Origin of the sequence: Methanoculleus sp. (genome assembly GCF_030019085.1) — an archaeon.
Classification (GTDB): Archaea; Halobacteriota; Methanomicrobia; order Methanomicrobiales; family Methanoculleaceae; genus Methanoculleus.
In genome coordinates this window covers 1-43,207 of sequence record NZ_JASEFJ010000016.1, presented here as the reverse complement: position 1 = coordinate 43,207, position 43,207 = coordinate 1, and the positions used below count along the sequence as shown (strand labels likewise).

General features: G+C 57.5%; 39 protein-coding genes and 2 tRNA genes. 26 read left to right on the top strand and 15 right to left on the bottom strand.

All coding sequences use genetic code 11. The features are described 5' to 3' along the window. The first annotated feature begins 271 nt into the window (after positions 1 to 271). From QMC91_RS07625 to QMC91_RS07615, 3 genes are all read left to right on the top strand, one after another. On the top strand, positions 272 to 790 hold the full coding sequence (locus tag QMC91_RS07625) for a transposase (RefSeq protein ID WP_366944390.1): 519 nt from the start codon (positions 272 to 274) through the stop codon (positions 788 to 790). An 88-nt stretch (positions 791 to 878) separates the two neighbouring features. Then, on the top strand, positions 879 to 1,532 hold the full coding sequence (locus tag QMC91_RS07620; RefSeq protein WP_300237345.1) for a transposase: 654 nt from the start codon (positions 879 to 881) through the stop codon (positions 1,530 to 1,532). Between the two features lie 49 nt (positions 1,533 to 1,581). Beyond that, complete coding sequence (locus QMC91_RS07615) at positions 1,582 to 1,764, top strand: hypothetical protein (RefSeq protein WP_300237343.1); 183 nt, start codon at positions 1,582 to 1,584, stop codon at positions 1,762 to 1,764. A 105-nt stretch (positions 1,765 to 1,869) separates the two neighbouring features. Here QMC91_RS07615 and QMC91_RS07610 read toward each other — a convergent pair whose 3' ends face one another. The 3 genes from QMC91_RS07610 to QMC91_RS07600 form a co-directional block, all read right to left on the bottom strand. After that, on the bottom strand, positions 1,870 to 2,694 hold the full coding sequence (locus tag QMC91_RS07610) for a TIM barrel protein (RefSeq protein WP_300237341.1): 825 nt from the start codon (positions 2,692 to 2,694) through the stop codon (positions 1,870 to 1,872). A 127-nt stretch (positions 2,695 to 2,821) separates the two neighbouring features. Beyond that, a tRNA-Gln gene (locus tag QMC91_RS07605) sits at positions 2,822 to 2,894 on the bottom strand. Between the two features lie 53 nt (positions 2,895 to 2,947). Beyond that, positions 2,948 to 3,673 (bottom strand): thymidylate synthase, encoded by a 726-nt coding sequence (locus tag QMC91_RS07600; RefSeq protein ID WP_300237340.1) that lies wholly within the window; start codon positions 3,671 to 3,673, stop codon positions 2,948 to 2,950. Positions 3,674 to 4,449: 776 nt separating this feature from the next. Between QMC91_RS07600 and QMC91_RS07595 the strand changes: the two genes are divergently transcribed. The 5 genes from QMC91_RS07595 to QMC91_RS07575 all read left to right on the top strand — a co-directional run bounded on the left by QMC91_RS07595 (position 4,450) and on the right by QMC91_RS07575 (position 13,662). Then, positions 4,450 to 6,738: an MEMAR_RS02690 family S-layer glycoprotein gene (locus QMC91_RS07595; RefSeq protein ID WP_300237338.1), complete on the top strand. Its 2,289-nt coding sequence runs from the start codon at positions 4,450 to 4,452 to the stop codon at positions 6,736 to 6,738. A 127-nt stretch (positions 6,739 to 6,865) separates the two neighbouring features. Further along, on the top strand, positions 6,866 to 7,192 hold the full coding sequence (locus QMC91_RS07590) for a hypothetical protein (protein WP_300237336.1): 327 nt from the start codon (positions 6,866 to 6,868) through the stop codon (positions 7,190 to 7,192). A 180-nt stretch (positions 7,193 to 7,372) separates the two neighbouring features. Then, positions 7,373 to 8,896 carry an AMP phosphorylase gene (locus QMC91_RS07585; RefSeq protein WP_300237334.1) on the top strand — a complete coding sequence of 508 codons (1,524 nt, stop codon included), beginning with the start codon at positions 7,373 to 7,375 and terminating at the stop codon, positions 8,894 to 8,896. A 40-nt stretch (positions 8,897 to 8,936) separates the two neighbouring features. Next, complete coding sequence (locus QMC91_RS07580) at positions 8,937 to 10,334, top strand: carboxypeptidase regulatory-like domain-containing protein (protein ID WP_300237332.1); 1,398 nt, start codon at positions 8,937 to 8,939, stop codon at positions 10,332 to 10,334. A gap of 253 nt (positions 10,335 to 10,587) precedes the next feature. Further along, on the top strand, positions 10,588 to 13,662 hold the full coding sequence (locus QMC91_RS07575) for a VWA domain-containing protein (protein WP_300237330.1): 3,075 nt from the start codon (positions 10,588 to 10,590) through the stop codon (positions 13,660 to 13,662). 464 nt (positions 13,663 to 14,126) lie between these two features. Here the strand turns inward: QMC91_RS07575 and QMC91_RS07570 are convergent. Next, positions 14,127 to 14,198: transfer RNA gene (locus QMC91_RS07570), tRNA-Arg, on the bottom strand. A 56-nt stretch (positions 14,199 to 14,254) separates the two neighbouring features. On the opposite strand from QMC91_RS07570, the gene QMC91_RS07565 reads away from it, so the two are divergent. Then, on the top strand, positions 14,255 to 14,680 hold the full coding sequence (locus tag QMC91_RS07565; RefSeq protein WP_300237328.1) for a dCTP deaminase: 426 nt from the start codon (positions 14,255 to 14,257) through the stop codon (positions 14,678 to 14,680). Continuing rightward, the gene (locus tag QMC91_RS07560) at positions 14,677 to 15,645 is read left to right on the top strand and encodes an NrpR regulatory domain-containing protein (RefSeq protein ID WP_300237326.1); all 969 of its coding nucleotides are present in this window, start codon (positions 14,677 to 14,679) and stop codon (positions 15,643 to 15,645) included. Before QMC91_RS07565 ends, QMC91_RS07560 begins: the two co-directional genes overlap by 4 nt. Here QMC91_RS07560 and QMC91_RS07555 read toward each other — a convergent pair. Then, positions 15,629 to 17,443 (bottom strand): tubulin/FtsZ family protein, encoded by a 1,815-nt coding sequence (locus QMC91_RS07555; RefSeq protein ID WP_300237324.1) that lies wholly within the window; start codon positions 17,441 to 17,443, stop codon positions 15,629 to 15,631. The two genes, QMC91_RS07560 and QMC91_RS07555, sit on opposite strands and share 17 nt — an antisense overlap. A gap of 354 nt (positions 17,444 to 17,797) precedes the next feature. Between QMC91_RS07555 and QMC91_RS07550 the strand changes: the two genes are divergently transcribed. Next, entirely contained in the window at positions 17,798 to 18,790 is a 993-nt protein-coding gene (locus QMC91_RS07550; RefSeq protein ID WP_300237322.1) for a 5,10-methylenetetrahydromethanopterin reductase, read from the top strand. A gap of 125 nt (positions 18,791 to 18,915) precedes the next feature. Next, positions 18,916 to 19,869 (top strand): galactose-1-phosphate uridylyltransferase, encoded by a 954-nt coding sequence (locus QMC91_RS07545; RefSeq protein WP_300237320.1) that lies wholly within the window; start codon positions 18,916 to 18,918, stop codon positions 19,867 to 19,869. Positions 19,870 to 20,206: 337 nt separating this feature from the next. Here QMC91_RS07545 and QMC91_RS07540 read toward each other — a convergent pair whose 3' ends face one another. Then, a complete protein-coding gene (locus QMC91_RS07540) occupies positions 20,207 to 20,419 on the bottom strand; it encodes an LLM class flavin-dependent oxidoreductase (protein ID WP_300237318.1) in 213 nt (70 codons plus the stop codon). A gap of 68 nt (positions 20,420 to 20,487) precedes the next feature. Beyond that, a complete protein-coding gene (locus QMC91_RS07535; RefSeq protein WP_300237316.1) occupies positions 20,488 to 21,285 on the bottom strand; it encodes a sulfite exporter TauE/SafE family protein in 798 nt (265 codons plus the stop codon). Positions 21,286 to 22,127: 842 nt separating this feature from the next. Here QMC91_RS07535 and QMC91_RS07530 point away from each other — a divergent pair. Both QMC91_RS07530 and QMC91_RS07525 read left to right on the top strand, forming a co-directional pair. Further along, positions 22,128 to 24,071, top strand: coding sequence for an FAD-dependent oxidoreductase (locus tag QMC91_RS07530; RefSeq protein ID WP_300237314.1), 1,944 nt, complete (start codon positions 22,128 to 22,130; stop codon positions 24,069 to 24,071). A 186-nt stretch (positions 24,072 to 24,257) separates the two neighbouring features. Then, entirely contained in the window at positions 24,258 to 25,043 is a 786-nt protein-coding gene (locus QMC91_RS07525) for an MBL fold metallo-hydrolase (RefSeq protein ID WP_300237312.1), read from the top strand. A 7-nt stretch (positions 25,044 to 25,050) separates the two neighbouring features. Here QMC91_RS07525 and QMC91_RS07520 read toward each other — a convergent pair whose 3' ends face one another. Together QMC91_RS07520 and QMC91_RS07515 are read right to left on the bottom strand one after the other, a co-directional pair. Then, the gene (locus QMC91_RS07520) at positions 25,051 to 26,337 is read right to left on the bottom strand and encodes a PAS domain S-box protein (RefSeq protein WP_300237310.1); all 1,287 of its coding nucleotides are present in this window, start codon (positions 26,335 to 26,337) and stop codon (positions 25,051 to 25,053) included. A 231-nt stretch (positions 26,338 to 26,568) separates the two neighbouring features. Continuing rightward, positions 26,569 to 27,744, bottom strand: coding sequence for a hypothetical protein (locus QMC91_RS07515; RefSeq protein WP_300237308.1), 1,176 nt, complete (start codon positions 27,742 to 27,744; stop codon positions 26,569 to 26,571). A gap of 605 nt (positions 27,745 to 28,349) precedes the next feature. Between QMC91_RS07515 and QMC91_RS07510 the strand changes: the two genes are divergently transcribed. The 7 genes from QMC91_RS07510 (at position 28,350) to QMC91_RS07480 (ending at position 34,676) form a co-directional block, all read left to right on the top strand. Further along, on the top strand, positions 28,350 to 28,760 hold the full coding sequence (locus tag QMC91_RS07510) for a PaaI family thioesterase (protein WP_300237307.1): 411 nt from the start codon (positions 28,350 to 28,352) through the stop codon (positions 28,758 to 28,760). A gap of 118 nt (positions 28,761 to 28,878) precedes the next feature. Beyond that, positions 28,879 to 30,489, top strand: a complete 1,611-nt coding sequence (gene pyrG / locus QMC91_RS07505; protein ID WP_300237305.1) for a glutamine hydrolyzing CTP synthase — start codon at positions 28,879 to 28,881, stop codon at positions 30,487 to 30,489. Continuing rightward, the gene (gene guaA, locus QMC91_RS07500; protein ID WP_300237304.1) at positions 30,476 to 31,393 is read left to right on the top strand and encodes a glutamine-hydrolyzing GMP synthase; all 918 of its coding nucleotides are present in this window, start codon (positions 30,476 to 30,478) and stop codon (positions 31,391 to 31,393) included. Before pyrG ends, guaA begins: the two co-directional genes overlap by 14 nt. Before the next feature lie 8 nt (positions 31,394 to 31,401). After that, positions 31,402 to 32,526 carry an acetylornithine transaminase gene (locus QMC91_RS07495; protein WP_300237302.1) on the top strand — a complete coding sequence of 375 codons (1,125 nt, stop codon included), beginning with the start codon at positions 31,402 to 31,404 and terminating at the stop codon, positions 32,524 to 32,526. Further along, a complete protein-coding gene (locus QMC91_RS07490; RefSeq protein ID WP_300237300.1) occupies positions 32,510 to 33,568 on the top strand; it encodes an aminotransferase class I/II-fold pyridoxal phosphate-dependent enzyme in 1,059 nt (352 codons plus the stop codon). Before QMC91_RS07495 ends, QMC91_RS07490 begins: the two co-directional genes overlap by 17 nt. After that, positions 33,565 to 34,077 carry an adenylate kinase family protein gene (locus QMC91_RS07485; RefSeq protein ID WP_300237298.1) on the top strand — a complete coding sequence of 171 codons (513 nt, stop codon included), beginning with the start codon at positions 33,565 to 33,567 and terminating at the stop codon, positions 34,075 to 34,077. The genes QMC91_RS07490 and QMC91_RS07485 overlap by 4 nt, the downstream gene beginning before the upstream one ends. Further along, positions 34,074 to 34,676 carry a CDP-alcohol phosphatidyltransferase family protein gene (locus QMC91_RS07480; protein WP_300237296.1) on the top strand — a complete coding sequence of 201 codons (603 nt, stop codon included), beginning with the start codon at positions 34,074 to 34,076 and terminating at the stop codon, positions 34,674 to 34,676. The genes QMC91_RS07485 and QMC91_RS07480 overlap by 4 nt, the downstream gene beginning before the upstream one ends. 10 nt (positions 34,677 to 34,686) lie before the next feature. On the opposite strand, the gene QMC91_RS07475 is transcribed toward QMC91_RS07480, so the two are convergent. From QMC91_RS07475 to cutA, 5 genes are all read right to left on the bottom strand, one after another. Continuing rightward, positions 34,687 to 35,178 carry a TspO/MBR family protein gene (locus QMC91_RS07475; RefSeq protein WP_300237295.1) on the bottom strand — a complete coding sequence of 164 codons (492 nt, stop codon included), beginning with the start codon at positions 35,176 to 35,178 and terminating at the stop codon, positions 34,687 to 34,689. 174 nt (positions 35,179 to 35,352) lie between these two features. Beyond that, positions 35,353 to 35,613 (bottom strand): DUF1894 domain-containing protein, encoded by a 261-nt coding sequence (locus tag QMC91_RS07470; protein WP_300237293.1) that lies wholly within the window; start codon positions 35,611 to 35,613, stop codon positions 35,353 to 35,355. Further along, the gene (locus QMC91_RS07465; RefSeq protein ID WP_300237291.1) at positions 35,610 to 36,092 is read right to left on the bottom strand and encodes a DUF1890 domain-containing protein; all 483 of its coding nucleotides are present in this window, start codon (positions 36,090 to 36,092) and stop codon (positions 35,610 to 35,612) included. Before QMC91_RS07465 ends, QMC91_RS07470 begins: the two co-directional genes overlap by 4 nt. Further along, entirely contained in the window at positions 36,071 to 36,832 is a 762-nt protein-coding gene (fdhD, locus tag QMC91_RS07460) for a formate dehydrogenase accessory sulfurtransferase FdhD (RefSeq protein WP_300237289.1), read from the bottom strand. The genes QMC91_RS07465 and fdhD overlap by 22 nt, the downstream gene beginning before the upstream one ends. Next, complete coding sequence (gene cutA / locus QMC91_RS07455) at positions 36,832 to 37,149, bottom strand: divalent-cation tolerance protein CutA (protein ID WP_300237287.1); 318 nt, start codon at positions 37,147 to 37,149, stop codon at positions 36,832 to 36,834. Before cutA ends, fdhD begins: the two co-directional genes overlap by 1 nt. Positions 37,150 to 37,367: 218 nt before the next feature. Here cutA and QMC91_RS07450 point away from each other — a divergent pair, with 218 nt between their 5' ends. The 5 genes from QMC91_RS07450 (at position 37,368) to QMC91_RS07430 (ending at position 42,888) form a co-directional block, all read left to right on the top strand. Continuing rightward, entirely contained in the window at positions 37,368 to 38,516 is a 1,149-nt protein-coding gene (locus tag QMC91_RS07450) for an LL-diaminopimelate aminotransferase (protein ID WP_300237285.1), read from the top strand. Beyond that, entirely contained in the window at positions 38,513 to 39,805 is a 1,293-nt protein-coding gene (lysA, locus tag QMC91_RS07445) for a diaminopimelate decarboxylase (protein ID WP_300237283.1), read from the top strand. Before QMC91_RS07450 ends, lysA begins: the two co-directional genes overlap by 4 nt. Before the next feature lie 16 nt (positions 39,806 to 39,821). Then, on the top strand, positions 39,822 to 41,108 hold the full coding sequence (locus QMC91_RS07440) for an OB-fold nucleic acid binding domain-containing protein (protein WP_300237281.1): 1,287 nt from the start codon (positions 39,822 to 39,824) through the stop codon (positions 41,106 to 41,108). A gap of 107 nt (positions 41,109 to 41,215) precedes the next feature. Beyond that, a complete protein-coding gene (radA, locus tag QMC91_RS07435; RefSeq protein ID WP_300237279.1) occupies positions 41,216 to 42,190 on the top strand; it encodes a DNA repair and recombination protein RadA in 975 nt (324 codons plus the stop codon). Next, positions 42,184 to 42,888, top strand: a complete 705-nt coding sequence (locus QMC91_RS07430; RefSeq protein ID WP_300237277.1) for a phosphoglycolate phosphatase — start codon at positions 42,184 to 42,186, stop codon at positions 42,886 to 42,888. Before radA ends, QMC91_RS07430 begins: the two co-directional genes overlap by 7 nt. Here QMC91_RS07430 and QMC91_RS07425 read toward each other — a convergent pair. Next, positions 42,864 to 43,121, bottom strand: coding sequence for a PRC-barrel domain-containing protein (locus QMC91_RS07425; protein ID WP_300237275.1), 258 nt, complete (start codon positions 43,119 to 43,121; stop codon positions 42,864 to 42,866). The genes QMC91_RS07430 and QMC91_RS07425 overlap by 25 nt on opposite strands. Positions 43,122 to 43,207 lie beyond the last annotated feature (86 nt).

Sequence of the window (43,207 nt, the reverse complement as noted above, 5' to 3'; positions counted from 1 at the left end):
ATCGTTGCTGTGAGTGTACTTCTGGTAGGGGCGACCGTTTCAGCCGGAGTTAACAAAAAGACGAAGATTCAGAAGGTGGCTGAATGGTGAAATGCGGAGGGGGCTAATCCGTGGGTATTGACGTCGGGTTGGATTCGTTTGCGGTCGATAGCAACGGTACAGTAATCGAGAATCCCCGGTTCTATGAGCACTCGCTTGACCGAAGAAGTTACAGCAAAGCATTGCCTGGAAGAAACGGTTCTCATAGAACTGGAAAAAGGCAAAATACAGGCTGGAGAAGGTTTATGAGCACATCACGAACCAGAAGAACGATTTCCTGCACAAACTTTCTCGTCAGTACGTTGACACCTATGCAACGATCTGTGTCGAAGATTTGAATATCAAGTATCTCAAGGAGAACGGCAAATCTTGCGGACTCCGCAGGAGTATCCACAGTGCATCGTGGGGGCGGTTATGTTCTTACCTCTCGTACAAGGCTGAAAGTGCTGGTATGAACTTCATTCAGGTCGATCCCCGAGATGCAACGCAGATCTGCGCAAACTGTGGACGCATCGTGAAAAAGGCTCTTTCAGAAAGAGTCCACGAATGCCCATTCTGCGGGTTTATTGCCGATAGAGATTCCAATGCTGCGGTGAATATTCACCGCGTGGGGATGGAACAGCCCTTTGAGCCTGTGGAGACGATGCCGCTACATCACATCTCAGTGATGCAAGTATTGTCCACGAAGCAGGAAGCCACGCCCGAGAGGCGCGTGGTAGTTCACGAAGTATATCCGAGACCCAGAGAGTGATGTGACAAGACCATGCGGATGGAGGGGTATCGCTATCGGCTCTACCCGATAAAATCGCAGGTCTCTCAGATGGAGCAGAAGCTGGGGTATGTCGATAATTCCAATCTGGAAAAAGGAGCATCCCGGCCTCTCTACAGTTTACTCTCAGGTCTTACAGGAGGTCTCAAAACGTGTGGATCTCGCGTTCAAAGCCTTCTTCCAAGGGGTGAAGGCTGGGTGGGATGATCCCGGGTATCCCCGGTCTGGTTTTCACATAAATGATGCCGGCGCGCACCTCGACGCATCAAATATTGGAAACATCCCGATCGACCTCCACCGCCCGATCGAAAGTAACATCAAGACTCTCACGGTCCGGCGGTCTTCAACCGGGAAGGGGTATGCCTGCTTCTCGGTCGAGTACGAACCCTCTCCGGCACGAGAGAAAGATACCACGCTAGGGGTCGATCCAGGTATTGAATCCTTTGCTACTTTATCGAACGGAGAGAAGATCGAGAACCTCTGGTCCTTCCGCACCGATAAGAAGGCTCTTTCGAAGGCGCAGAGGAGACCCTCGAAGACAGAGAAAGGAACTCCTGATGGGAAAAAACCCAGAAAGGTTGTTGCAAGAATCCACGAACGGATCGCGAACCGTTGGCTCGATCCAGTCTGCAGGGTCTTCGAGTTCTTCGGCCGCTGTCCCGGGAATGGAGCGGCCGCAAAAGACCGCCGTGAGGTTCTCGAGGCTGAGGCGGGCCAGGCATAGCCGTCCAGGAACCCATGGAACTCTTCACGGGCGATGTCGCCCGGGGTGGATGATGATCGTCGCCGTGCCGAAGGTATCTGCGGCCTCGAACGTCCGGTTCATGACCTTCTTCGATATGCGCCCGGAGCGCAGGGATTCACCCCGTGGCCGTGCGGGGCGCGTGGATGATAGAAGGGATGACAACCACGGCAACAGTCGTGAGGTCCCCCGCGGAACGTCTCTCCCGGTATGACCGCTAACCTGAATATGATCGATCTCTCTGCGGCGTGGAGGGGCTGCAAACCCAGGTCCGGTCTCCGTCGTCCTGGGGGTGGTCCCACGCGATAGGGCGCGATCTTTACGCTCCGGCCAGATCTTCCCGGAGCCTGGCAAAGACCCGCACCTGCGCGACATAGACCGTCGGGTCGCGCTTGTACTCGAGCACTGTCGGGATCTCGGGGTGGCGCTCGAGCCTGGAAATGACCGCTGCAAGGTCAAGCCCGCCCTCCGGGTGGTCGAGTTCAAGGTGCTCGTCCGTGATCGAACCCCTTCTCACGTTCGAGAGGTGGTGGAGGGTCACATTGAGGTCTTCAAATCGGGCTAACTCCTCTGTGAAAGAGATCTGGCGGTAGTTTGTGGTGCAGGCAAGGTGGGGGAAGTCCAGACAGAACCGGCTGATCCTGCCAGCCGCAAGAGCGGCAAGTTCTCCTGCGGTGTTCCCAAGGAGGGGGTAGCCGGCGTGGACGGCGGGGAGGTTCTCAAGGGTAAGGCGAGGGTCGTTGTGGTGGTCGAGGAACGCGGCAAACGTCTCTTCGGCGGCGGCGCGATCTCCGGGTTCGTAGCGGCCGGCGTGGAGGACGACCGTCTCCGCACCCAGGGTGTCGGTGGCCTCGAGCGTCTGATTCATGGCCTCCTCTATATGGGCCTCGATCTCTGCGAGCGGACGGTTGCTCCGGAGGGTGGGGGCACAGGGGTTGACGCCGTGGCTGTGGTGGGGTGCGTGGATGACGGCCGGTATGCCGGTTGCGGCGATCCGGTCGAGGTGCTCACGAAACGACCGCCACGGGAGAGGGACGACCTGAACCTGGATGCAGTCGATTGCCCCATCCTCGTAAAGAGCAGTGAGCAGGAGAAGCGCCACTTCGTCGTTGAGCCGCAGGGTGCAGCCCGGTTTGTAAGGCAACGATGTATCCCTCCGTCTATCTCTTTGTGACGGGAGTATCATCAAGGATGCGTGTGAGAGAGGGGGTGCCTTGTCTCTATAAGGTGGCTGTTGTAACCTGTAAAGACCATCTTCAGGATAGAAAGAGTAGCCCGGAGCAGATTCGAACTGCTGTCGTGAGATCCAGAGTCTCACATGATTGACCGCTACACTACCGGGCTGTTTGGCCTTCAGATGTTGTTTTTGAATCTTAATTAAGGTGACGGCAGGGGTTTCATGCCCCACCTGAGCGGGGGCATCTTCCGCAGGCGCGGCAGACCGGGGCGATGGGTCTGATCTCGGTCCCGGATCTGCAGAACGGTTCGATGTCGTTTACGTCCCGCAGGTAGTATATGTGGGGGACGAGAGCGATGTGGGTGTAGCGCCCGCAGGGAAGACCTAACCGGTCGGCGATCGCCTTCTGCAGGTGGACTAGCGCGTACATGTTCGCGCCGGCGGCGGAGAGGATGTCGTTGCTCCTGAAGACGACCTTCATCTGGAGTTTGCCGTCCCGGATGAGGCACTGTACAATCTGGAGGCAGGGACAGTCGTCCAGGTTCTCATCGATGACCGGGTTCCAGGTGACCGCGATAGCCCGCCGGGAGTTCTCTGCGGCGGTGAGTTTACGGACGATGTAGTCGATCTGGTCGATGTGGAGATCCTCGCCGTTCACAGTCAGCCCTTCGCCCCAGTCAAAGAGTCGCCGGTGGTAGTCGTACTCAAACTGCGCCTCGGCGCCGTGGAGGAGGTTCTCTGCGTAGAAGTCCAGGAAACGTTGCTGGAACCGGGAGGCGGAACTTGCCATCGGCGGCCTCTCCGGCGACTCCACCTCGAGTGCAAGTTCCTCGCACTCGACCGTGGCCTCGCCGTTCTCGGTCTCCAGCACCCATCCTTTCTCGAGGACTGTCCTGACCGCCAGTTCGTGTGCGCGTGCGAGAGTTGGGGCGCGAATGATCCGCATGTAGAGTTGTTTGGTGGCAGTGGTAGAAAAGACCAGCCACAACGAGGGCGGCGGCAATTAACTGTGGGGGGCCAGGTCTGAACGATGATGGGCCACGACTGTTTCAGGGTCTGATTGCAGGTGGACTGCATGCACCCCGGGAGAATAATGGGGTGAGAAGAATTTCTCATCCTCGTGGAGTGATTCGCCGGTAAGGGGCCGGATGAGGATAACCTTCGGGTCGTCCCGGCTATCCACGGCACGGCATTCAGGGACTGTCATCACGCACTGTCCCCGGGGGAGGTAAGAGACTGGTATGATCGCCAGCTGACCGACGCGTTCCCCGCGAGACCCGATCTCCTGGATGCAAGGAGGCAGGGTGGAAGATGGCCCCTCAAACCATCTGCCCACGGCGCGCTGCTACATTGTTCCTCCTTCATCCAATGCCACAATCGTTGGCGGTTGCAGCGTCGTCTGCGAGCGGGTTGGAGGGGGCGGGTTGCGCAGTCGTGCGCGCCTCTCGTCTCACAGCACGGGATTCTTATTCCAGCATCGCCATACACCGCGATTAGCAGGGCATGAGGCGTAAATTGGGTGTATATAGGTATTTCCCGGCAGTGTGATGGACATCCCCAGGACCGGATCCCCGGCCGACCACAAAGGATATAATAAGTGTTTCACAAATACTGTGACATATTCCGTAATTCGGAGTATAGAGCGTGGTGAACCCGTATTCGACGTCTGTCGAATGCCCTGCGTTCACATTCCCTCATGTCATCACAAAAAGGAGGTATAGTATGAAGAGTATGACAAAACTGATGGTAGTCACCATGCTTCTCGTGGCTGCGCTGGTAGTAGCACCAGTTGCAGCAGCACGGACGGTTGCAACAAGTGGCGATACCGTCTATGTAGGCGAGGAAAATATCGCCTTTACATTTGAACCTGCTGTCACCCAGATAGTACACTACAGTGACCCCACTGCGGGAGCGATTGACAAGACCATCCTGGCATCTGGTGGCGTCATTCCTGAACTGACCAGCACTGCCGTTGGTACGGTGACTGGACCATACTACGTGTTCAACGCCAGTGGGGACCCGACAAACCGGGCCACCGCATCTGGATACGTTAACGTACAGTACCCGAGCGTAGTTCTCGATGTTGTGCTGAACACTTCCCAGAAGGACTCCGTGGCCGGCAAATCCGTCACCAGGGACAATAATCTGGACTTCAAGTTGACTGACAACATCGTCATCCCGACCGCCACGGTAAAGATCGAGGTCACCCTGCCAGGTGGGGGTACGACAACCCAGTTCGGCGGACAGAACCTGGCCAGCATTAACCTTACCGGTGCGACAAGGTACATCGGTGCCGTCAACCTTTCGAGCGCCGATGCAGGGACGTACACAGCCATTGCAAAGTGGCCCAGTGCGTCTGACTTCTATGGCAAGGGCTTTGACTCCAACACGGTGACCTTCGAGGTCTCGACAAAGAAGCTTGCTATCACGTCCAACAAGGACAGCGTTGTCCGTGGCAACAGTTTCTCTGTGACGATCACCGGTGAGTCGAAAAAGACATACAGCCTGTTCGTCAAGGATGTCAGCGCGCTTGCTGAGAACGAGTATCCGTTCATCGTAGAGGGTCAGAACGGTGTTACCCCTGGTGCCGCTAACCCGCACCGGAACGTAACTGTTGAGACCACCGCCGGCGGCACGCGCACCGTCCAGTTCAACACCAACTCGACCACCGATGACCGGCAGTTCACAATCCGCGTCGAGGAAGCTGGTACCACCAACTACGATGAAGTCAAGGTGAAAGTTGAGGAGGGCGCAGTCACCATTACGGCAGCCGGCACCGGCACCTACTACATCGGTGAGGAGATCACCCTTGAGGGTACCTGCACCGAAAGCGACTATGTCTACCTCTTCCTGACCGGCCCGAACCTGCCCGGCAACGGTGTTGCACTGACCGGAACCATGGCAGCCGTTGTGAACGACAACGCAAACACATTCACCGAAGAGGTTGTTGAGGCTGATGACACCTGGTCGTACAAGTGGAACACCGCTGACATCCAGAGGTCGCTTGACGCTGGTGGATACACGATCTACGCTGTCTCGGCACCTAAAGACAAGAGCCACCTCTCCGAAGCCCAGTATGACACGATCTCAATCCAGCTCCGGAGCGGCTTCATCTCCGCGACCTCAAGTGGTGCAGTCGTAGCCAAGGGTGACGACCTGAAACTCACCGGTATCGCACAGGGCGACCCCGACAGCGTCCATGTCTGGATCTTCGGCAAGAACCTGCAGCTGACTGGTGAGTCCGCAACCGTTGAGGATGACGGCTCATTCGAGTACGAACTCAAGGGAGCAGTGACCAAGGATCTCTCCGCAGGTCAGTACTTCGTTGTCATCCAGCACCCGATGATGAACGGTAGATTTGATATCTATCCGGGCATCGCAGGCTGGATCAATGGCACGCCCGGTTCCGGCTTCGAAGCCGTGCGTATCGCAGGGCTCCAGGCCTCCGATGCGGCGAACGCGCTGATCAAGGCGCTTGACTCCCCGAACATTGACGACACCTACGTGAAGCTCACTTTCGTTGTCGAGGAGGCGCAGATCTTCATCAACCCGATCGGTGACGTACCTGCGGGCAGCACGTTCACGATCAGCGGCACCACCAACCTCGCTGTCGGCGACACCCTGAACGTTGAGGTCACCTCTGCTGCATTCACACCGACCAGCAAGGGCGAGGCCTCTGGATTCGCGAGCGTTGCCAGGACGACCGAGGTCAAGGCTGGCGACGGCGTGAACACCTGGTCTGTCGAGATCGACGGATCGGCCTTCAAGCCCGACCAGTACATAGTCAAGGTTGAGTGCATCGAGACCGACACAACCGCAACCGCGAACTTCAACGTGGTTGAGGCAGTCCCGACCACCCAGCCCCCGGTCTCCCCGACCGCGACTGTGACAACAACCACGACCGCGACCACAACCACCACGGCAACCCCAACTGAGTCCCCCGGGTTTGGAGCACTCCTTGCCCTCGCCGGACTTGGTGCAGTTGCCTACCTGGTTCTCCGTCGGGACTAAACCCTGACAAACCCAAAACCTAATTTTTTTGTTTTCCTCTGCGTTTTTTGAACGGTTTTTCGGTACTGGGCGATCTCGTAGGCCCCGAGAGTCTCTGGAGGTGCCTGTCGCACTATCTGAGACTTCTTTGGGAGCAGAGACAGAAGAGGAGGCCTACCTGTTCCTCACGATCACGCCATCCCGTCTGGAAGACGCAGACTTTAACAGAGCCACAATCACCTTCCGCGTTCCCGGTCAGGTATCTCCCCGGCGATGGATATTGAGACGATCGACGCCACACTCTGATACGGTTGTCAACGGCCAGTGGATGCGCCTCAAGACAACCCACTTCAAAGAGGAGGAGGGCAGGGGCATGCTGCGAAGCGGCGACGTCAGGGCTCTCCATATCTGTGATAGTGTTCAAGAAGAGTGGTGCGACGGTTCTAAAAGACCTGCTCGGCCGCGAAGAAGTTGATGTGGTAACCGAGAAGGGGGTTGCACTGGTACATCAGGGATCGCGTCTGCCGGGGGACCGTGCCGCTGTGAGCGACGACCGCGGCTCTACCATCCAGGGTTCTCCCAACCCCGTCGTTCCCCGATCAGCCGCTCTTAAGTAGTACAAAACCTTAATCTCAACCAGGATGGGGTTACACGTATGAAACTTACCGTAAAACTGCTTGACATTGCAAGCCGTGGGGTTCTCCTAAACAGCACCGATGCACGAACACTGCGAGTCCGCGACGGTGACCGTGTCCAGATAGTCGATGGGGTGACCGGGAAGACCGCCCAGGCCCATGTCGACACCACCGACTCGCTCATCGAACCGGGGGTCATAGGACTCTACAAGCCGGTTAATGCCACCCTCGCCGTCGAAGACGGCACAACCGTGGAAGTCAGGAGCGCCGACCGTCCCCGCTCTCTTGCCCATATCAAGAAAAAGATGGACGGTGGGCGTTTTAACAAGGACGAGACGATGGAGGTCGTCAAGGATATAGTCGATGATACCCTCTCAGCCGGCGAGATCAGCGCTTATGTCACCGCCTCATACATCCACGGCCTGGACCTGGACGAGATAGAGTACCTGACGAGAGCCATGGTCGATACAGGGGAGCGCCTCCACTTCACCAGGCACCCCATCGTCGACAAACACTCCATTGGAGGTGTGCCCGGGAACAAGATCTCACTCCTGATCGTGCCGATCATCGCTGCAAGTGGCCTTCTGATCCCGAAGACCAGCTCCCGCGCCATCACCGGCGCCGGTGGGACGGCAGACCTCATGGAGGTTCTCGCGCCGGTCGCGTTCCCGGCGGTCGAGGTGCAGCGGATGACCGAGAAGGTCGGCGGCGTCATCGTCTGGGGCGGTGCCACGAACATCGCCCCCGCCGACGACAAGATCATCGCCCATGAATACCCTCTCCGGATCGACGCCCGGGGACAGATGATCGCAAGCGTCATGGCCAAGAAGACCGCCGTCGACGCCGACCTTGTGGTTATAGACATCCCTGTTGGCAGGAACACAAAGGTCGAGAACGTGCAGGATGGCAGGAAACTCGCCCGTGAGTTCATCGATATCGGTGAAAGGCTAGGAATGCGGGTAGAGTGTGCGTTAAGTTACGGGGAGTCGCCAGTTGGCCACACCATCGGCCCGAACCTGGAGGTGCGCGAGGCGCTCGCTGTCCTTGAGGGTGCAACCGAACCGAACTCCCTGATCCAGAAGAGCGTCTCCCTGGCCGGAATGGCGCTTGAAATGGCTGGGAAAGCCGCACCCGGACAGGGTGCCGCGGTCGCCGCAGACGTCCTCCGCAGTGGCAGGGCGCTTGATAAGATGCGACAGATCATAGAGATCCAGGGCGGGGACCCGAACGTGAAGGCTGAAGACCTCCAGCCAGGGGAGTACACGTTCGATGTGAGGGCACCCCAGGACGGCTATGTCATCGAGCTGAACAACAGCGCGCTTATCACTCTCGCAAGACTCGCTGGTTCGCCTTACGATCATGGCGCGGGGCTATACATCCATGCGAAGAAGGGGACACGGGTCAGGAAGGGAGACCCCATCTTTACCATCTACGCTGAACGGGAATGGCGGCTTTCACGCGCGATCGAGGTCGGCCGGGCGCTTATGCCAGTGGTTGTGGAGGGCATGGTGATTGAGCGTATCCCACAGGATCGCTGGGTGTGAACCGATGCTCTCAAGTTTTTTCACCGCCTTACACTCCATAATGAAGAAAAGTCATCTCATCATGATCCTCCTCCTCTCCTGTGCCCTCTTCTGCGGCACGGTGCAGGCGGTCACCCTGCGGATCAACGTTGCCGACGACAGCACCGGCGAGGCGATCGCCGACGCCTCCATCTACATCGATGGCAAATATATAGGAAAGACCGCATCTGACGGGACATACTCCTACGTCCATTCCAGTACAACTGACTTTTACCTGAAGGTCGTAAAGAAAGGTTACCGGGACTGGGTGGACTACGTCGACTACGACGTGACACGTGTATATGTCGATATGATCCGGGAGGACACGACCCTCTCCATCGAACTCTACGACGCGACCACCCTTGAACCGATCGTCGGTGCTGTGGTGCGGGTCGAGGGCGCAGACTACTCCGACTCTGAGGTCACCCGCAGCGGTGGAACCGCGAAGTTTACGGTGAAGGCCGGGGAGGTCTATAGCATCGAGGTCCGTGCGTCGGGCTACAACGACCTCTCAAAGACCGTGGAGATGGAGAGCAGCGACCGAACTGTCCAGTACCTGCTCTTCCCGAACGATATCCTGGGTATCCGGGTGATTGACGCCGGGACCTCAACCCCGATCCAGGGTGCGGAGGTGTACATAGACAACACACTTGCCGGGAAGACCGATGCTGACGGTGGGCTGCAACTCCACCTTGAGCGGGCGAAGCGGTATACTTTCAGGATTACAGCCACTGACTACCAGCCCTACCAGGAGACCATCTACCTGGACGAGGACGATGTCTTCCTGGGCGTGGAACTCTCGAAATCGGCCTACTCTGTCTCGATAGCGGTCTTTGACGAAGCAACAAAACCGATCGAGGGTGCCGAGGTCTACCTCAACGGGACGCTGAAGGGAAAGACCAGCCAGTATGGCAGGTTCACGCTCTCCGATCTCCCTGCGGGAACATACGAGATCATGGTGCGTGCGTCGGGCTACGCCGACTGGAGCGAGACGCGCCGGATCTCCGGGGAAGGAGAGGAGATCGTGGTTGAGCTCGGTTACGACCGGGCGGATGTGACCTTCAACGTGAAGGATGCTGACCGGAACGCGCTGGCCGGGGTGACGATCGTAATCGATGACCAGGTCGCCGGGGTGACCGACAGTCAGGGTAGCCTCACGAGATCGCTTGTCACAAACAGGGTGTATAACGTCACCGCTGTTCATGATGGCTACCGGAACATCTCGGTCGAGGTTGATATCCCGGCCGGCACAACCGTATTCTCGGTTCCGCTTGTCATGGAGCGGGAGCTCAATATCTGGATTCCCCTGGTCGGTATCGGGATCGTTCTCATCCTGCTCATCGCGGCTGTAGTGGTTCTCCGGAGGAGGCGCTCCAGCCAGCGTAAGGGCAGATCACGCGGCGGCCGCGACAGCCTGTAGGCCTTCCGATCATCATATTTTTGAGTGGAGTGGGAGGTGGCTATACCCCGTGGGGGTGACACGGGGTGGCCCCCTCCACTGGTATCCCCTGGCCACGGTTTTGCGAGATCATCGCTGAGGTTTGAGCACCGGGGGTCATTGGGGTGGATAGTGTCTGTTTTTCACCAAGTTATCTGGTATGCTGAAAGAACCTTCACTCAATTGACAACATTTATCCCTGGATAGTGAAACAGGAGAATGTACAGTGTGACGCATGATCAGGTGGACGTATGCGTGCCTTGTGATCGGGCTGGTCTTACTGGCGGCGCCGGTCGCGGGGCAGATTCCGGATACAGTTGCCGTCAGCACGGATACGCAGTGGCTGACGGCTGGGAGCGGTGAGACCGCTACCATCACGGTACAGGTGACAAATGGCACTCCGGCTACCGGGGTGGGTGGCATCAGGGTTGATTTGTCGGTTGGCGGCACGGATGGGAGTATCGCACCCGCACACTTGGTGACGGGCACTGATGGGAAGGCAACGGCAGAGTTCAGGCCCGGGCCTAAGAGCGGCACGGCGACCATCACGGCGACGGTTTTGTATGAGGGGCTGGATGAGCCCCCGACCGCGAGCGTCGAGCAGTTTATCGACCACGCGACGCCCTACAGGCTTGCCGGCCTCTGGTACGATCCTGAGGTGCTGGTTGGCGAGACGACGGATATCGTTGTCCGGATGGAGGATCGCTACGGGAACCCGGTGGATGACCGGCGGGTTGCCGAGACCGTGACTTTAATGGTGGGCTCGCCTGCTGGCGGAGCGTTTTTTGAAGGGAGCGATGGTGATAAGGTCACGGTGCCGGTGGACGTGACCGGGAATGCAACCGCGAGACTTAATGTCGATACCGTGGCCGGGGAGAATATCGTCTACATCAAGCCACCAGCATCGGTTGGATCGGGCAGGTACATCACCATCACCGCTCTCGGGAACGACCCGGCCAGGATCGATCTTGTGGTCGACCCTGTAAGTGCCTCGGTCCCGGCGGATGGGGATAAGGTGATCCGGCTAACCTACACCCTGCGTGACGCCTACGGTAACAGCGCTCCAGGGCAGGGACTCTGGGTTAACGCAACGATACAGCGGGCGAATGGACCTGATGAGCAGAGCGTTCTCCTCTACTCCAATCGTTACGGTCAGGTGATGGTCACTTACGGCCCTGAAAACTCCATGGGCACGGCGACCATAACGGCAACCGCAGCCGCGAACCCGGGCGTGAGCGTAACGCAGGTGGTGGAGTTCACCAGCACCGACCCTGTGGACATGGTCCTCTCCGCAAGCCCGCAATCGATGCCGAGCCGCGATGTAGATCCCGATTCGGTAGCGCAACTCCGGGCCAAGGTGATGGACGTCAAGGGGAACCCGGTCGGGGGGGAGACGGTGAGGTTTGAGATCGATACAGGTTCGATCAATTACGAAGGGGTCGATCTGGCCGACAATCCCTATCTGGGAGAGACACCAGGACAGAACATAAACACCGCCGTGACCGACGAGAACGGGTATGCCACCGTCAATTTCCACCCGGGAAAGTTCAAAGAACCTGATGATGGGAAACGGATCGCTGCGAGGGGGAATGTAACCGTCAGCGCCACGTGGGAGAATGTAACCCTGGGACATCAGGCCACCAGAAGCCTCGTCCTGACATGGATGAACTACCCCTACCTCTCGGTTGAGACCGAGGTCTCCCCGGCGACTATTGGGATGAACGATACGGTCGATGTCAAGATAAGGCTGAAGGGCGATGGGTATGAGTTGCAGCCGGATCCGATCGATGTTGTGCTATGCACCGACCGGTCGGGGAGTATGCTCAAAGACTACCCCGACCGCATGGTCAAGGCAATGGAGGCCTCCGAAATCTTTAATGCACAGATGAACTACCCCCGCGATCATCTGGGTCTCGTCTCTTTTGGCAAGAATGGACAGACTGACCTCTTGAAATACGGCAATCATGAGTGGCTGGGTAGAGACGACAGAACTTATGATGACTCCGATTATTGTTCTACCCATTACCCCGCTAATGGCAAGACTTATGCTGGTTACGCCACCGTTGACCTCTCGATGAGTGATAACGCCACGTTGATCAACACGACCATCAAACAAATGGTCCCCGACTGGGGAACTCCTATGCGATTTGGTATCTACAAAGCGATCAACGAGTTGATTGACAACGGCCGTGACAACACCGTAAAAGCTATCATTGTCCTTTCTGACGGGGACTACAACCACTATGGCGATCCGCTCGCGAGGGGTGTTGCAGAAAAAAACAAGGACCCATCAACGTTCAAGGACCTTACAACAGAGTACCTGCCTTTTGACGGTCTCGGAAGCGGGCTCATGAGTAATCAGAACATGTCCGTCTATGCGATGAATAATAATATCCGTATTTATTCCATCGCGTTTGCAAATGACATCAGTGAGGGAGGCAAAAATACCCTCAAGGTTCTGGCAGAATCTACAGGTGGTAAATATTATCATGCACCAACGGGCAACGACCTCGCCCAGATTTACACCGAAATCGCCGGCGAACTCAAGACCGAGGCCGGCGTCAACACCACGATGACCGTCTTCAATAATGTTGAGGTGAACGAAACGCCCGTAGACGCATTCAAAGTGTTTGACTACAGGTACCAGAATGGGGTCTCCACATACATCCTTAACACGAGCGGAAACGGCACCACCCTTTATAAAGGTACCGTCGACCAGACCGGCAATTGGAACACAAATCACAACCTCCACTTCGACATCGGTACCATCCACCTCAACCAGGTCTGGGAGGCGAATATCCGGCTTGCAGTGAATTCTTCATACAAGGGGGGCGAATACAATAACATCAACATCTTCGGCCCTGGCGCAAGCCTCTCGTTTAACAACGGTGAAGAGACGCTCGCTCTCCCGGATACTTTCCTCACGGTCCTCCCTGACCTGAACAACACCGGTATAACGTCCGCCTGGCTCGCGGTGGATCTTGAGGAGCCAGAACTCCCGCCCGGGCAGGACTCGTTCACCGACACCGTCCCGCTGACCTGGACGATCACCTACAACGGCACCAGTGACATCCATGAGACCCTTGCCTACTCAAAGGATAAAGGTCTATCCTGGACGGTCTTCTGGACGAAGACGGTGGACAGTTCGACTACAGAGGGCAAAGCCCTCCTGGACGCAAGCAACCTGCCTGACGGTGATTACTGGGTCCGGCTCACCGCCTCGGCGGACGACGCCCCCGACGCGGTGGATACAACAACATTGGCTATTCCTGTCGGAAGCAGATCGCGTGCCTACATAAAGATCGAATAGCCCCCAATCTTTTTTCCCAACATAGGGGGTGACACCCCCCGGTGGATCTGCATTTCAACGTCTCCCAACCTGGAAGGGCAGGTGTTTAGTATAACGATGCCGCCTCGAAACCTCTCCGCTACCCACTTGATTGGGTCGCCCTTCAGCGAAGAGGCGTATTGTGGCCATCAAACCAGTTCACCGATGCCCACGAACCACTCTCGGTGAACGTCTCTTTCATCGAGCATTCCCACCGTCCGGCCGCTACCGCGGTGATTGCCCGTGGAGGAAAACCTGGATCCTATGGAGGGTTCAGAGATGGCCGCAGATAAGATCCTTCCCGGAGATTGAACCGGGGTCGTCCCCGTCCCCCCTCTTTACAACGTCTCCAGGAGTACGGCCTTTCGCCGACACCCCACATCCAGATATGCAGCAACGTCCATCCGTCCCTGGATAAACCCTACAAAATACTCCGGCAAAAACAGCGGACCCAGCGGGAGTTGAACCCGCGTCCTTGGGTTCGAAGCCCAAAAGGATGTCCCCTACCCCATGGGTCCCCCTCATCGATTTCTATCATAAGATATTAAGCATTTTTATAGCATTGTTCTATACAATGATCCTCTCGTCCAGCGAAATCGTTCGCCGACTCCATGACGGCGATCTCGTCATCGAACCATACCACAGTGCATCACAGCAACCTGCATCCTACGACCTCCGCGCTGCCGAAACTATCGTCTTCCCGCGCGGTGTATGCACCCTGGTAGCCTCGATCGAGCGCGTGGAACTCCCGACAGACCTGGCGGGGACACTCCGCTGCCGCTCCTCGTTCGCCCGCCGCGGCCTCCTCCTTGGCGGTGGATTCATCGACCCCGGGTTTCGCGGCCACCTGACGCTCTGCCTGACAAACACCGGGAGAGAAGAGATCCACCTCCAGGAAGGTGACCGGATCGTCCAGATGATCCTCCATGAAGTCCTGAACGCCGACCAGACCTATGCCGGCCGCTACCAGGACAGCGTTGGCGTGGTGCATACCCGATGACCCCCTCCATACGCTCCGAACGAAAGTACCTCGAGATCCTGAGGATCCTGGCTGAGTCACACGAACCCCTGGGCGCAAAGAGACTGAGCGAGAAGATGGCCGAACGCGGTTTTGTCCTGAGCGACCGCGCCGTCCAGTACTACCTCCAGTACCTCGACGAGATGGGGTTTACAGCGAAGGTCGGGAACCGGGGCCGCCTCCTCACCGAGGCCGGGATCGCCGAGAGCAAGCTGGCGCTTGTCGAAGAGCAGATCGGGTTCATCATATCAAAACTCGAGCGACTCGCATTTCGCAGCACCTTTGACCCGACGACCGGCAAAGGGACGGTTGCCTACAACCTCTCTCTCGTCCGTGAGGATGACCTCCCCGGCGTCACAGCAGCCTTCGACGAGGTAGCGTCGGCGGGTTACGGGTTTTTAAACACCTACCGGGTCGTCGACACCGACCCCCGCATACCCGAGGGTCATCTCGGGATCATGACCGCGTGCAGCGTCACCCTGGACGGCGTCATTCAGAAGATGGGCATCCCCACAAGACTCGAGTACGCTGGCAGGATCGCCGTCGACGAGAACGGTTCCGCCAGTTTTCTCGACCTCATCGGCTACCGCGGAACGTCCGTCGACCCGCTCCACCTCTTCGTCTCCGCCGGTCTCACCTCGATCAACCGGCTCGTGACGACCGGAGCGGGTGTGGCGCTCGCAAACGTCCGTGCAGTCCCCGCAGCCGCAGGCTCCAGGGTTGAAGAGGTTGTCGGCCTGATGGAAGAGCTGGGGTTCGCATTCCCTGCCGGCAGAGGCATCGGCGAGTTCAACCTCCCCGAACACCCCTACAGGCTATTCGTCGTTGCGTTCACCGGGATGAACATGGTTGGAAACGCTGTCGAGAAAGGCTACACCGTCAAAACCGAGATCGGCGCCGGAACGACGCCTTTTGAAGACCTGATGTATGCTACAGGATCCAGGTGATCCCATCGTCCGACTCTTCGTCCGATTTTCTCTCTTCCCGGGCCTCTGGATCAAGCACCCGGAGTTTTCCCCGTCCCGGATCAACCTCTTTCGGCCTGGGCCCTTGCCCGGCAACTCCACGCGCCCGGTCCGGCAACCCGTCCTTTGGTGCAGGTACCCCTCCACGCATGCGCACCTCCGCTTCATCAAAGAGGTTGTCCCGCGGCCGCCGAGCACCCTGGCCTAACGTGACGCGTTCACCGCTGAAAACACCGTCCTTCGGCCGCTGCACCGGCTTAAAGGACGCCGAACCGCTCATACCTTCGTCTCTTGGCGCCGTCTTCTCAACATGAATGCCCTTCAGGTCAAAGGTGTTGTTCTTCGGTGCGGGCACCGATGAGGTGACTGAGGCCGACCCCGCCAGGTCGACCACCCGTCCACTTCCCCTGGGCGGCAGGACGAGTTCACCCTCCTCCTTCTTCTTCCCTGATTTTGGAAGCATATCAATGGTCTCGTCTTTTTGTCCCTTGCTGGCACCGCCCGGGATCTCGATCATCTCGTCTTTCTCCACCATAATCTCATCACCCACATCTTCAGCCGGATACATGATCTCGCAAGGAGAGGCAAAATCCAGGACTTCTTCCACATCAGAAACCTCTGATGCCCTGGCTACCTCTTCCTCGCACTCAAGCAGGTAGTCTTCCCTGATACCCCGGAGTTCTCCAACCCTCGGGATGTTTGAGAGCCCCGAGAGCACAACTATGATCCCCACATACGCAGTGTTCCGCACCGGATAGTCCCCGGAACGCATCTCGAGCCCGGCGATACTCCGGTCGATCCATTTGCGTACTATCTGGAACCCTTTCATCGATAGTTCTGCTGAAGGGCCTGCAATCAGCACCAGCGCCTTCTCGGCACTGGTCAGGTCGCAGGGGATCGAGATATCCTCATAGACCGCTCGCTTTGCAAGCGAGATTATCCTGGCTGTTCTCTCATGCGAGCCCTGGATCAGGTCTTTCAACGACCGCCTCCTGCGTAGCAGGTTCGTCAACCCCGTTGGCAGACGCTCCGTAGCATAACCGACCGCGACAAGCCCCCCGTCTTTCAGGGTGTTGAGGACCTCCCCCGCGTCCAGAACGACCTCGGCAACCTCAACCCCCGCCGCGTTAAACTCTCCAGCGCGCAGGAGAAGCCCGATCTGGCGGGCAATCCGTTCATTGAGCATGTTATAATGAGTTCTTGGGTCTGGTGTCGTGATAGGCTGATGCCGTCGGCCGGAACCGCCAGCGTTATCCTTCAAACCCGGCGTCTCACAGGCCAGTAACTTCCTCGACCAGGTCTCGTTATCAAAGAGGATTACACCGTCGACCAGTTCCTGGAGCATCTCAAGGTCATCAGCAGCTTTAGCCGAGACCCGCTTACCCTCGCTGAGACATGGAAGGATTGCAAGAGCGAAGATCGGTTCCACATAGGATACCCGGAGTTTCTCGATTATAAACGGCGCTATATCGGCGACGTTGCCCCCCAGACCGCAGCAGATTAGGATGGAGTCGATCTCGATCGAATCCATGCGCTGAAGGCGGGTCATCACCTCATCGATATCTATCACATCTGCTGCAACCGCGTGATCGGTTATGTTGACCTTTGGAAAAAAGATCCGGGCATTGTTCGGGAGGTAGCGAAGTTGCAGGAGGGAGTTTGGGTCGATATCGATAGCCACCGCATTCATACAATGGACTCCACTCCGCCGGTCGTGGTCATAGAGGTTATCCACCACCCTCGACCCGGCGCCGCCAAGCCCGATTGCCAGAACGCGCATACTGATTATACCCCTTATCTGGTAACTTCTTTGCACGGCCTGGAGAAACTCTGCCTTGAAAGAAGTATGAAACTCATCGAGAACTATTGATGATTATATGGGCAGACGAAGATATATATTTCCCTGCGACGTTCAGCGCCTTCCGTAGGAATCGCTGATGAGCCTTAACCGTTCCGGTTTACCACTCTTCGACCTGGTGGCCCGCGGAAAAGAGAGCGAAACCAGCAAATTGCCGTTAAAACTCATCACCAGTCCCAATTTTGCGCTGTGCAGGTGGCAGGTGCAGTTCGGGTGAGCACAAAATGATAATTTATATAACTCCCGGCACGTAACTACTCAATGAGGTGAATAGCCTTGACTACATATGGAATTGAATTTGTGCCCGGAGCAATCAACGTAAAGCAGGTGGTGAAGTACACCAAGCTTGCAGAGTCGAAGGATATAGACTACGCCTGGATCACCAACCACTACAACAACCGTCACGCATACCCGACCCTTGCCATGATCGCGGCAAACACCGACACGATCAAGATGGGCCCGGGAATCATGAACACCTTCACCGACACGCCGGCAGCGATCGCGTCTTTCGCGGCCACGTTAAACGAGATCTCCGATGGACGCGCAGTCCTGGGTATCGGGCCCGGCGACCTCTCGACCCTCCCGAAGCTCGCCATACAGCCTGTCAAGCCCGTCGTCCGCCTGCGCGAAGGCGTCGAGCAGATCCGGAAACTCCTGGCCGGCGAAGAGGTCAAGAAGACCGGCAAGATGGAGTTCTTCGACTACGATGGCGCCAAGCTGACCGGTGTAACCCTGCCAGGCAAGAAGGGTATCCCGATCTACATCGGTGCCCAGGGGCCCAAGATGCTCGAACTCGCCGGTGAGATCGGTGACGGTGCCCTGATCAACGCGTCCAACCCGAAGGACTTCGAGGTCGCCATCCCGATCATCAAGAAAGCGATGGAGAAGGTCGGCAAGAAGAGTTTCGACGTCGGCGCCTATACCGCCATGTCCATCGACATGGACGAGAAGAAAGCCCGGAACGCCGCAAAGATCGTCGCTGCGTTCATCGCCGCCGGATCCCCGCCCGAACTCCTCAAGCGCCACAACCTCAACTTGGACAACGTCGCCAAGATCAAGGAGGCGCTCGGTCGCTTCGACTTCAAGACGGTCGGTAGCCTTGTCGGTGATGCTGAGATCGATGCCTTCACCATCGCCGGAACGCCTGACATGGTCAAGCAGAAGTGCGAGGACCTTGCAAAGGCTGGAGTCACCCAGATCATCTTCGGCTCGCCACTCGGCCCCGACATGACCACCTCCATCCGCCTCCTGGGCAAGTACATTGTCTGAGGCGGGAAAAACACAACTCCCCCCTTTTTATAGATACCACTGCCACTCCGTCATATCTCTATCCACCTCATCCGCCGTTCTGACAGGTTTATACACCTGAGACGCCAACGGGGGTACTGAGGGGCATGTTCACCACAGATGAGATCCGGACTGAACGCGGCACCCTGCAATACCGCAGGGAGACCCTCACCGGGCTCATGTGCCGGATCAGCCCCGCCAGGATGGAGCGGCATATCGACGCCGCTCCCGTCATGCCAACCTCAGATGAGGGCTGCCCGTTCTGCCCCGGCACACTGGAGACCTCAACCCCGACGTTTGAGGACGGCAGTCGAATCCGGCGCGGGAAAAGCGTCACGTTTCCGAACCTCTACCCTTTCGCCGCTCGCCACGTGGTCACGGTGATCACACCCGAACACGCACCTGACCGATTTGATAGGAAAAACCTCACCGATGCTATATCTGGCACGGTTGAGGCGCTCATCAGATTTCCTGGATACGCAAGCATCAACTGGAATTACCTCCCCTCGGCCGGTGCGAGCATATTCCACCCCCATCTGCAGGGGATCGCCGATGAGAAACCCACCCATCTTGCAGGACTCTACCTAACCGCCGGAGATCGTTACCTTGCCGACCACCATCGCTCCTACTGGGACGACCTTGTGGAACACGAACGCACTTCGGAACGGTTTCTCTTCGAGAACGAGATCTTCTGGTCGGCAAACCCCGTTCCTCTCGGCGAGAGGGAGGTCCGGGGTGTCCTCCCGGTATCGACGCTTGAGGAGTTCGAACCCTGCATCGAACCGCTGGCAGACGGCATCCTCAGGGTCATCGACTTCTACCGGGGTCTTGGTACCCACGCGTTCAATGTCGCAATCTACTTTGACTCAGCCAGAAACTCGGGGCGGGGTCATCGGACTTTTTGCTCCGTAATCGCCCGTTTAAACCCGAACGACCTCTCCATGTGCGACTCGGCGTTCATGGAGAGGCTGCACCTGGAACCGGTCATCCTGACACTTCCTGAAGACCTTGGCGCACTCTTCAGGGGTAAGGATCCTCTGGAGACCACCCTGGACCGGTGACAATCCAGGTACCGTTAGATCCGCTCGCCCTCCTATATTCACCTGACTGGTGCTGTTTCTGGAGGGTATCAGCCCCATCTTCTTCTTGAGATGAACGCATCCAGAGCCGCGCGTTTCCCATTTCAGGTGCTTTTTTTATCTAGCGGGGGTGAAGGGGGCGGCTCTGCTTTCATCCCCACCCCGAAGGGTGGGGTCTTCCCGCTCCGCCCCCTTCACCCCCGCAAGTTAAAGATCGGGGTTATCCCGCTTGACATGGCCCTCTCTAAAGCCCCTCCACTAATTGTACCGGCATCTGCTGCAGGTCATCGTGGAGGACAACCTGATCCGTGTCGTAGACTTAAGCAAAGTGTCCGGCACATTCCATGGTTTTCGGATCTTTTCCAGACTCTCTGGCGCCATTCTCAAAGTTTGGCAGGAGTTCTTCCTTGACGTAGCGGGGATTGTTTGCAAAACTGATGAGGTGGTCGCCGCGGCGACCTGCCGGTTTTGCCGCGCGCGGTCCGATCGCGCTGACGTACACAGGAACCCTATCCACTGGCCGTGTCAACAAGAGACTGCCATCTCGTTTGGTGGTTCGCCGGAACCCTCACACAGACCCGCTCCCATCGGTTGGTTTCGTCAATCCAGGATCATGACGACTCCAAGTGCGATGACCAGCATGGTGAAGAATCGTCCGTAGAACCTTTCCATGGCGGGTGTTTTTATCCTGCTCAGGTATCGCGGTCCAAGATACGCCCCTGTAGCCGCTCCGGCCGCAAGGAAGAGGGTCAGCCCCCAGTGAACCTGTCCGATTGCGAGGTGGCCGCTCAGACCTGCAACGGCGTTGAAGAGGAGGACGAATATGGAAGTTCCAACCACCTTTATAGCAGGCAGCCCCATGAGATACAATCCGGCGATGACCGGCGGCGTTCCACTCACCCCGAATAGCCCTGCCATGGCGCCTGAAACGATGCCAAAGATCGTGCCCTCGGCCGCCCTGGCCGCTGTGAGGGGATATGAGACAGCAGGTCTCCCGTCTGTGCCGGCACCCGCTCTCTTCCTGGCGCTGAAAAGCATTGGAATGCTCAGCACGATCATGAAGATGCCGAAGAGTTTCCCCATGAGTGGCGGAGGGATCATGCCCGATGCAAAGGCACCGAAGAACGCACCTATGATTCCGCCAGTACCAAAGATCAAACCAAGGGAGACGTCCAGGTTGCCCTGGCGGTAATGTCCGACAGAACCAAGAATGGTGGTGGGGATGATCGAGGCAAGGGAGGTGGCGACGGCATACTGCGTCGGCACCTGAAAGATGAGTGTCAGAAGAGGCACGTAGAAGAAACCGCCACCACCGCCGAAGATACTCACCAGCAGACCTATGATAAACCCGATCAGGACCAGCGGCAGGATCCACCAGATTGTGAACTCAACAACCATCCTCGCAGGCGCACCTCCTCCTTCACCGCAGAACTGTTAGTTTATACGGCCCGGCCATAGCAATTCTCCTGAGATCTTCTCTTCTCAATACGATTAGGATTTTGGTGGGTTGGCCCACCTTTTCTGAGGCCATCAAATCAACGATTCTAAACTGTAAACGCGCCCCCTTTTGCGGTAGTATGCCCGTAGACCGTGAGACCGGTCCGCCGATGCAATCGAGTCACTCGTACCGAACGTCTCTCGTCGAACAGTCTCAAATCCCGCCCCCCTCAAAGGGGCAGGCGGTGGGTGGCAATTGCCGTTGTATGGACGGATTCTGTCTGAAAACTGACAGAGACGCCGTTTCTGGCAGGATGTCGATGAAAAATCACCCATTTTGGGCATGGGAGGGGCTGACGGGGATGGGGGACTTAAAGTCCTCCTCCCTATCTCTGCCTGTAACTGGTTTATCCCTCGTTCTCCATCACCCCTGCCCTCCTTACAGTCGGTCTGCGGGTCTGCGGCGATACGCATACCCTGCAACCTCTCCAGGCAGAGGGTCATCAAACCAGCGTAAAGCCAGAAGATATTGATTTTATACCCTCTCCTGCGCCGAAGTAAACCTGCCGATTAAGTCCAGGTATCGGGGGGCCATCGGTGGGTAGGTAAGAGTGTCTCCTCTCTGACCGCTCCTATCCAGGAGGGCGGCATTAGACAACGAAGCAGCAGGGCCCTTGAAGACCGAACTTCGCCTGTGCCCGTTCGTGTGGACGCCATTTGATATTGGTTTTTGGTAGTCTCCTGGATCAAGAATATGTATTATTACAGACCACTACCGTTCAATCTGATAAATGAGGTGAAAAATGGTTTCAAAAAAGTATCCGCACCTTCTTTCGCCCATCGTGATTCGAAATGTGGAGATCCGCAACCGCATCGTGATGCTACCACATGAACCTGCCTTTGGTGGGGAGGACCATATGCCCACACGCAAACAGGTCTTCTATTACCGCGAGCGTGCCATGGGCGGCGTTGGCCTTGTTGTTGTACCGAGCATGGGTGTGCATCCATCTGGCAGTTATGCCCATATGGTTCATGCTTTCGATAAAAGGTGCATTCCAGGCCTGAAAGAGATCACCGATGCTGTTCATGGGTTCGGGGCCCGGGTCTTTGGTCAGCTTACCCATTACGGCAACCAGTCACGAAGCATTGAGACCCACCGCCCATTATGGGCACCATCAGCACAGCCTGACATGACCATTGGTGAGACCCCCTGGCCGATGACGGTCTCACAGATCCATGAGATCGTGGCAGGGTTTGGTGTTTCTGCAGCCAATTTAATAGATGCAGGGTTTGACGGCGTTGAGATCAAGGTGGCACACGACGGCGTGCTTCGCCAGTTCCTCTCACCCCATTCCAACCACCGGAGCGACGAATATGGTGGTTCGGCCAAAAATCGGGCACGTATAGTTCTTGAGGTACTGCAGACCATACGTGAGGCAATAGGGGACAGACCACTGGGGATACGTCTTGACCTCAATGAGTATCTTCCAGATGGTCTTGGGATTGACGATGCCATCGAGTTTGCCAGGATGTTTGCCGGGATCGCCGATTACATATCCAGTGATTCAGGCACATGGGAGACAATTTCGATGATGATCCCGCCCTCCCCGATTGAACATGGCTTTTTGCTGCCGGATGTAGCGCGCCTGAAAGCTGCTATTTCTGTCCCGGTGATCGGTCATGGGCGGATTGTCCGTCCGGATGAGGGTGAGGCTGCTCTGGCAGATGGTTCCTGTGATATGATCGGCATGGCGCGCCAGTTGATAGCCGATCCTTTCTGGGTAGAAAAAGTTCAGAACGGTGAGGAAGAAGGTATCATGACCTGTATTGGTTGTAATTTCTGTCTCAGTCGCCTTCTGGCCGATAAGCCCATCATGTGCGTTGTGAACCCGGCCACCGGTTTTGAGGAGATCTACGGTCATGAAAAACAGGCCCGGCCAGCCCGGCGGCCCGGGAAGGTGGTGGTCGTTGGTGGTGGACCTGCCGGAATGAGAGCCGCTGAGGTTGCCTCCAGACAGGGTCATAGGGTTGTGCTCTTTGAGAAGGAGGATGAGGTTGGCGGGCGGATAAAGTGGGAGAGTCGTCTACCGGACAGGTCAGAGTTTGAAGGTATTACACGATATGAGGAGTATGCCCTCCGGGCTCTCAAAGTGGAGCTGCGCAGAGGGGTGGCAGCAGATGCCGAAACGGTGCTCGCGGAGAGACCTGAATGGGTTATCATCGCCACCGGTTCGCAGATGGTATCTGGCGGGGTAAACGGCAGTGATGCGAGATCCGGATCCTTCACAACGCAGGATGCTCTTGACGGACGGGTGAAGGGTAATCACGTGCTGGTGCTGGATTACGGGGGAACCATCGAAGGGGCAGGAGTTGTCGAACTGCTCGCAGCGCAGGGCAAACGCGTGACCTGGGTGACACCAGGTTTTACCATGGCGATGAACGTCGATCCGAGCATCTCGTTACCCCTTTTCCAGCGTCTGGGAAAACTTCAGGTTCGAACCGAGCCCATGCAGGTTGTCACCAGTTATGAAGGCAAGAGAGTCACATTGTTCAACCCATACTACGGAACCACCTCCACGGTGGAAAGCGTGGATGCGATTGTGGTCGCTGGCAGCATGGCGCCCCGGCAGGAACTTTATTATGAACTCCTGGGAAAGGTGCCACGCCTGGATATAATCGGCGATGCTGCAGCACCCAGGACAACTGGAGCAGCCCTCCTGGATGCCACCAGCTTGTTCCTGACTTAAACCTTTTACCCTGAAAACCAGGCACCCCGAGATCCAGATGAGGTAAAACGGTCTGCGGCGATACAGGTCTCCCGCAGTTCAGTCACCGGAAAGGTTCATCAGGCTGGCTGGCCCCGACTTCAAGGAACTGATCTGGTGGCCTCAAATACCTTTATCTCTTATCTCCAGAGAATCTTAACGGAACTGATGAAACTGACGATCCTTGCCAGCGGGAGCAAAGGTAACTGTGCCTACCTTCAGGGTGAGCGGGGCGCGCTGCTCATCGACGCCGGTCTCTCCGCCCGTGAGACGCTCCGGCGCCTTGATGCCGCCGGCGGGGACGCCTCGCTCATCGAGGGTATACTAGTCACGCACGAACACATCGACCACATCCGTGGTCTCGACCTCCTCTCAAGGAGGCTTGATGTTCCAGTCTATGCAACCGGCGGCACGTTGGAGACTTACCTGGAAAAGTCCTGCGGTGCACCCGCAGATCTCCGGCGGTGCCGTTCTGGCGAAAGGTTCACCCTCGGCGATTTCTCGATCGAGCCCTTCCCGACATCTCACGACGCCAGGGAACCCTGCGGATTCTGTATCGCTGAAGGGGATCTCCGTCTGGGGTGTTGCACCGATACAGGTACCATCACCACCACAATCTTTGATCGACTCGCCACCTGCGACGCTGTTCTGCTCGAGAGCAATCATTGCCCGGATATGCTTGAGAAAGGTCCGTACCCTGCTTACTTAAAGAACAGGATAAGATCGAAGAGAGGCCATCTCTCAAACCCTGACGCAGCCCGATGTCTACAGCGGCTTGCCGATCGTATCCAGATGGCGATGCTTGCCCATCTGAGCGAGATCAACAACACCCCCGATCGTGTGCTGCTCTCAGCGCTCGAGGGGCTCGGCCTCTACTCAGACCAGGTGGGAATTGCCGTGGCCCCCCAGAACCCCGGGACGGTGCATCCGGAGTCATGCGGGTTCAGGCTCTGAAGTCCGCTCAGGCCTTTCGCAGTGTGCAGATCATGCCGATCACAAAACCCTCCGCACTCTTGATGGGCTCGGCGGTGATACGAACCGCCTCTTTCGATCCGTCTTTTCTCACAAGCACCACACCTTCTGAGCAATCAGCGGATCTGCCGCCCTCCAGCACCTCATGGCTGAGGGTCTCTCCCGGATCACCGCCTGAAAAGAGCGACCAGATCGCTTTCCCGACCAGTTCGTCCCTGCTAAAGCCGGTGAGGTCTTCTGCCGTCAGGTCGGCGATGATGATCGTCCCCATCTCATCGGTGGTGATCCTCACGGTCTCGGGTTCATCCGCGCCGATAGTTCCCTTCTCAACCGATCGTTCCAGCCACCTTTCTGCAGCTCTGCGTTCGGTCACCTCGATGCAGTAGAGGAGGTGCTCGAGTTGCTCGTTCGCCTGCCTGAGTTCGGCAGTCCGCTCGGCAACTACCTCCTCCAGGTGCGCGCGGCAACTGTGCAGTTCCTCTTCGGCCCTCTTTCTCTCCGTTATGTCCCTGATTATGGCCATCAGGTGTGTGTCATAGAGCGGCACAACCCTGATTTCGTAGTAGCATGTCTCTCCCCGCGCCCTGCACTCAAACTCGATAGGTGTGGTGCAGGTGTTGGTTCTGAAAGCCTCCTGCATTGCACCCACGAAAGCCTTGCTTACTCCTGGAGGTAGCAGATCCTGTAGCCGTCGCCCCAGTTGAGCCCGGGTGATCATTGGCCTCTCCACCAGCCGACCGGCCTTTATGTCCAGGATCGTGCCGTCAGCGTTCAACCGGAGGAAGAGATCCGGGAAAGAATCGATCACAGTTGTCAGTTCAGACTGGGTCTGTTGAAGGCTCTCCTCGATCAGCGTCTGCTCGGTGACGTCCCTTACTGTCAGGAGCTCAAAGTCGTCATTGATGGGTGTTCGGCGAACCTCGATATCGCGCACCCTGCCGTCTTTCCGGACAATGGTAACAACCATAGAGTCGCAACCGCCGCTGAAGAGTTCCTGCCTGATTTCATACACCTTCTGGCGGTAGGCAGGGTTTGGGTAGGCGCACTCAAACCAGGTGCTGACATCTGGGAGATCCTCCCTTGAATACCCCGTGATCCTGGTAAAGGCCGGGTTTATGTAGCGGTACCTATTTTCCCGGTCAAGAATAACGAACCCGTCAGGGGCTTCGCGAAGGATCGAGAGACAGAGATCTCTTCCCGGGTCCGGTGATTCGCCGCCATCGCCTCCTGTGGTGGACGCTTTCACGGCATCTTTTGTTCCCCTCCCTCCAGTCATCGCAATCAGATCCTCACGAGTTGCCTGCCTATCCTGGCTTGTGGGCACACTTTGAAGGATGTTCTTCTCTCTGGAGTAAATATATTCATCGCTATGCCTTTCTGCTCAACGTTTGAGGATCGCCGCTTCGACCGACCATCCTGGCACCCGGCTACAAAGTCTGGCGGGGCACGTCCTCTGTCACACCCGGTCATTTTACCCCCTGAATGATCGATCGTACCACCACATCCATTATGTCCTGATCTTGAGTGTCTGCATACAATACTGGTCAACGCTCGAGAAAAACGTAGATCTGGCGCGTTTAGCACGTTCTTCGTCCCCTTCGACGAAGTCACGGAGTATATACTCCAGCGCCGTCAGGTAGTAACCGCGCGCAGTAAAGGTTTTTTTCACCTCCTCAAAGCAGAGAAGACTCTCGGTCCTGTGGTTACACATAACCTCGAGCACGGTGTCAAGTAGCAGGAGCAGGTGACGGGGAAACTCCTTCAAGATTGCAAGTTTCCGAAACCTTGCGTATGATCTTGGTTTTCCACCAAGGATTGCCAGTTTCATTCCGTAATAGAGCGGTTCGTGGTCGTCTGGAAACTGCTGCATCATCTGTTTCACTATAGACGCGGCACCGCTCCCGTTGCGCATGTCCACACTGGTGTTGAAAGCCTCAGCCAGGAAGTACCTGTCGTTCGGGAAATGTTCCGTGGCACGGTCGAGGAGTTGCTGGCGGCGTTCGGCATCCCCCACATGTTTCGTCCACGAGATGCCGATGCGGTAGAACTCCGGCTCGCTCGGGAACCAGGCAAACGCCAGGTCCAGCATGTACCAGAATATTGAGTTCAGTCGGCTCTCCTTACGATCGAGTGGCCCAAGGCGACTGAGCGGGGGACGAACCCGGGCAAGCGTCAGCATCTCCTCGCGGGCCTGGAGTTCCATGTCGTCAGGACGGGGACCCGGACTCTGATTCTTTGCCAGGGAGAGCGCGTAGTAGCAGTAGGCCATGGCGGCGTTGATGCGGACGTCATGGTTCCTGTGGCGCGAAAGGTACTCAAGCGCCTGATAATAAACGCCAATGTCGATAAGCCTGAGGGCCACCATCACCTCAAGCGTTGCCCGCCCCTTCTGCTCTCTCTTGTTCCCCACCGCATGCCGCAGGACCTTCTCCAGGAACTCAGGGGTCGGCGGGTCGCGCTTTGCGTTAAGAAGTGCAAAACCTGTTTCATCGATGAAATCATCGTAAGTTCTGTCATCGAGGTCGGGAAATGAACGGTCGAGCGTGGCGGCAACATGCCCGAAGAAGACCGGGAGGTTTTCCTCGATCTGCCCGATATTCTTCTCGATATAGTCGTCCATGGTAGCTCTGAGTTGCTCGAGTCTCCTGTTCTGGAGAGCCTCTGGCTGCCACGCTCTTTCCATGGATCTACTGGTGGAAGGTGGAAGAGATATTTGTTGTCATATTTGTTGTCATATGCTCACCAGGTGTAAGACGGCAGGAATTTTTGGGTTTCGATCTACCGTTCTTTGCACAAATGCCTGTAGATACCCTGCAGGACAGAAAAAAGTCGTTTTGCGTGACCCGTTTCCCCGACCGGTTGTGGCTACCAAACCAACACTCTGTGGCTATACCCCCGTTTGATAAAACCACCTGCAGGAGACTGATCTCGGATGGATGAGCATCGCCGGAGACCACCCCATTATGCGTCCCTGGCACGGCAACCGTGGGTCAAACGCCACTCAGTGCCTGCAATTTTGAAGCGGCTGGAGGGGGTCAGTTTGACGAGGGAGGTTCAACACGAGTGATTTGATTGCATCGGTGAACCGGTCTCACGGTCTCCAGGCACACCCCAGGGAAACAGTGGCGAGCCTATATCTCAGATCCGTTGATTTGATGGCCTCCTGTTGCGTTGCGCAACACCTCAAAGTCCATGAGATGGAGGAAAACACCGGTTCGCAACCGGAACCCGCATTCACAATGCTTATCCCGGCTCATTTCAAACCCTCACGAAGGCAGGCACGATAGCATGGGCTACATTGAGAGGTTAAAAGAGGTTGGAAGGGATGTGAATCCCTTCTTCAAGATGATGGATATAGAGATTGAGGGTTTCGGAGATGGGCATGCCAGTCTCTCGATGAAAGTCAGACCGGAGATGCTGAACGGTGCCGGGTGGCTCCAGGGCGGGGTTTACGTGGCGCTTGCAGACGAGGCGGTCGCGCTTGCGCTTTACACCCTCCTTGAAGAGGGGGAGCGGATCGCTACGATCGACGAGCACACCTGTTTCATAAAGGGCGTCAATACCGGGACGATCGTCGCCACCGGAGATGTCATCCGCAAGGGTCGCAGGGTGGCGTTTGCAGACGGCGAGGTCACGAGCGGAGAGGATGGGACGCTTCTCTCCAGGACATCGACATCTTATGCGGTTATCGGAAGGTAGCGCTGCCCTCTCATAAGGCAGTGGGGCGCGCGGGATCTCCAGAACAATAGATTCTCAATAGGCGAGATCACATATTTAGGAGATAAAGATCTGGAAACGATCGGGGAGGAGCGAGAGTTTGAAGTACATCGTTGTAACCGGCGGCGTCATGAGCGGACTCGGGAAAGGTATAACCACCGCGTCCATCGGCCGAATCTTAAAGAATCGCGGCTATGAGGTGACGGCGGTAAAGATAGATCCATACCTGAACATCGATGCCGGCACGATGAACCCTGCCCAGCACGGGGAGGTCTTCGTCCTCTCCGACGGCGGGGAGGTCGATCTTGATCTCGGTAACTACGAGCGGTTCCTGGATATCAACCTTAAATCGATCCACAACATAACAACGGGCAAGGTCTACCGCAACGTCATCGAGAAGGAGCGCCGGGGAGACTTCCTCGGCGCGACCGTCCAGATAATCCCACACATCACTGATGAGATCAAGCAGAGCATCAGGCGTGCGGCCGAGGAACCTGTCGACGGCGGCAGGAGAGCCGAGATCTGTCTTGTAGAGGTCGGCGGCACGGTGGGTGACATCGAGAGCATGCCGTTTTTGGAGGCCATACGGCAGATGCATGGCGAGCTTCCACGAGAGGATATGATCCTGGTCCACGTCACCCTTGTACCTGTCGACACGATGGGTGACCATAAGACCAAACCCACACAGCACTCAGTCAAGGCACTCCGGGAACTCGGGTTGCAGCCAGACATTATCGTTGGCAGGAGCAGAGAGGTGCTCAGCCCGCAGACAAAGAAGAAGGTATCCGCCTTCACCGATGTCCCCGTAAAAGCTGTAATCTCTGCAAAGGACGTCCCTGACGTCTACCAGATCCCGGTGGAACTCGAGAAAGAAGGACTGGCTGACGTCGTCTGCAACTACCTTGGACTGGAGAACAGGGAGCCGGATCCAGCCTGGTACAGGGTTGTCTCTCAGGAGTACACCAACCGGGTGACGGTTGCCATAGTAAGCAAGTACGGGATCGAGGATGTCTACATGTCCATCAAGGAGGCGCTCAAGCATGCTGGCAGGGCTCTCTCCACCGAGGTGAACATCCGGTGGCTGGATGCGGAGACGTTCGAACCCAGGGATCTCGCCGATGTCGACGGTATCCTGGTTCCCGGGGGGTTCGGGAAACGGGGTGTCGAGGGTAAGATCCAGGCGATCCGCTACGCCCGTGAGAACTCTAAACCCTACCTCGGTCTCTGCCTCGGTTTCCAGCTCGCCGTGATCGAGTATGCCCGGCACGTAGTTGGCATAGAGGACGCCACAAGCGAGGAGATGGATGAAGGGACGCATGTCATTGCTCTTCTCCCCGAGCAGGAGGGTGTCAGCGAACTTGGGGGCACGATGCGCCTTGGCGACTGTAACGTGACGCTCAAAGAAGGGACGCTGGTTGCCAGGCTCTATGGCAGAACCTCGATCGTGGAGCGGCACCGCCACCGCTACGAGGTGAACCCCGCGTTCATCGCCGACCTTGAAGCCGCCGGGCTGGTATTCTCAGGTTTCTGCGAGCAACGCATGGAGGTCTGTGAGATTCCGGATCATCCCTTCTTCCTTGCGACACAGTTCCACCCCGAGTTCAGGTCGAGCCCGACACACCCCTCACCGCCCTACCTCGGCTTTGTAGAGGCATGCAAGAAGAATAAATCTACCCAGAACCAGGTGATTGAGCAGAATGGTAAACGTTGAGAAGTTTATCGATCAGGCAGTCAGGGAAATACGCGATGCTGCCGGCGATGAGAAGGTTGTGATGGCACTCTCCGGCGGCGTGGACTCATCGGTCTGCGCGGCGCTTGGAGCACGCGCGATAGGCGATCGATTGATCCCGATATATGTGGATACCGGGCTCATGCGAAAGGGAGAGACCGGGCGGGTGAGTTCGCTATTTGCCGATACAAACCTCCGCGTGGTGGACGCCGCAGACGAGTTCTTCGAGGCGCTCGCGGGCGTAACCGACCCTGAGGAGAAGCGTAAGGTCATCGGTGAGAAGTTTATAAGGGTGTTTGAGCGCGAGGCAAAACGGACGGGAGCAACGATGCTCCTTCAGGGGACGATCTACCCTGACCGTATCGAGAGCGAGGGGGGTATCAAGAGTCACCACAATGTTGGGGGCATGCCTCTCAAGATCGATTTTAAGGGCGTCATCGAACCGCTTGCCGACCTCTACAAGGACGAGGTACGTGAGGTTGCCGCTGCACTTGGACTCCCGGCGGAGATTCAGCACCGGATGCCCTTTCCAGGTCCGGGGCTTGCCGTCCGTGTGTTAGGTGAGGTGACGAGAGAGAAGATCGAGATCGTCCGGGAGGCAAACGCCATAGTCGAGGAGTGTCTGGTGGAAGATTTCAGACCCTGGCAGTGTTTTGCGGCTCTAATCGGTCTCGGGACCGGCGTCAAAGGGGACGTCCGGCTTCATGGCTGGATCGTCGCTGTTAGGGCCGTCCGGTCAAGGGATGGGATGACCGCCGAACCTCTGTATCTCCCCTATGAGACCCTCTCCCGGATCACGACACGGATCACCTCCGAGATTCCCGGTGTATCCAGGGTAGTCTATGACGTCACCTCAAAACCCCCCGCAACGATCGAGTATGAGTGAGGAAGAGAATGGAGAAAGATTCACGAGAACTTGATGCACGCTACTACATGCCGGCGTTCTCACGGACGATCAAGATCGTCCGCGGCGCGGGGTCGCGCGTCTGGGACGACCGGGGACAGGAGTACATCGATTGTGTTGGGGGCATTGCGGTCTGCAGCACCGGTCACTGCCACCCGAAGGTGGTCAGAGCGATCTGTGACCAGGCAAAGCAACTGATTCACTGTTCAAACCTCTACTACGTCCCGAACCAGGCGGAACTTGCAGAGAGGCTTGTAGAGATCACCGGGCTTGCAAAAGTGTTCTTCTCAAACTCCGGGGCAGAGGCGAATGAGGGAGCGATCAAGCTTGCCCGTATCCGGACCGGCCGAAAGAAGTTTGTAGCGTTCACCCACGGGTTCCACGGCAGGACGTGCGGATCGCTTGCAATCACCCATAAACCAGCGATCCGCGAACCTTTCGAACCGCTCTCCCCCCCCTGCACCTTCGTCGACTACGGTGACCTTGACGCTCTGGCGGAGGCCGTCGATGGTGATACCGCCGGGGTCTTTGTAGAATCGATCCAGGGAGAAGCGGGCGTCCTGATCCCTCCCGACGATTTCCTCCAGGGTATCCGGGAGATCTGTGATGATTCTGGTGCGCTGATGATCGTCGATGAAGTGCAGACAGGTATGGGCCGGACAGGGAGGTGGTTTGCCTTCCAGCACACCGGTGTCACCCCTGATATCGTCACGATCGCAAAAGGGCTTGCAAGCGGGTTTCCCATCGGAGCGCTCGTTGCGCGCGAGGGACTGGAGTTCAGGAAGGGTGAGCACGGGAGCACCTTCGCCGGCGGGCCGGTTGCCTGTGCGGCGGGGCTAGCGACGATCGGCGTCATAGAGGAGGTTCTCCCTGACGTCTCCCGGAAGGGCGAGTTGTTCATGAAGGGGCTTGCCCTTCACACCCCACGTGGTCGTGGTCTGATGATCGGTATCTCGGTCGGTGATCGCTGTTCGGAGGTGCAGCAGACCTGCGCTGAGAACGGTGTTCTTGTCAACTGCGCCGCCGATGGAAACCTCCGGTTGATACCGCCGCTTGTGATCACAGACGAGGAGATAGAGACGGCTGTCGGAGTAATCAATGCAGCGCTTGGTTAGGGCGTGTTTCTTAGAGTCGAGCGGCTACTACTTTGCTAAGAAGGCCGCGGACGTGGCACGGGAACACGGTATCGACCGGGTTGCCCTCCTCGCGAGCAACGAGAATCCTCGACCTCCATCTCAGAACGTGATCGAGGCGGGTTGCGCTGCACTACGGGAAGCGAACCGTTACCCGGACGAGCGTGCGTCGGTGTTCGTTGAGGCGCTCCGCCGCTACCACGGAGATTACCGGTTTGTAACCGGCGCCGGGATGGACGGCGTCATCGAGACGCTGATCCGGACGGTCGTAGAGCCCGGTGAGGCTGTGGTGGTCTCGACGCCAACCTTCTCCTTCTACGGGATTGCGGCCATGGCGCACGGTGCCCGGGTGGTGAGCGTCCCGCGGAGGAGAGAGGACTTCTCGGTCGACCCGGCAGACTTCAGCAGGGCATGCAAAGACGCAAAACTTGCGTTCCTATGCGCCCCGAACAACCCGACGGGGAACACCACCCCGCTCGAAACGGTCGCGGAGATACTGGAGGGTCTGGAGGGCTTGTTATTCCTGGACAACGCTTACGTCGAGTTCTCGGATATGGATTACCGGCCGCTCATGCGCCGGCACGAAAACCTTGTGATCGGTCGGACGATGTCAAAGATCTTCGCTCTGGCTGGGTTGCGGGTGGGTTACGCCTTCGTGCCTGGATGGCTTGAACCGTTCTACAATCGGGCGGCAACACCGTTTGCGCTGAACTCCGTCTCCGCCGCAGCTGCCGCGGTCGCCCTCACGGAGGAGGAGAGGGTGCGCGAGACCCGTGAACATGTCCTGCGCTGGAGGCGGCGGTTTATCGAGGAGATCCCGGGTGCGCATCCCTCCGATGCAAACTTTGTCATGATAGATGTTGCCCCACGTACCGCCGACGAGGCGGTGGAATATCTCGCGGCACGGGGTGTCCTGGTGAGGTCCTGCACCTCCTTCCCCGGACTCGGCGACCACTACATCAGGGTCAGTATAGGTGACGACCTGGAGAATGCTCTATTTCTGGAGGCGATACGCGACCTATGATGGTGGGGCTCACAGGCACGCCTGGAACCGGCAAGACATCCGTTGCTGCCGAACTCGAGCGGCGCGGCTACATGATCGTTCACCTTTTAGATACAGTTCAGCCCTACATCCTGGAGGAGGACCGCGCCCGACAGACGATGGTGGTTGATACCGACCGCTGGGTGGAGGAGTTCGAGCATGTTGACGGGATAATCGAGGGGCATCTCGCCCATCTCCTCCCCTGTGACCTGGTGGTGGTGCTCCGGTGTCGTCCGGACGTCCTTCGACGGCGTCTTGAGCAGCGGGGCTACCCTGAGGCAAAGATCGCAGAGAATGTTGAGGCAGAGGCGCTTGACGTGATCCTGATCGAGACGCTCGAGGAACACCCGTATGAGCACGTCATGGAGGTGGATACAACCGATCTCTCCGTCGAGGGGTGTGCCTGGATGGTAGAGCGATTTATCCGGGGAGAACTCCCCCCCTCCTGTGGGTCAATCGACTGGACGGACTACCTGGAGAATTGGGTATGACGCTTGACCAGTATCGGCCGCAGGCCCAGCGCATCATGCAGCCCGCGATAAACCTGGTACGGAGGGCAGGCGTAACGCCGGACGCCCTGACGGTTGGATCGCTCATAGTATCGGCGCTTGCCGGCATCGCGTTCTACCTCGGGGGGATAGTCTTTGGCACAATCCTGGTCGCGTTCAACGCCGCGTTTGATGCGCTCGATGGGGCGCTTGCACGTGAGATGGGGATCGCCGGGGCCCACGGGGATTTCCTGGACCATGTTATCGACAGATACGCTGATATCTTCATAATCACTGGAATATTTGCCGGCGGTGCTGCCCCCTGGCAGATTGGGGTCTTCGCGTTGACAGGTGTTCTGATGTCCTCATACCTCGGCACCCAGGCGCAGGCTGTAGGGGTCGGCAGATTTTACGGCGGCATACTGGGCCGGGCGGATCGTCTGGTTCTGATCATCGTTGCAGGAGCGCTCACCGTCCTGATACCTGTTGAGATCTACGGTTTGAACTATCTTGGCTGGCTGCTGGTAATATTCGGCATTCTGGGGCACTACACCGCCATCCAGCGTTTCATTCATGTATGGTGCGAGATTGAAAAAAAGTGATCGCTGCCGATCATGGGTTGAGAATGTAGATACCGTGGTTGAGGTAGGCCGCGAAGGTAACCCAGATGAGATATGGGATAAGAAGTGCTGCTGCGGGGGTCGAGACCCTATAGAAAGCCACTATCGTCAACAGGATTGCAATCCAGAGAAGCAGGATCACGGTGAGCGCAAGGAATGGTGCCTGTAGCGCGAAGAAGGCATACGACCAGAGAACGTTCAGGAATAACTGGACACCAAAAACCCCCACCGCAACAGGTACACCCTTCTGCTTCCATCCCTTGCTCCAGACCAGGTAGAGCGCGACGCCAATAAGGGTGTAGAGCACCGTCCAGACCGGGGCAAAGACCCATGCCTCCGGGGTCAGGGCAGGTTTTGCCAGGGAGGCATACCAGGTTGGAATTGCCGGCAGAGTGAACGCCGACCCGATCCTGGCGGCTACAAGGCAGATCCCGATCGCCACAATGGCCTGGATGGCCCTGATGTGTACGGGTGCAGATTTCACGAGGTGTAATGATAAATTGTTTTACTTAACCATTTTGGTCTTATTGCAGGTGTCAGCCACAGGGCTGACGGGTGTGAGGGGGGCCCCGGTGCGGAGAACATTTGGTGGCGGTAGCCATCTGGAACCCGCTACCACAGATGGTCGAAGTATGGAAGAGTCTCCGGAGTAAAAGGGTTACTTTTTCTTCCTCTCCCGCAACCGTGCGATCTCGTCGCCCCCCGGTATCTTCACCACAAATGTTCCGTGACAGGGTTTGGTGTAGGGGAAGACCAGTTGATCTCCCTCGATCCCGACATAGAGCGGCGGCACACCGATGATGTGGACATCCAGTATCCGGTAACCCGGTTCTACCTCGTAATACTCTTTAATGTTCTTCCTGATGAACTCCCTCGCCTCCTTAAATGAAGATTGGGAGAGAAGAATCTCGGGTTTCATCGCTTCGAGACAACCGCCCATTCCATCACCTCGTCAATTCTCCGTTTGAGCGGCATCGGGTTATGCACCGCCTTCGCCGCGACTATCTCACAGGGAAACTCGATCTCTTCGGCGAGTTCCTCTGCGTGCTCCCCGAATATAAGCGCGTAGACCCGCGCACTGGAGATATACGCCATGGTTCCGGCGTATGCGATCCCGGAATCGTTGTGGATGAAAACGAAACAGAGGTCATAGTCCCTCTGTTTCCCGGTTATCTCATCGATCGTATCGTCAATGTCGTTCATCTCTTCGATGTAGTAATGGCCGGGATCGGCCACCTCCATCAGTTTCCGTGCCGCAGTCGTTCCGGCGATCACCGGTCGGCAACCTCGTTTCCTCAGGTTGTGTGCGACGTATAGCGCCAGACTCGTCTGGACGGGCACCTGCGGGCACCCGAGGAGGAGCAGCGCCTCATTCTTCAGGTTACCTGTTTCGACCATGATATCCTCAATTTTTTCAGAACTTCAGGCACCCGTTCCGGGTGCGTGTATATGGTGAACCGCTCGCCCCGAGAAAAACCGATCAGGGTGAGCCCTGCCTCTTCTGCGGTCATGATCCCCCGATCGGTCGACGCGGCCCTCGAAACAACGATCGGGATACCTGCATTGGCCGCCTTCGCCACCATTCCGGAGGGCTGCCTCCCCGTGCAACCGAGGACGCATCCTGACCTGTCCAGCCCTCTGAGGGTTGCATACCCCACCACCTTGTCGACGGTGTTATGCCTGCCGAGATCGCAGGCCCTGGTGACGAGGCTGCCGTCGCAGAAGAGGACTGAACAGTGGACACCGCCGGTCCGTCTCCAGACGTCGGACTCGATCGCAGACGTGACCGCGCGGATGCCATCTGCGGTGATGGTGATCGAGGAATCCACTTTCTTTGCCTCGCCAAGAACGCGGTAACCGCCTGAAGACTCCATCTCGAGCAGGATCTCTCTCTTTACCGGTGCTTCGATCCGGACATCCCTGCCAGAGACCTCCACAGACTCGACCGTATCTGCCAGCCCCTCGCAGACGACAAACCCCGCCCCGAGGTCTTCGAGCCGATCAGGGCTTGCTACAAGGGTTGTTAGATATTCTCCGTTCAGAAAGAGCCTGACGCGGTCTTCGACGACGATATTGTCCTGGACCTCGTGTACCTGATCCCCGATTACCTGGATCCCGGTGCGGCAGACGGTCTCCATCAACCTGTCTCCTCCTGTATCCAGTTAAGGTAAGGGGCATACCCCCCGATGATAGGGATGGCGACTATCTCGGGGAGGTCGTAGGTGTGCAGATCGCGTATCTTCTCGATGAGGGGACCGAGCAGGCGGTGCTGTGTCTTCATGATCAGGAGGCGTTCAGGCTCGTCAAGAACTCTCCCCTCCCACCTGTAAAAGGATTGAACGCCAGTGATGTTCACGCACGCCGCAAGATGCGCATCAACTAGCGCTTTTGCGAGACTCTCCGCCTCCCGGGCGGGGGCGGTGCAGAATGCCACAATATACTCGGGAGCGTCCATGGTTTAACCTTCGTAGCCTAATTATTTAACTTGTGGGGGGGGGCGAAGGGGGCAGAACGGGAAGTTGTCGCCGGGAGGCATGGGTTGTTGGTCGGGGTCGTTTGTTCCTTGTATACCGCTGGTCCAGGAAACTTTCTAATATCCAGGTCGTAGATGGGGCCCGAACCTGATAAAGAGGGTAAGAAGATAAATAGGGTTTCGTGTGCAATACCTGAAAGATGTATTCGAGACGCATGGATCACCTCCCACCCTACCTTTTCGCGCGCATTGACGAGATGAAAGAGGAGAAGCAGCGTCAGGGCGTCGATATAATCGACCTCGGCGTCGGCGACCCCGACCTCCCAACGCCGAAGCATATCGTTGAGGCCCTATGTGCCGCAGCCCGTGACCCGAAGAATCATCACTACCCCTCCTACGCCGGAATGCCCGCATACCGCAGGGCAGTGGCAGAATGGTATCGGCGTCGGTTTGGGGTTGACCTCGACCCCATGAAGGAGACCCTGGCGCTCATTGGTTCAAAAGAGGGTATCGCCCACATCGCCGAGGCTTTCGTCAACCCCGGTGAGGTAGTCCTGGTCGCGGACCCCGGTTACCCGGTCTACAAGACCTCCACACTCTTTGCGGAAGGTAAGGTTTACGAGATGCCACTCCGCCCAGAGAACAATTTCCTCCCGGTGCTTGATGATATCCCCGCTGACGTTCTGAAACTGGCAAAGATGATCTTCATCAACTACCCGAACAATCCGACGGCAGCGGTGGCGCCCCTCTCGTTCTTTGAGGAGGTTGTCGAGTTTGCACGGGAGCACGGCATCGTGGTAGTCCACGACAACGCCTACTCCGAGATTGCCTTCGAAGGCTACCGTTCGCCTTCGTTCCTCGAGGCCGACGGCGCGATGGAAGTCGGTATCGAGATGCACTCCCTCTCAAAGACATACAACATGACCGGGTGGCGGATCGGAATGGCCTGCGGAAATGCCGATATAGTTGCGGGGCTTGGCCGGGTCAAGACCAACGTTGATTCAGGGGCGTTCGACGCCATCCAGCACGCCGCTATCGCTGCGCTCAGCGGTCCACAGGACTGTGTTAGAGAGGCATGTTCGATATACCAGGAGCGCCGGGACGCGCTCGTCTCGGGTCTTCGTGAGATCGGGTTTGACGTTCAGGCGCCGAAGGCCACATTCTACGTCTGGCTGCCTGTTGACGACTGCATGGCGTTTGCCGCAAGACTCCTCGATGAGGCCGGGATTGTCGCGACCCCCGGAGTCGGGTTCGGCCGAAATGGTGAGGGTTTCGTCCGGTTCGCGATCACGCGCTCGGTTGAGCGGATCAACGAGGCGGTCGAGCGGATGCGGGGGCTTGACCTGTGATCCTCCCGCCGCACCTTACGGTTGAGGGCGGTCATCTCCTGATCGGCGGCCAGGATACGGTGGATCTCGCGCAAAGGTTCGGCACTCCACTCTACGTCATGGACGAGGACCGGATCCGGGAGAACTTCCAGCGCCTTGAAAGTGCCCTTACCGCGCATTACCCCAACGTCCGGATCCTCTACGCCGCCAAGGCAAACGGCAATCTCGCGGTCTTCAGGATACTCGCCTCTCTGGGCGCCGGTGCCGACGTGTTCTCCGCAGGGGAGGTTGCTCTCGCCCATGCCGCGGGAATGCGACCGGAGTCTCTCCTCTTCAACGGGAGTTCGAAATCGCCCGCTGACCTTGCACTTGCTCTCGAAAAAGGGGTAAGGGTCTCGGTAGACTCGCTCGACGAGCTCCGGCAACTTGATGCAGCGGCCGCAGAGGCGGGAAAGACGGTTGAGATCGCCTTCAGGGTCAACCCGGCGATCGATGCCCCCACTCATCCGAAGATCGCGACCGGGCTTGCGACAAGCAAGTTCGGCATCCCTGCAGGGCAGATCCTGGAGGCATATGGGGCGGCCCTCGCAGCAGAACACGTCAACCCTGTCGGGATCCACTGTCACATAGGCTCGCAGATCCTGGCCGTGGAGCCATTCGCCCGCGAGGTCGAAGTGCTTGTCAGACTCGCAAGCGATCTGATCGATATCGGCGTTGTTCCCTCCTTCATCGATATAGGAGGAGGGCTCGGTATCCCCTACCGTCGCGAGACCGATCGCGCCCCGACGCCCGAGGACTACGCGGGAGCGGTCATGCCAGTCTTCCTCAAGGGTATCAGTGACCTCGGGATTGAGCCAGAACTCTGGGTTGAGCCAGGCCGCTGGCTCGTCGGTGACTCAGCGATTCTCCTGACCAGGGTCAACTCGGTCAAGACCGCTCACAAGACCTTTGCAAACGTCGATGCCGGGTTCAACCTGCTCATCCGGCCGGCGATGTATGACGCCTACCACGAGGTTGTGGCGGCGAACAAAGCGGGCGTTCCGCCGGTACAGGAATACTCGGTTGCAGGCCCGATCTGTGAGACGGGCGACATCCTTGCCCGGGATCGTATGCTCCCGGAACTTAAGGCGGGTGATCTCATCGCCGTCCTGGATACCGGGGCCTATGGGTTTGCGATGTCTTCGCAGTATAATAGTCGACCCCGCTGTGCCGAGGTGCTGGTCGCGGGTGGAAGGGCTGCAGTGATGCGTCGGGCCGAGACGATCGACGACCTGACCGCCACGACCTTGACCCCGCCCTGGCAGGAGTAGTTTGGGAGATGCAGACGTGAAGTTTCATTACCGTCTGGTCGATGACCTCCTCACAGAGGACGAGTTCGAACGCCGGGTTGAGGAAAAAGTGGCGGAGTCTGGCGATCTTCTGGACGAACAGACGGCAGCGATGCTTGTTGTCCGTGACCTGGGGCGGTCTCACGTCCGTATACGTGACCTCTCGGCGACAACAAGCCTGGCGTGCTTCTTTGCAAAGGTGCTCTCTCTCCAGGAACCCCGGGAGTTTGAGCGGCCCGATGGCAGAAAAGGGCTTGTCGCGAACGTGACGGTGGGTGACGAGACCGGGAGGGCGCGACTGACGCTCTGGGACGAGAAGGCCACCGCAGTCTCTGAGTTGGAGGTGGGTGCCGTCATAGAGATACTTGGGCGCCCGAAGTGTGGCGGAAAGATCCCGGACGTCACCGTTCTCGCCATCCAGGAGGCGGCGTGCGAGATCAACTGTGAGGAGACCCCCACTGACCCTGGACCCGGGGTGTCCCGGGATCTTGAGGTGAGGCTGATCGCGGTCGGGAGTCCCCGGACTTTCGTCAGGCGTGATGGGACGCCGGGGGAGATGCTCGAAGCGGTGGTAGGAAACGAAGAGGGCGTTTTCCGGCTAGTCGCCTGGTTACCGGCGCTCATATCCGGGATCGAACCGGGTGAGAGTGTGGTAATCAGAGGGGCTCTCGCACGTGATACTGAGAGGGGGATCGAGTACAGCATCGGTGAAACCGCATCGGTTGCTCCATCCGACCGTCAGATCACCGTCCCCCTGAACTCTGTTTCGGACGTAAAAGAGGGGGGGTCGTACTCACTATCCGGGCGAGTGGTCAGCGTGCAACCACCTCGAACGTTTACCACGCGGAACGGGCGGGTCTCACAGGTTCGAAACCTTCTCTTTGAAGATGAGACAGGTGATGAGATCCCGGTTGTCATCTGGGGTGAGAGGGCTGATGAGCACCTGGTGCCCGGCGACCGGATCGAGGTCTACAACGCGTTCGGACGGCGGGGACGCTTCGGTGAGATCGAGTTGCATCTATCGTGGGGAAGCGCTCTTCTTACCCTTGAGCAGGAGGAAGAGACCGTCGAGATCGAGGGCACAGTCATCCCTACCGCTGAGGGGGTTTCCATCGAGACGGGCGATTCCTCTTACCTCCTGGAGAGGGTTGTCTCCATCGGCTATCCAGTGCGTGCCAGGGGCACGGTTCAGCGTGGATTGTTCAGGCCGGACAACCTTGAGTTTATGCAACCCGATCCCGGATCGCTGAAACGCCGCCTGGATCTCTTCGACCCCCAGATCTGATCCTGGTTTCACTTTCACACCGCGCGGCAAGCGAACTATATGTCTCCAGATCAAGATTCTTACTGTAGCGTCATTGGACACGCAGAAGAGATCAAGTGAGGATCGAGATGTCAGAGATTGATCTTGAAGATTTACCCGGAGTTGGGGCAACAACCGCCGAGAAACTCCGTGAGGCTGGATACGGTACAGTAGAGAGCGTCGCAACAGCAACACCGACGGATCTCGCCGAAGCGGCGGAGATCGGCGAGGCGACCGCCAAGAAGATAATTCTCGCCGCCAGAAAGATGGCGGATATCGGGGGGTTTAAGACAGGTCGGGATATCCTGGACAAGAGAAGGGATATCAAGAAACTAAAGACGCTGGTGCCAGAGTTTGACGAACTGATCGGGGGCGGACTCGAGACGCAGGCGATAACGGAGGTTTACGGTGAGTTCGGGTCCGGCAAGAGCCAGCTCGTCCACCAGCTGGCAGTCAATGTCCAGCTCCCTGAAGAACTTGGGGGGCTGCATGGTGGTGTGATCTACGTCGACACGGAGAACACCTTCCGCCCGGAGCGTATTGAGCAGATGGTGAAAGGTCTGCCCGAGGGGGCAGATATTGGTCCCCTCGAGGAGGTCCTGGAGCGGGTGCACGTCGCGCGGGCGCACAGTTCCGATCACCAGATGCTCCTCCTTGAAAGCGCGCGTGAACTTGCAAACGACCTCCGGAAGTCCGACTACCCGATCCGGCTCTTTGTCATCGACTCCCTGACGTCGCTCTTCAGGTCGGAGTATGCGGGGCGCGGCACGCTCGCACCACGGCAGCAGAAACTGAACCGGCACATGCACGACCTGTTCAAACTGATCGACGACCATAACGCAGTTGGCCTTGTGACCAATCAGGTGATGTCGAACCCTGGCGTTCTCTTTGGCGATCCAACAAAACCGATCGGTGGCAACATCGTCGGACACACTGCAACATTCCGGATCTACCTGCGGAAAGGCAAGGGTGGCAAGAGGGTCGCCCGCCTGGTAGATAGTCCCAACCTGCCCGAGGGGGAGGCAGCGTTCATGGTCGAACAGGCAGGGCTCAGACCGTGTTAAGAGCAGTTGTAACGGATGTCGACGGCACCCTCACCGATCGGCGGCGGCGGATCAACACCGCCGCCATCGAGGCCATCCGCACCCTCGTCGACGCCGGGATCACGGTTGTGTTTGCAAGCGGTAACACCGTCTGCTTCATGGACTCTCTCTCAAAGATGATCGGAACCGATGGGACGATCATCGGCGAAAATGGTGGCGTCTACCGGAGGGGTTTCTCCGGCCCTCTTCATATCGCCGGCGACAGGAAGGTCTGTCTGGAAGCCTTCGAGGTTCTCAGGGACTATTTCTCAAGGAAGGGCGTTGAACTCGAACTTTACAGTGCTCAATACCGGTTTGCTGACGTGGCCTTCGCACGGAACGTCGATCCTGCTGAGGCTCAGGCGGTTATACAGGAGCAGGCCCTTCCAGTACGGGTGCTCTACACCGGATTCGCGATCCATCTCCAGCCACCGGGCGTGAGCAAAGGGGCGGCGATGCGCGAACTCGCCATTGAGATGGGTCTCTCCACCTCAGAGATTATCGCCGTAGGTGACTCCGAGAACGATATCGAGATGCTTGCGGCCGCCGGTGTAGGGGTCGCGGTTGCAAACGCCAATCCGGCTACACGCATGGCTGCAGACCTTGTCACCACAAAACCACACGGTGAAGGCTTCGTCGAGGCGGTAAAAATGTACTACTCAGATCTCTTCAGCAGGTAGCGGTCTACAACAACGTAGTCCTTTATATCTTTTACAGCCTCGAACGGCACGAGCATCTTGTCTCCATCCGTCCTGTAACCATCGGTCTTGAACGTCTCGTCCGGCCTAACAAGAAGGTCGACAACCTGCCCGGTGCTCAGGTCAACCATGATGTTCTTGATGGTGCCGATGAGCATGCCATCGTTGCTCATCACTTTCTTCCTGGCAAGGGAGCGACAGAACGCTTTGCTCATACGGATCGTGCGTGTTTGTAATATATAAATCTTTTAACTGTTGGGGTTGAAGGTGCGAAGCGGGAAGTCCCCGGTCAACAGGTGCG

Coding starts and splice junctions, on each gene's coding strand:
- QMC91_RS07620 (WP_300237345.1), top strand. CDS start 879: ATGTCGATAATTCCAATCTGGAAAAAGGAGCATCCCGGCCTCTCTACA.
- QMC91_RS07615 (WP_300237343.1), top strand. CDS start 1,582: ATGATGATCGTCGCCGTGCCGAAGGTATCTGCGGCCTCGAACGTCCGG.
- QMC91_RS07600 (WP_300237340.1), bottom strand. CDS start 3,673: ATGCGGATCATTCGCGCCCCAACTCTCGCACGCGCACACGAACTGGCG.
- QMC91_RS07595 (WP_300237338.1), top strand. CDS start 4,450: ATGAAGAGTATGACAAAACTGATGGTAGTCACCATGCTTCTCGTGGCT.
- QMC91_RS07585 (WP_300237334.1), top strand. CDS start 7,373: ATGAAACTTACCGTAAAACTGCTTGACATTGCAAGCCGTGGGGTTCTC.
- QMC91_RS07580 (WP_300237332.1), top strand. CDS start 8,937: ATGAAGAAAAGTCATCTCATCATGATCCTCCTCCTCTCCTGTGCCCTC.
- QMC91_RS07575 (WP_300237330.1), top strand. CDS start 10,588: ATGATCAGGTGGACGTATGCGTGCCTTGTGATCGGGCTGGTCTTACTG.
- QMC91_RS07565 (WP_300237328.1), top strand. CDS start 14,255: ATGATCCTCTCGTCCAGCGAAATCGTTCGCCGACTCCATGACGGCGAT.
- QMC91_RS07560 (WP_300237326.1), top strand. CDS start 14,677: ATGACCCCCTCCATACGCTCCGAACGAAAGTACCTCGAGATCCTGAGG.
- QMC91_RS07555 (WP_300237324.1), bottom strand. CDS start 17,443: ATGCGCGTTCTGGCAATCGGGCTTGGCGGCGCCGGGTCGAGGGTGGTG.
- QMC91_RS07545 (WP_300237320.1), top strand. CDS start 18,916: ATGTTCACCACAGATGAGATCCGGACTGAACGCGGCACCCTGCAATAC.
- QMC91_RS07535 (WP_300237316.1), bottom strand. CDS start 21,285: ATGGTTGTTGAGTTCACAATCTGGTGGATCCTGCCGCTGGTCCTGATC.
- QMC91_RS07530 (WP_300237314.1), top strand. CDS start 22,128: ATGGTTTCAAAAAAGTATCCGCACCTTCTTTCGCCCATCGTGATTCGA.
- QMC91_RS07525 (WP_300237312.1), top strand. CDS start 24,258: ATGAAACTGACGATCCTTGCCAGCGGGAGCAAAGGTAACTGTGCCTAC.
- QMC91_RS07520 (WP_300237310.1), bottom strand. CDS start 26,337: ATGACTGGAGGGAGGGGAACAAAAGATGCCGTGAAAGCGTCCACCACA.
- QMC91_RS07515 (WP_300237308.1), bottom strand. CDS start 27,744: ATGGAAAGAGCGTGGCAGCCAGAGGCTCTCCAGAACAGGAGACTCGAG.
- QMC91_RS07510 (WP_300237307.1), top strand. CDS start 28,350: ATGGGCTACATTGAGAGGTTAAAAGAGGTTGGAAGGGATGTGAATCCC.
- guaA (WP_300237304.1), top strand. CDS start 30,476: ATGGTAAACGTTGAGAAGTTTATCGATCAGGCAGTCAGGGAAATACGC.
- QMC91_RS07495 (WP_300237302.1), top strand. CDS start 31,402: ATGGAGAAAGATTCACGAGAACTTGATGCACGCTACTACATGCCGGCG.
- QMC91_RS07490 (WP_300237300.1), top strand. CDS start 32,510: ATGCAGCGCTTGGTTAGGGCGTGTTTCTTAGAGTCGAGCGGCTACTAC.
- QMC91_RS07485 (WP_300237298.1), top strand. CDS start 33,565: ATGATGGTGGGGCTCACAGGCACGCCTGGAACCGGCAAGACATCCGTT.
- QMC91_RS07480 (WP_300237296.1), top strand. CDS start 34,074: ATGACGCTTGACCAGTATCGGCCGCAGGCCCAGCGCATCATGCAGCCC.
- QMC91_RS07470 (WP_300237293.1), bottom strand. CDS start 35,613: ATGAAACCCGAGATTCTTCTCTCCCAATCTTCATTTAAGGAGGCGAGG.
- QMC91_RS07465 (WP_300237291.1), bottom strand. CDS start 36,092: ATGGTCGAAACAGGTAACCTGAAGAATGAGGCGCTGCTCCTCCTCGGG.
- fdhD (WP_300237289.1), bottom strand. CDS start 36,832: ATGGAGACCGTCTGCCGCACCGGGATCCAGGTAATCGGGGATCAGGTA.
- cutA (WP_300237287.1), bottom strand. CDS start 37,149: ATGGACGCTCCCGAGTATATTGTGGCATTCTGCACCGCCCCCGCCCGG.
- QMC91_RS07450 (WP_300237285.1), top strand. CDS start 37,368: ATGTATTCGAGACGCATGGATCACCTCCCACCCTACCTTTTCGCGCGC.
- radA (WP_300237279.1), top strand. CDS start 41,216: ATGTCAGAGATTGATCTTGAAGATTTACCCGGAGTTGGGGCAACAACC.
- QMC91_RS07425 (WP_300237275.1), bottom strand. CDS start 43,121: ATGAGCAAAGCGTTCTGTCGCTCCCTTGCCAGGAAGAAAGTGATGAGC.